General features: G+C 70.7%; 51 protein-coding genes, 1 pseudogene and 1 riboswitch (2 of these 53 running past the window's edge). Of the genes and pseudogenes, 21 read left to right on the top strand and 31 right to left on the bottom strand.

The window, feature by feature from the left end; genetic code table 11:
• The 3 genes in view from VHU88_07245 to VHU88_07255 are tightly spaced (at most 31 nt apart) and all read left to right on the top strand, a layout consistent with a single transcriptional unit that may run on beyond the window.
• Positions 1-90, top strand: partial view of an ABC transporter permease gene (locus VHU88_07245; GenBank protein HEX3611468.1) — the 3' portion only. 1,854 nt of this gene lie to the left of the window's left edge; only the last 90 of its 1,944 coding nucleotides appear in the window; the start codon falls outside the window, past its left edge; its stop codon occupies positions 88-90.
• Positions 87-782 carry an ABC transporter ATP-binding protein gene (locus VHU88_07250; protein HEX3611469.1) on the top strand — a complete coding sequence of 232 codons (696 nt, stop codon included), beginning with the start codon at positions 87-89 and terminating at the stop codon, positions 780-782. Before VHU88_07245 ends, VHU88_07250 begins: the two co-directional genes overlap by 4 nt.
• A gap of 31 nt (positions 783-813) precedes the next feature.
• On the top strand, positions 814-2,454 hold the full coding sequence (locus VHU88_07255) for an ABC transporter substrate-binding protein (protein ID HEX3611470.1): 1,641 nt from the start codon (positions 814-816) through the stop codon (positions 2,452-2,454).
• On the opposite strand, the gene VHU88_07260 is transcribed toward VHU88_07255, so the two are convergent.
• Entirely contained in the window at positions 2,369-3,151 is a 783-nt protein-coding gene (locus tag VHU88_07260; GenBank protein HEX3611471.1) for a crotonase/enoyl-CoA hydratase family protein, read from the bottom strand. The two genes, VHU88_07255 and VHU88_07260, sit on opposite strands and share 86 nt — an antisense overlap.
• A gap of 138 nt (positions 3,152-3,289) precedes the next feature.
• Between VHU88_07260 and efeU the strand changes: the two genes are divergently transcribed.
• The 3 genes from efeU to efeB are packed head-to-tail and all read left to right on the top strand — an operon-like array spanning position 3,290 to position 7,490.
• On the top strand, positions 3,290-4,957 hold the full coding sequence (efeU, locus tag VHU88_07265) for an iron uptake transporter permease EfeU (protein HEX3611472.1): 1,668 nt from the start codon (positions 3,290-3,292) through the stop codon (positions 4,955-4,957).
• A 5-nt stretch (positions 4,958-4,962) separates the two neighbouring features.
• Complete coding sequence (gene efeO / locus VHU88_07270) at positions 4,963-6,177, top strand: iron uptake system protein EfeO (GenBank protein HEX3611473.1); 1,215 nt, start codon at positions 4,963-4,965, stop codon at positions 6,175-6,177.
• A gap of 41 nt (positions 6,178-6,218) precedes the next feature.
• Positions 6,219-7,490 (top strand): iron uptake transporter deferrochelatase/peroxidase subunit, encoded by a 1,272-nt coding sequence (gene efeB / locus VHU88_07275; protein HEX3611474.1) that lies wholly within the window; start codon positions 6,219-6,221, stop codon positions 7,488-7,490.
• 3 nt (positions 7,491-7,493) lie between these two features.
• Here the strand turns inward: efeB and VHU88_07280 are convergent, their stop codons facing one another.
• The 3 genes from VHU88_07280 to VHU88_07290 all read right to left on the bottom strand — a co-directional run bounded on the left by VHU88_07280 (position 7,494) and on the right by VHU88_07290 (position 10,794).
• Entirely contained in the window at positions 7,494-8,171 is a 678-nt protein-coding gene (locus VHU88_07280) for a hypothetical protein (GenBank protein HEX3611475.1), read from the bottom strand.
• 179 nt (positions 8,172-8,350) lie between these two features.
• A complete protein-coding gene (locus tag VHU88_07285) occupies positions 8,351-10,090 on the bottom strand; it encodes a PEP-utilizing enzyme (protein ID HEX3611476.1) in 1,740 nt (579 codons plus the stop codon).
• A 32-nt stretch (positions 10,091-10,122) separates the two neighbouring features.
• The gene (locus VHU88_07290; protein HEX3611477.1) at positions 10,123-10,794 is read right to left on the bottom strand and encodes a TetR/AcrR family transcriptional regulator; all 672 of its coding nucleotides are present in this window, start codon (positions 10,792-10,794) and stop codon (positions 10,123-10,125) included.
• A gap of 144 nt (positions 10,795-10,938) precedes the next feature.
• Between VHU88_07290 and VHU88_07295 the strand changes: the two genes are divergently transcribed.
• On the top strand, positions 10,939-11,721 hold the full coding sequence (locus tag VHU88_07295) for a 5'/3'-nucleotidase SurE (protein HEX3611478.1): 783 nt from the start codon (positions 10,939-10,941) through the stop codon (positions 11,719-11,721).
• An 81-nt stretch (positions 11,722-11,802) separates the two neighbouring features.
• On the opposite strand, the gene VHU88_07300 is transcribed toward VHU88_07295, so the two are convergent.
• Positions 11,803-13,902 (bottom strand): AMP-binding protein, encoded by a 2,100-nt coding sequence (locus VHU88_07300; protein HEX3611479.1) that lies wholly within the window; start codon positions 13,900-13,902, stop codon positions 11,803-11,805.
• 129 nt (positions 13,903-14,031) lie between these two features.
• On the opposite strand from VHU88_07300, the gene VHU88_07305 reads away from it, so the two are divergent.
• The 4 genes and pseudogenes from VHU88_07305 (at position 14,032) to VHU88_07320 (ending at position 18,917) form a co-directional block, all read left to right on the top strand.
• Positions 14,032-15,234 (top strand): cytochrome P450, encoded by a 1,203-nt coding sequence (locus tag VHU88_07305; GenBank protein HEX3611480.1) that lies wholly within the window; start codon positions 14,032-14,034, stop codon positions 15,232-15,234.
• Between the two features lie 73 nt (positions 15,235-15,307).
• Positions 15,308-16,663: an aldehyde dehydrogenase family protein gene (locus tag VHU88_07310; protein HEX3611481.1), complete on the top strand. Its 1,356-nt coding sequence runs from the start codon at positions 15,308-15,310 to the stop codon at positions 16,661-16,663.
• Complete coding sequence (locus tag VHU88_07315; GenBank protein ID HEX3611482.1) at positions 16,660-17,448, top strand: SDR family oxidoreductase; 789 nt, start codon at positions 16,660-16,662, stop codon at positions 17,446-17,448. The genes VHU88_07310 and VHU88_07315 overlap by 4 nt, the downstream gene beginning before the upstream one ends.
• Before the next feature lie 74 nt (positions 17,449-17,522).
• Positions 17,523-18,917, top strand: a pseudogene (locus tag VHU88_07320) (pyruvate, phosphate dikinase).
• A 39-nt stretch (positions 18,918-18,956) separates the two neighbouring features.
• Here VHU88_07320 and VHU88_07325 read toward each other — a convergent pair.
• Positions 18,957-19,970 carry a phosphotransferase family protein gene (locus VHU88_07325; GenBank protein HEX3611483.1) on the bottom strand — a complete coding sequence of 338 codons (1,014 nt, stop codon included), beginning with the start codon at positions 19,968-19,970 and terminating at the stop codon, positions 18,957-18,959.
• A 246-nt stretch (positions 19,971-20,216) separates the two neighbouring features.
• On the opposite strand from VHU88_07325, the gene VHU88_07330 reads away from it, so the two are divergent.
• The 3 genes from VHU88_07330 (at position 20,217) to VHU88_07340 (ending at position 24,173) form a co-directional block, all read left to right on the top strand.
• The gene (locus VHU88_07330) at positions 20,217-21,791 is read left to right on the top strand and encodes an ABC transporter substrate-binding protein (protein ID HEX3611484.1); all 1,575 of its coding nucleotides are present in this window, start codon (positions 20,217-20,219) and stop codon (positions 21,789-21,791) included.
• Positions 21,792-22,043: 252 nt separating this feature from the next.
• Positions 22,044-22,874, top strand: a complete 831-nt coding sequence (locus VHU88_07335) for a TetR family transcriptional regulator (GenBank protein HEX3611485.1) — start codon at positions 22,044-22,046, stop codon at positions 22,872-22,874.
• A gap of 75 nt (positions 22,875-22,949) precedes the next feature.
• Positions 22,950-24,173 (top strand): acyl-CoA dehydrogenase family protein, encoded by a 1,224-nt coding sequence (locus VHU88_07340; GenBank protein ID HEX3611486.1) that lies wholly within the window; start codon positions 22,950-22,952, stop codon positions 24,171-24,173.
• A 262-nt stretch (positions 24,174-24,435) separates the two neighbouring features.
• On the opposite strand, the gene VHU88_07345 is transcribed toward VHU88_07340, so the two are convergent.
• The 3 genes from VHU88_07345 to VHU88_07355 all read right to left on the bottom strand — a co-directional run bounded on the left by VHU88_07345 (position 24,436) and on the right by VHU88_07355 (position 26,378).
• Positions 24,436-25,302 (bottom strand): CbtA family protein, encoded by an 867-nt coding sequence (locus tag VHU88_07345; GenBank protein HEX3611487.1) that lies wholly within the window; start codon positions 25,300-25,302, stop codon positions 24,436-24,438.
• A gap of 12 nt (positions 25,303-25,314) precedes the next feature.
• Positions 25,315-25,542, bottom strand: a complete 228-nt coding sequence (locus tag VHU88_07350; GenBank protein HEX3611488.1) for a CbtB-domain containing protein — start codon at positions 25,540-25,542, stop codon at positions 25,315-25,317.
• Positions 25,543-25,576: 34 nt separating this feature from the next.
• Positions 25,577-25,715: riboswitch (cobalamin riboswitch) on the bottom strand.
• 78 nt (positions 25,716-25,793) lie between these two features.
• A complete protein-coding gene (locus VHU88_07355) occupies positions 25,794-26,378 on the bottom strand; it encodes a TetR family transcriptional regulator (GenBank protein HEX3611489.1) in 585 nt (194 codons plus the stop codon).
• 127 nt (positions 26,379-26,505) lie between these two features.
• Between VHU88_07355 and VHU88_07360 the strand changes: the two genes are divergently transcribed.
• From VHU88_07360 to VHU88_07370, 3 genes are all read left to right on the top strand, one after another.
• Positions 26,506-27,342, top strand: a complete 837-nt coding sequence (locus tag VHU88_07360; GenBank protein HEX3611490.1) for an LLM class F420-dependent oxidoreductase — start codon at positions 26,506-26,508, stop codon at positions 27,340-27,342.
• 142 nt (positions 27,343-27,484) lie between these two features.
• Positions 27,485-27,910 carry an isoamylase early set domain-containing protein gene (locus tag VHU88_07365; protein HEX3611491.1) on the top strand — a complete coding sequence of 142 codons (426 nt, stop codon included), beginning with the start codon at positions 27,485-27,487 and terminating at the stop codon, positions 27,908-27,910.
• A gap of 285 nt (positions 27,911-28,195) precedes the next feature.
• Complete coding sequence (locus VHU88_07370) at positions 28,196-28,462, top strand: Lrp/AsnC ligand binding domain-containing protein (GenBank protein ID HEX3611492.1); 267 nt, start codon at positions 28,196-28,198, stop codon at positions 28,460-28,462.
• Between the two features lie 80 nt (positions 28,463-28,542).
• Here VHU88_07370 and VHU88_07375 read toward each other — a convergent pair whose 3' ends face one another.
• The 6 genes from VHU88_07375 to VHU88_07400 form a co-directional block, all read right to left on the bottom strand.
• Positions 28,543-30,009, bottom strand: a complete 1,467-nt coding sequence (locus VHU88_07375) for a hypothetical protein (protein ID HEX3611493.1) — start codon at positions 30,007-30,009, stop codon at positions 28,543-28,545.
• A 25-nt stretch (positions 30,010-30,034) separates the two neighbouring features.
• Complete coding sequence (locus tag VHU88_07380) at positions 30,035-31,675, bottom strand: AMP-binding protein (GenBank protein HEX3611494.1); 1,641 nt, start codon at positions 31,673-31,675, stop codon at positions 30,035-30,037.
• On the bottom strand, positions 31,656-33,728 hold the full coding sequence (locus tag VHU88_07385; GenBank protein HEX3611495.1) for an acetate--CoA ligase family protein: 2,073 nt from the start codon (positions 33,726-33,728) through the stop codon (positions 31,656-31,658). The genes VHU88_07380 and VHU88_07385 overlap by 20 nt, the downstream gene beginning before the upstream one ends.
• The gene (locus tag VHU88_07390) at positions 33,725-35,299 is read right to left on the bottom strand and encodes an FAD-dependent monooxygenase (protein HEX3611496.1); all 1,575 of its coding nucleotides are present in this window, start codon (positions 35,297-35,299) and stop codon (positions 33,725-33,727) included. The genes VHU88_07385 and VHU88_07390 overlap by 4 nt, the downstream gene beginning before the upstream one ends.
• Position 35,300: 1 nt before the next feature.
• Positions 35,301-36,113, bottom strand: a complete 813-nt coding sequence (locus VHU88_07395; GenBank protein ID HEX3611497.1) for a fumarylacetoacetate hydrolase family protein — start codon at positions 36,111-36,113, stop codon at positions 35,301-35,303.
• Positions 36,114-36,186: 73 nt separating this feature from the next.
• A complete protein-coding gene (locus tag VHU88_07400; GenBank protein ID HEX3611498.1) occupies positions 36,187-37,257 on the bottom strand; it encodes a cupin domain-containing protein in 1,071 nt (356 codons plus the stop codon).
• Between the two features lie 248 nt (positions 37,258-37,505).
• Between VHU88_07400 and VHU88_07405 the strand changes: the two genes are divergently transcribed.
• Entirely contained in the window at positions 37,506-38,303 is a 798-nt protein-coding gene (locus tag VHU88_07405) for a PaaX family transcriptional regulator C-terminal domain-containing protein (GenBank protein HEX3611499.1), read from the top strand.
• Between the two features lie 12 nt (positions 38,304-38,315).
• On the opposite strand, the gene VHU88_07410 is transcribed toward VHU88_07405, so the two are convergent.
• From VHU88_07410 to VHU88_07485, 16 genes are all read right to left on the bottom strand, one after another.
• Positions 38,316-38,810: a hypothetical protein gene (locus VHU88_07410; GenBank protein HEX3611500.1), complete on the bottom strand. Its 495-nt coding sequence runs from the start codon at positions 38,808-38,810 to the stop codon at positions 38,316-38,318.
• Entirely contained in the window at positions 38,807-39,589 is a 783-nt protein-coding gene (locus VHU88_07415) for an ABC transporter ATP-binding protein (GenBank protein ID HEX3611501.1), read from the bottom strand. Before VHU88_07415 ends, VHU88_07410 begins: the two co-directional genes overlap by 4 nt.
• Positions 39,586-40,287 carry an ABC transporter ATP-binding protein gene (locus VHU88_07420; protein ID HEX3611502.1) on the bottom strand — a complete coding sequence of 234 codons (702 nt, stop codon included), beginning with the start codon at positions 40,285-40,287 and terminating at the stop codon, positions 39,586-39,588. The genes VHU88_07415 and VHU88_07420 overlap by 4 nt, the downstream gene beginning before the upstream one ends.
• Complete coding sequence (locus VHU88_07425; GenBank protein HEX3611503.1) at positions 40,284-42,236, bottom strand: ABC transporter permease; 1,953 nt, start codon at positions 42,234-42,236, stop codon at positions 40,284-40,286. The genes VHU88_07420 and VHU88_07425 overlap by 4 nt, the downstream gene beginning before the upstream one ends.
• Before the next feature lie 13 nt (positions 42,237-42,249).
• Positions 42,250-43,080 (bottom strand): hypothetical protein, encoded by an 831-nt coding sequence (locus VHU88_07430; protein HEX3611504.1) that lies wholly within the window; start codon positions 43,078-43,080, stop codon positions 42,250-42,252.
• 2 nt (positions 43,081-43,082) lie between these two features.
• On the bottom strand, positions 43,083-44,423 hold the full coding sequence (locus tag VHU88_07435) for a hypothetical protein (GenBank protein ID HEX3611505.1): 1,341 nt from the start codon (positions 44,421-44,423) through the stop codon (positions 43,083-43,085).
• Complete coding sequence (locus tag VHU88_07440) at positions 44,416-45,888, bottom strand: ABC transporter substrate-binding protein (GenBank protein ID HEX3611506.1); 1,473 nt, start codon at positions 45,886-45,888, stop codon at positions 44,416-44,418. Before VHU88_07440 ends, VHU88_07435 begins: the two co-directional genes overlap by 8 nt.
• Positions 45,889-45,941: 53 nt before the next feature.
• Positions 45,942-47,057: a phosphotransferase family protein gene (locus tag VHU88_07445; protein HEX3611507.1), complete on the bottom strand. Its 1,116-nt coding sequence runs from the start codon at positions 47,055-47,057 to the stop codon at positions 45,942-45,944.
• Positions 47,058-47,067: 10 nt separating this feature from the next.
• Positions 47,068-48,102 (bottom strand): tyrosine protein kinase, encoded by a 1,035-nt coding sequence (locus VHU88_07450; protein ID HEX3611508.1) that lies wholly within the window; start codon positions 48,100-48,102, stop codon positions 47,068-47,070.
• A complete protein-coding gene (locus VHU88_07455; protein HEX3611509.1) occupies positions 48,099-48,959 on the bottom strand; it encodes a hypothetical protein in 861 nt (286 codons plus the stop codon). The genes VHU88_07450 and VHU88_07455 overlap by 4 nt, the downstream gene beginning before the upstream one ends.
• Positions 48,960-48,981: 22 nt before the next feature.
• Positions 48,982-50,478, bottom strand: coding sequence for an ABC transporter substrate-binding protein (locus VHU88_07460; protein HEX3611510.1), 1,497 nt, complete (start codon positions 50,476-50,478; stop codon positions 48,982-48,984).
• 11 nt (positions 50,479-50,489) lie between these two features.
• Positions 50,490-52,397, bottom strand: a complete 1,908-nt coding sequence (locus VHU88_07465; protein ID HEX3611511.1) for an ABC transporter permease — start codon at positions 52,395-52,397, stop codon at positions 50,490-50,492.
• Complete coding sequence (locus tag VHU88_07470) at positions 52,394-52,939, bottom strand: hypothetical protein (GenBank protein ID HEX3611512.1); 546 nt, start codon at positions 52,937-52,939, stop codon at positions 52,394-52,396. The genes VHU88_07465 and VHU88_07470 overlap by 4 nt, the downstream gene beginning before the upstream one ends.
• Entirely contained in the window at positions 52,936-53,172 is a 237-nt protein-coding gene (locus VHU88_07475) for a hypothetical protein (protein ID HEX3611513.1), read from the bottom strand. The genes VHU88_07470 and VHU88_07475 overlap by 4 nt, the downstream gene beginning before the upstream one ends.
• 92 nt (positions 53,173-53,264) lie before the next feature.
• The gene (locus VHU88_07480) at positions 53,265-54,581 is read right to left on the bottom strand and encodes a hypothetical protein (GenBank protein HEX3611514.1); all 1,317 of its coding nucleotides are present in this window, start codon (positions 54,579-54,581) and stop codon (positions 53,265-53,267) included.
• Positions 54,582-54,634: 53 nt separating this feature from the next.
• Positions 54,635-55,333: an ABC transporter ATP-binding protein gene (locus VHU88_07485; protein ID HEX3611515.1), complete on the bottom strand. Its 699-nt coding sequence runs from the start codon at positions 55,331-55,333 to the stop codon at positions 54,635-54,637.
• Between the two features lie 315 nt (positions 55,334-55,648).
• Here VHU88_07485 and VHU88_07490 point away from each other — a divergent pair, with 315 nt between their 5' ends.
• The 3 genes in view from VHU88_07490 to VHU88_07500 are tightly spaced (at most 28 nt apart) and all read left to right on the top strand, a layout consistent with a single transcriptional unit that may run on beyond the window.
• The gene (locus VHU88_07490) at positions 55,649-56,263 is read left to right on the top strand and encodes a helix-turn-helix domain-containing protein (GenBank protein HEX3611516.1); all 615 of its coding nucleotides are present in this window, start codon (positions 55,649-55,651) and stop codon (positions 56,261-56,263) included.
• Positions 56,264-56,291: 28 nt separating this feature from the next.
• Entirely contained in the window at positions 56,292-57,008 is a 717-nt protein-coding gene (locus VHU88_07495; protein ID HEX3611517.1) for a hypothetical protein, read from the top strand.
• A gap of 10 nt (positions 57,009-57,018) precedes the next feature.
• Positions 57,019-57,671, top strand: partial view of a propanediol utilization protein gene (locus tag VHU88_07500; GenBank protein ID HEX3611518.1) — the 5' portion only. It continues 298 nt past the right edge of the window; only the first 653 of its 951 coding nucleotides appear in the window; the start codon lies at positions 57,019-57,021; its stop codon lies beyond the right edge, outside the window.

Genomic DNA, 57,671 nt, shown 5'->3' on the forward strand with positions numbered 1-57,671 from the left:
CACGCAGGCCGGCGGGGTCGCGGTCCGGTGCTCGCTCGCGGTCATCGGTCCACGATTGAGCCGAAAGTCCTCACCGGAGCCCGGACATGAGCCTGCAGCTGCGCGGCGTCCAGGCCGGGTACGTCGGTACTCCGGTCCTGCGCGGGGTCGACCTGACCGTCCCGGCCGGGCGGGTCGTCGCCCTGCTCGGGCCGAACGGCGCCGGCAAGACCACGCTGTTGCGCACCTGCTCGGGCCTGCTGCACCCAACGGCCGGGACGATCACTCTCGGCGGACGCGACGTCACCCACGCGCGCCCACACGTGCTGGCCGGCCGCGGCCTGTGCCACATCCCGGAGAACCGTGCGGTGTTCGGCGGCCTGACCGTGCGCGACAACCTGCGGGTGATGGCCGGCGGCAGGCTGCGCCCGGACACGATCGAGGAGGCCACCGAGGCGTTCCCGGTGCTGGGCCGCAGGCTCGATCAGCTCGCCGGGACGATGAGCGGCGGCGAGCAGCAGATGCTCGCGCTGACCCGCGCCTATCTCACCGCGCCGCGATACGTACTTCTCGACGAGGTCTCGATGGGCCTGGCACCGATCGTCGTCGATCAGATCTTCGACTTCCTGCGTCGCCTGGCCGCGCGCGGCGTCGCACTGCTGCTCGTCGAGCAGTACGTAACCAAGGCTCTCGCGCTGGCCGACATGGTCTACCTGCTGACAAAGGGCGTCGTCGACTTCGCGGGGGAACCCACCGAGCTCGATGCCGATGCCCTGGCCGCGCGGTACCTCGGCGCAGCCTGAACCGCCCGACCGTACCGAAGAAGGAGTTCCGATGCCGATCGGATCAGGGCCCCCGCGCCGGCGACCCGTCGCCGCGCTCGCCGGCCTCGTCGTCGTGCTCGCACTGTCGTCCTGCGCCGGCCAGTTCACCGACGAGGAGGTGCGCGCAGCCAACGGCATCTCCGCCCCGGCTGCAGCACCGGGCACGACACTGATCGACACCGACCCCGGCGCGAAGCCACAGATGGTGGGCAAGGCGGCGCCGGTCGCCGCGACGGGTCGCACCACCCCGGTCGCTCCCACCGCTGCCGATACACCTGCCGCGACGCGGGCACCGGCGGCGGGCAAGTCAACCGCCACCACGGCGCCGAAGAAGAAAACCGGCACCCAACCCGCAGTCGCGCAGTCCGCTCCCGCCGCTCCCGCGACGGTCGGGACCCCCGGCCAGACCGGCCCGATCGTGATCGGCTCGGTGGGCAACTACAGCGGCCCGGCCGGGGCGGCACAGGCCGGAATCCCGCGCGGCGTGCAGACCTGGGCCGCGGCGGTCAACGCCACCGGCGGCCTCTTCGGGCGCAAGGTGCAAGTGATCGTGGTCGACGACGGCGGCGACCCGGCCCGCTACGCCTCGGCGGTCCGCGACCTGGTCGAGAACCGCGGCGCGATCGCGTTCGTCGGCAACGGGGCGTCACTTTCCATGAAGGGCGGGATCTCCTACCTCGACGGCAAGGGCGTACCGGTGATCGGCACCGACTGCTCGGTGCCGCAGTGGTTCGACAACCCCGGGTTCTTCCCGCAGTGTCCGGCGTTCGAGACCCAGGTGGTCAATGTGATCCGGGCCGGGGTCGAGGTGAGCGGCAAGAAGCGCTTCGGCTACCTGACCTGCCGCGAGGCGAATGCCTGCACCAGCCAACTGCCGTTGCTGAGCGCGGACAACGTGAAGTCCGTCGGGGCCGACCTGGTCTACTCGGCGACGATTTCGCTGACCCAGGTGGATTTCACCGCCGAGTGCCGCAACGCCCAGGAGGCGAAGGTCGACCTGTTCTACGTCGCGGCCGACCCCAACACGTTGGCCCGGGTCGCGCGGTCCTGCTCCCGCCAGGGATACAACCCGCAGTACACGCAACTGTCGATCACCACCAGCGAGGACACCGCCACGGTGCCCGGCCTGGGCAACCTGATCGTCGCGAACACCGCGTTCCCGTTCCAGGGCGCCACCAGTCCGGCGATCGACCAGTACACGAAGGATTTCGCGACCTACGTCGGAGCGCCGCCCGGCCCGGCCGAGGGCCTCGGCTGGGCCGCCGCGAAACTGTTCGAGAAGATCGCCCAGAACGCGGCGACGGCCGACCACTCGCTGACCTCGGCGACGGTGATGAAGGCCGCCCGCGCCGTCAAGGGGGAGAATCTGGGCGGGCTGACCACCAAGTTGGACTTCACCAAGGGTCGGGCACAGCCGGCCGACTGCTACTTCGTCGTGCAGATCAAGAACGGCGCCTGGTCGGCCCCCAAGGGCCCTGCCGCCCAGTGCGTCAGCACGCCGGCCGCCGCCGCAACGGCGGCCGGAACCTCGCAGGTGACGGTGCGTCAACCGACCGGCGACCTGGTCATCGCGCCTTCCACACCGGGGCGCGTTTCTCGGCGAAGGCGGTGGGCCCCTCACGGGCATCCTCGCTCCGCAGGATCTGCCTGATCTCCGCCTTGGTCAACTCCCACAGGTCGGCCTCGTCGCTGCGACCGGCCGGGGATGCCCCGTAGGCAAGGCGTTTCGACCCCTGCACCGCCAACGGCGCGTTGGCCGCGATCTCCTCGGCCAACTCCAGCGCGGCCGTCAACGCCTGCCCGGGTGGGACAACGCGGTTGATCAGGCCCCACCGCAACGCGTCCGCCGCCGACAGCGGACGACCGGTCAGCAGCAACTCCATGGCGAGCTTCGCCGGGAGTTGCCGGCCGATACGGAAAGCGCCGCCGGCGCCGGCGATCAGGCCACGCTTGACCTCGGGCAGCCCGAAGGACGCCGTCTCCACCGCGACCACCAGATCGCAGGCCAGCACGAGTTCGGTGCCACCACCCAGCGCAGTGCCGTTCACCGCGGCGATCACCGGCTTACTGGTGAAGTGGTTGACGAACCCGGCGAAACTCCAGTGCTCCTTGCCCTCCGGGAGGATTCGTTCGCCGCGCGCGATCGCCTTGAGGTCCGCGCCCGCGCAGAATGCCGCCTCGCCGGCACCGGTGAGGATCACCGCGCGGATCTCCGGATCGGCCTCGGCGCGCTCGGTCGCGTCGCCGACCCCGAGACACACGTCGTGGTCCACGGCGTTGCGCGCCTCGGGCCGGTTCAGGGTGACCACGAGGATGTGGCCCCGCTGTTCGACAACAACCTTCTCCATGCGAGTTCCCGTCTGCCGCGTCACTCAACGACTTGCGCAACTGGTCTGATAGTTCCCAATCCGGATAAGGAACTTTGCCCTCCCCCCTTCCGATCAGTCCCGGGAATAGGCGTACCTTAGTTAGGCAAGCCTTTCCTGTTGTCGGACGATCACCCGGGGGTGCGGACCTTGCTGCCGACCTTCGTGATCGGCCTGCGCGAGGGCCTCGAGGCTGCCCTGATCGTCGGGATCATCGCCGCGTTCCTCAACAAGCAGGGCCGCAGCGACCTGTTGCGGTGGGTCTTCGGCGGGATCGCCGCGGCGACCGCGCTGTGCGTCGCCGCAGGCGTCGCACTCAACCAACTGTCCAAGGGCCTGCCGCAGAAGCAGCAGGAGGGTCTGGAGACGGTCATCGCCGCGCTCGCGGTCGCGATGGTCAGCTACATGGTCATCTGGATGAAGCGGAACTCCCGCGAGCTCAAGGGCCAACTCGAGGCGCTGACGGCCGACGCCATGGGCGCGCGGTCCGGCGCCGCGCGGGCACTGGTGTTCATGGCTTTCCTGGCGGTGCTGCGGGAGGGCCTGGAGACCGTCGTGTTCCTGCTCGCCGCCTTCCAGGAATCCGGCTCGGGCCACGCGGGCCTCGGCGCGGCCCTGGGCATCGTCATCGCGATCGCGCTGGGCTACGGGATCTACCGCGGCGGCGTCCGGATCAACCTGTCGCGCTTCTTCCGCTTCACCGGCCTGGTGCTCGTACTGGTCGCGGCGGGCCTGGTGGCCAACGCCCTGCACACCGCGCACGAAGCGGCTTGGTTGGAGTTCGGGCAGGGCACGACGGTCGACCTGACCTGGCTGGTCCGGCCCGGTTCGGTGCGCTCCTCGTTGCTCACCGGGATCCTCGGCCTGCAGGGCCACCCGGTCACGATCGAGGTCATCGGCTGGGCGCTCTACGCCGTCCCGGCCACCTGCTACGTCGCCTGGCCGGCCGGCCGCCGCTTCCCGCGCCGCCGCGCCGCCGTCGTCCTGGCCGCACTCGGCGCGACGGCCGCGGCGGTCGCCGCGATCCTCGTGCTGACTATCCCCACGATCCCGGCCCCTGCGCCGGTCACCTCGGCCGAGGGCTGGTCGGCCCAGGTCGTGTCCACCCCCCTGGGCGGACCACCGTCGATCCGGACCCAGACCCGCAACCCGGCCGCCGGGGGCGATCAGGCCGGCGGGCTCGCCGAGATCGTGATGAGCCCGGCCGGGACCGAGACCCACGGGTCGGTGGCGACCCGCAAATACACCGCCGACGCCACCGGGTCGGCCGCGGCCACTCTGCCCCAACAGCTTTCCCTGGAGCGGCTGGCGCAACTCAACGGCGGCCGGCTGCCGCTGGGCACCGCGATCGGCGGGTCGGACCTGCCGGTGCACTACCAGGACGCCGTACACCTCGAGGTCTGGGTGCAGCCGACCACCGACCGCGTCGTCGATCTGGCGTGGACCGAGAGCGTGGCGGCGGCACTGGTGCGGCCCGACGGATCGACGGCGCCGCTGGCGCAGCCCGCCGCCACCGGGACCGCCCGGCTGCCGACCGCCGCCGCGCAGGCCGCCGAACGAGCCGCCGCTGCCGACCTGGACGGGATCGCCTCCCGGACGCGGCACCAGCACGCCGCCGAAACCCTCCTCGTCCTGGCCGCGCTCGCGCTGGCCGGGTTCGCGTACCTCCACCTGATCCCCCGGCCGAGCCGTGCCCGCAAGCCGCTGACCCGACCGTCAGACGTCGCCCGCGCCTCGGTAGCTCGCCCCCGCACCGCCTACGAACATTCCGTCCAGGAGTTGCCGTGACCCCGATGCCACCTTCGCGTCGACCCTCGCGGGGTCTCCGCCCAGCCGCGTTCGTCGTCCTCGCCCTGGCCACCTCGGGCTGCGGGGCGAAGACCACCGCCACGTCGACGTCGTCGGCCGCGCAGCCGTCCAGTGCCCCGTCGAGCAGCGCGGCCCCGTCGAATCCCGGCGCGGCCGACGTCTCGATCACCGACGCGAACGGGTGCTCCGCGAACGCCACGTCGTTCCCGGCCGGGCCGTTGACCGTCAACGTGAGCAACAAGGACGCCACCGCGGTCAGTGAGATCGAACTGCTCAGCGGCCAGCGGATCATCGGGGAGAAGGAGAACCTGCCACCGGGCTTCTCGGGCTCCTTCTCGATGAACCTCGACCCGGGCAGCTACACCCTCTACTGCCCGGGCACGAAGCAGGAGAAGACCGCCTGGACGATCACCGGCACGGCGCCCAGCGCCGCCTCGACGCAGACCAGTGTCCTGCTGACGCAGGGCGCCGCCCAGTACGCGAAGTACGTCAGTGAGCAGGTCGGGTATCTGGTCAGCACCACGAAGGATCTCGACAGCGCCCTGGCCGGCACCGATCTGACGGCGGCTCAGAACGCATACATGAAGGCCCGTCCGTACTACGAGAAGATCGAGCCGGTGGCCGAGTCGTTCTCGGTCGGGGACGACAACCTCGACAACGACATCGACGCCCGCGAGGACGGCGTCCCCGCCGCCCAGTGGCAGGGCTTCCACCGCATCGAGAAGGGCCTGTTCGACGCCAAGAGCCTCGACGGTCTGAAGGACTTCGGCGACAAGCTGGTCGTCAACGTCACCAAGCTCCAGACGCTGACCTCCGGGCTGACCTACAAGCCCTACGAGCTCGCGAACGGCGCGCAGGACCTCCTCGACGAGGTCACCAAGACCAAGATCACCGGCGAGGAGGAGCGGTACTCGCACATCGACCTGCTCGACTTCGCCAACAACGTCGAGGCCGCCCAGCAGGCTTTCGGCTCGCTGCAGCCGGCGTTGAAGGCGATCGATCCGTCCATGACCGACACCATCTCCGGCGCGTTCGACAGCCTCAACCAACTGCTGAACACCTACCGCACCGGCGCGAACGCGTCGGGCTTCGCGCTCTATACGGCATTGACCGACGCCGACAAGCAGAAGCTGGCCGCTGCGGTGAAGGCCGTCCAGGAACCGCTGTCGCAGGTGACGCAGAAGGTCACCAACGCCTGACCCAGAATGTGGTTCGACGTCCGCCCCCGAAAGGCATCGAGATGACCGAGCAGTCCCCGAGCCGCCGTCGCCTCCTGCGCGGCGCGCTCGGGGCTGCCGCCGGAGCCACCGTGGTGGGCGGCGGTGTCGGGTTCGGTGCCGCGCAGCCGGCGCAGCACAACACGATGGCGACCGACTTCGGGGCACCGGCCGTCCCGGCGGTGCCGTTCTACGCGCCGCACCAGGCGGGCATCGCCACTGCGGCGCAGGACCGGTTGGCGTTCGCGGCGTTCGACGTCACCACGACCGACGTCAAGCAACTGACGTTGATGCTGGCCCGCTGGGCCGCGGCCGCCGCACGGATGACCACCGGCGAGCCCATCGGAGCGGTGGAGCTTTCCCCCGCGGCTCCCCCGATCGACACCGGGGAGGCCGACGGCCTCGGGGCTTCGCAACTCACGATCACCGTCGGCTTCGGTCCGTCGTTGTTCGACCAACGGTTCGGGTTGGCCAAGCACCGCCCGGCGGCCTTGCAGACACTGCCCGCCCTGCCCGGCGACGGAACGTTGGAGAAGGCCCGCAGCGGCGGCGACATCGGCGTTCAGGCCTGCGCCAACGACCCCACGGTCGCGTTCCACGCGATCCGGAACTTCGCCCGCCTGGCCCGGGGCAGCGCCGTGATCCGCTGGTCGCAACTCGGCTTCGGCCGGACCTCGTCGACCTCCACCGTCCAGGAGACCGCGCGGAACCTGATGGGGTTCAAGGACGGCACCCGCAACATCAAGGCCGAGAGCACCACCGACCTCGACCAGTACGTGTGGGTCGGCCGGGAGACCGACCAGTCCTGGATGAACGGCGGCAGCTACCTGGTCGCGAGACGCATCCGCATGCTGATCGAGTCGTGGGACACCGATCGGCTCTCCGACCAGGAAGCGGTTTTCGGTCGCGCCAAGGGCTCCGGGGCGCCGTTGACCGGCAAGGACGAGTTCGACGTCCCCGACCTGCTGGCGAAAGCCACGGGCGAACCGGTCATTCCGGCCAACGCCCACATCCGGCTGGCCAGTCCGGACACCAACGGCGGACAGAAGATCCTGCGACGCGGCTACTCCTACACCGACGGCATGGACCAGGTGACCGGACTGCTCGACGCCGGATTGTTCTTCATCGCCTACCAGAAGGACCCGGACAAGCAGTTCGTCGCGATCCAGCGGCGGCTCGGCGCGCACGACGCGCTGAACGAGTACATCCGCCACACCGGCAGCGCATTGTTCGCGGTGCCGCCCGGCCTGTCCGGCCCCGGCGACTGGTGGGGCAAGGCGATCCTCCCCGCCTGAGAATCACGGCGTGTAGACCCGGGAGCCCTCCAGATCCTCGGTCCAGCCCAGGTACTGCAGGTGCCACAGTGCGGAGATGTAGGACAGCGGCACCTCCGAGACGCCGCCGGGCACCGGGTAGTCGGTGGTGACGATCCAGCCGTTGCCCATCGAGAACGCCACGTGCCCGGCACCGCTGGTGCCGCCCGACCAGAACACCGGGACCCCGGCCGGCGGGTTGAAGTCCCCGATGTGCTTGTACTGCGCCGCATTCCAGGCCGAGATCGCACTGGCCTGCTCCATCGGCAGGCCGAAGACCGTACGGACGAAACTCAGGCACAGGTGCGCCCACGGGCCGACCGTGCCGATGTACTGCGTGGCCCGCGCCATCGCTGGTGTGTTGAGCACCTGCCCGGCCGGGGCCACCGGGGCAGCCGGCACCGTGAGCGGCGCAACCTTGGCCTTCACCGTGCCTGCCGCGGTTGTGGCCTGGGCAAGCGCGGCCAGGGAGGCCGTGACCGCGGCGTCCGACGTCGAGGCAGCGATCGCGTCCGCGGTTGCGGCAGCCGCGGTGCTCGCGGTCGGGCCCTCCGTCAGACCGTCGGAGGCCGCGGCCGAGACGGCGAAGTGCGAGGCCAGCCCGCAGCCGAGGACAACCATGCCCAACAGCCCACCGACCACGGCGACCCGCGATCTCGGCACCGCGAACTGTCGGCGCCGCGGTCGGCTGCGGGAATTGCGGTGTTCGGGACTGCGGTGTTCGGGACTGCGGTGCTTTCCCGCTTCGGCCACGAGAGATGTGTCGGCAGGTACGGCCGGGCATTGAGGCACCGCACGTAAAGACTCGGTTTTCCTCGCCGGACGAACCGCTCGTTAGCGGGTCAGAGCTCCAGAACGGTGACGCGACCGGTGGTGCCGTCGACCTCGAGCAGGGCGCCGTTCGGGATCCGCGCGGTGGCGTCGATCGCCGAGACCACGCAGGGGATACCGAGTTCGCGGCTGACGATCGCGGCGTGCGAGAACGGCGCGCCGACGTTGACCACCACGGCGGCCGCGCCGACGAACAGCGGCGTCCACGATGGGTCGGTCAGCGGTGCGACAAGGACTTCGCCGGGCTCGAGTTCGTCGGCCTCATCGGCCGACAGAACGATCCGGGCCCGGCCGCGCACGACCCCTGGGCAGCCGGAGACACCGGGCAGCACATCGCCGGCAGCGAGCGGTTCCACCACATGCGCGTCGCGGCGGGCCCACTCGGTGTACGGCGCGGGCTGGCCGTTGACGACGAACGGGGGCTCGTAGTCGAACAGCTCCAGGTAGACCCGCTCGCGCTCGCGCAGCGTCGGCACCAACGGTGCGGGGTCGGCCGCCCAGGACGGGAGTTCGTCGGCGAAGAGCATGAACACCAGCCGGGGGTCCTCGATCACGCCGGCGGCAACCGCACGGCGGCCGAGTTCGAGCGCCGCCAGTCGCAGCTCGTGCATCAGCATCGCCGCGGAGGTACGCTGCCGCTCGCGGGCACGCACCCAGAGCGCGGCCGCATGCAGCGCCGCCTCGAACTGCGGCAGGGCCTCGTTGCCGGCCAGAATCGCGCGGACCTCGGCCGCGGCAGCCTCCCGCTCGGCGGCCCGCTGCCGGTTCTTCGGCTCCGGGGCCTCGGAGTCCCCCACGTGCCGCAGCCGGTCGACGGTGCGCAGCGCGAGCTCGGGCGTTGTGCCCCAGGTCGGCACCCGCAGTTCCCACTCGCTCTGGCCGCGGAAGTCCCACTCGTCCAAGAACGTGTCGAGCTCGACCAGGAAGCCCTTGGTCGCCTCGTCGCCGGCGGTGCGCAGCCGCTCCACCAGACCATGAGTCCCGGCGGCGAACGCCGCGCTCACGGCGGGCACCGCGCGCACCGTGCGGGACAGCCGCCACATGCCCGCCGAGGCGCCCGCGGAGTCCACGTCGCCGAGACCGGCGACCAGGGTCAGGGCCAGCTCCGGACGACCGACGGCAGCGCTGACCTGCGCCACTGCACCGAGCCCGACGCCGGCGGCGAGGCTGGCCACGATGTGGTTGCGGAAGAAGTGCCGCAGGTCCGCGTTGAACGAGGTGATCCGGGCCGCGAGTTCCGCGTCCGACAGCCCTCGCAGGTCCGGCCGGTTCGCCCGGACGTCGAGCACACGCGCGCGGTCGGCGTCGAACGGGGCGAGGTCGGTGGCGCCGAGCACCTCGGTGACCAGCCAGGCACCGGCCCGGGCCGAGCACGCCTCGTCCTCGTCGAAGTAGCGTCGTTCCGATTCGTACGAGGGGATGCCCGGCATGTCGCCGAAGTACTGCAGGTCGACGGCTTCCGGCGAGAAGCCGGGGACCCGGACGCCGAAGAGGCGCATCAGGCTCATGTTGATGTAGATGTAGCCGCTGAAGCAGGCGATCGGGTTGCTCTCGACCGTCGGGTCGTACAGGTCGTGGTTCCACGCGCCCGTCGCGACGAAGGCGTCGCGCCAGCCGACCTCGAGGTTGCTGAAGAACCCGGTCGAGGCGTTGAGCGGCGTGATCGGGTCGGGAAAGATCTCGCCGACGTTGGCCCGCGAGGTGAGCGGGAAGACGGTCGAGGCGGTGTCGGTCAGTGGCCAGGCGTGCACAGAGCCCTCCAGCGGTGGGACGTGACGATGCGTCAGATGGCGAGTGGGGGCAGGGCGCGGTGCCAGACCTCGCCCAGCGCGCGCCCCATGCGCTGGATCTCCTCGGTGCGGGGGGTTTTCTCGGGAAGTCCGATCTGGACGTAGGCGACCTGCTCGACCATCGCGCCGAGGACCTCGGCGAGCATCGCGAAGTCGCCGGCTCCGATGCGGCCGGCTGCGTGCAGAGTCTCCAGCCAGGTCTGCGTGCGGGACACGAATGAGGAGCGCAGGCGCAGCCACAGTTCGTCGAACCCGTCGGAGCGGACCGCGGCGGCCTCCCGCATGACCCGCAGCAGGTGCCGGTGGCGGCTGTAGGTCTGCAGGTAGGCGATCGTCACCGCGATCAGTGCCTTCTCGTCCTCCTGGCCCTCGAGGCCGTTGCGCCGGGAGGACTGCAGGAGCGCGTCGAGGCCCGGCCGCAGCGCCTCGAGGAAGATCTCGCGCTTGGAGTCGAAGTGTCGGTAGAAGTTCCCCTGGGAGACCCCGCAGCGGCCTACGATGTCGGCGATGCGGGTGCGCTCGTAGCCGTACTCGCTGAAGCAGGCCGCGGACGCCTCGACGAGCAGCGCCCGGGTCCGTTGCCCACGAGCGTTGCCCACTCGCGGACGCGGGTCGAGACCGACCACGGAATCGATCGCCGCGGCGACGTCGCCGTCCAAGAGCACCTCTCAGTCTGTGACTGGTCACTCACATCTTCTGCCACCGCGAGCCATCCGTCAACGCTTCTCCGCTGGACTTTCACGCCCGCTGGCCGGAAACTTAGTAACTGAGTAGTCGCAAGTTGCGGCTGGCTGGAAGGTAGGGCGTCCGTGCGGGTTCTGGTGACGAACGACGACGGCATTCATGCCCCGGGCCTGCATCATCTCGCGCTCGCGCTGCACATCGCCGGCCACGAGGTCGTGGTGGCAGCACCCGCGGTGGAGCTCAGCGGCAGCGGGACGGCGTTGGGCGACCTGACCGACGGCCACCGGATCCGCTACGAGCGCGTCGAACTCGACGGCCTCACCGTGCCCGCCTACGCACTCGACGCCCCGCCCGCCATGGCCGGGTTGTGCGCGGCGATCGGCCTGTTCGACCTCGAACCGGACGTGGTGCTCGCGGGCATCAACCCCGGTTGGAACACCGGACGTTCGGTGCTGCACAGCAGCACCGTGGGCGCGGCGCTGACCGCCGCCTCGGCCGGACTGCCCGCAGTGGCGATCTCGTGCGGTCCGGAGCCGGGCGCCCGGTTGGACACCGCCGCCGCTGTTGCCGTGCTGCTGTTGGAGCGTCACGGGCCGAACCTGCCTGCCGGGGTTGCGCTGAACGTCAACGTTCCGGACCTGGACCTGGGAGCACTGCGCGGTGCGGCAGTGGTTCCCCTGGCCACGCGCGGCATCCACAGCGTGCGGATCACCCGCAGCGCGGAGTTCCTGGAGATCCGCCACCGCAATCTGCCCGGGGCCGGCGCCCTGGCCGGCGACAGCGCGGCGGTGCTGGACGGGATTGTGGCCGTGACCGCATTGCGGCCGACCTTCGCCGAGTTCGTCGACACCTCGGCGACCGCGGTCGCCGCAGCCCTCGACGTAGCGCTGACACCCGCCGCGGTCTGACCCTCCCCACTTCTGCTGCCTGTCGCACCTTTCATCGCGGTCCGATACGTGCGACAGGCAGCAGAAGTCGCAAGACGAGGGTCAGTGGCCGTCGGCGGCGCTGCGCTCGCGGTCGAGCGTGAACAGGAGGTCCTGGTGCAGTTCCATCCAGGCGTCATGGAACGAGTCGGCCATCGGCCGGGCGAAGGCGGCCAGTTCGCCGGCCCGCACCCGGGTAAGTGCGGCAGCGAATCGGGGCCGGTAGCGGCTCAGCGGCGATTCGGTTGCCAGGGCCGCGGCGATTCCTGCGTCCACGGCCGCAAGCCGCTCGATCACGGTTGCGTCGTAGTCGGCGTCGGTGTGGTCGTTCGGCTCCCCGTCGCGCATCTGCCACGCCGTGGTGAGCTCCTTGAGCTCGGTGTTCAGCGGCAGGAAGTCCATGTACACAGCCTCGACCGCGGCGGTGCTCTCCGGCGTCGCCTCCGCCCGCAGCAGCGCCGCCGCGTGCTCCTTGCCCTCCGGCGTCAGCCGAAGCGTGACGCCGCGTCCCTCGCGAAGCAGGGCGTGCCCAGCGGCCACCGCCTTGCCCACCACGTCTTCGACGGCCGGTCCGTCCAGGCCGGTCAGCCGCGGCAGCGCCGCCGGGTCGGTCGCGCCACGCACGCGCAACACATGCAGGACACCGAGTTCGGCGCCACGGGTCATCGGGGTCCTCCGGTCCAGTTGCGCCCGCAGCGCGGGCCGGTTCAGTTTGCCGCTGGGCAGGCGCGGCAGGTCGTCGACAAAGTCGATGGTTCGTGGCGCCTTGAAGCGCGCCAGGCGCTCACGCACGTGCTCGACCAGCCCCGCAGCGGTTTTCGGCCCCACCTGGATCCCGACGCAGAGTTGCACCAGGGCGTGCACCGCCTCACCCCACTCGGGGTCGGGCACGCCGACCACGGCCACGTCGAACACGTCGGGATGGACCATCAGCGCGTCCTCGACCTCCTGCGGATAGATGTTCACCCCGCCGGAGATGATCGTGTGGCCACGCCGGCCGGTGAGGAAGAGATACCCCTGGGCGTCGAGGCGGCCGAGGTCGCCGACGGTCGTCCAGCCGCGCTCGTTACGGGATTCCCGCGACTTCTCCGCGTCGCCGTCGTACTCGAATTGTGCTGTTCCGGAGAACCACACGGTACCGACCTGACCCGGCGTCAGTTCGGCCCCGTCGTCGTCGGTGACGTGCAGCTGCCCGCCGATGGCCCGACCAACCGTGCCGGGGCGTTGCGCCGCCTCGGTCGGGGAGACGTGGGTCTGTCCGTAGCCCTCGGAGGCGCCGTAGTACTCGTGGACAACCGGACCGAGCCAGGCGGCCACCGCCGCCTTGAGCTCCTGCGGGCACGGGGCGCCGCTGGTGACCAGCACCCGCAACGAGGACAGGTCGTAGGCCGCGCGGACGTCGGCGGGCAGTCGCAACAGCCGGACCAGCATCGTCGGCACGACCTGGGCGTGGGTGACCCGATGGGTCGCGATCGCCTCCAGGTAGGTCTGGGCGTCGAAGCGGGCCAGGTGCACCATGGTCGCGCCGATGGAACTGCAGATCAGCGAGAACTGGAAGGGCGCGGCGTGGTAGCAGGGAGCGGCGTTGAGGAACACCGCGCCCGCGTCGAGTTCGAGCCGCTCGACCAGGCCGCCGAGCCGCGGCGGGCTGTCCGCCGGATGGACGTTCGGCAGCGGCTGACGGATCCCTTTGGGGCGCCCGGTGCTGCCCGAGCTGTAGAGCAGTCGCGCGCCGAGGATCTCGCCCTCCCGACGGTCCGACGACTGGACGGCCAGGGCCGCCTCGTACGCCGGCTCGTCGAGCACGAAGACGTGCGGCACGTCGCCGACGGAACCGAACTCGGCGACCCGCGCCGCCGAGGTGATCAGCGCGGAGGCCCGGCTGTCACGCACCAGGTATTCCAACTCGGCCGCACCGAGGTGCCAGTTCAGCGGCGCGACCCACATGCCCGAACGCAGCGGCGCCCAGACCGCCTCGCCCCACTCCAGTCGATTCTCCAGCACCAGCGCGACGGTATCTGCGGGGCCGAGACCGGCCGACGCGAGCAGGCGCGCCAGTCGGGTGCTGCGGGCGTCCAGCTCCGCGAAGGTCTGCTGACCCCCGCCGTGCAGGATGACGGCCGGCCGGCCGGCGGCAGTGTCGGCGAACGTGCCCGGGTACATCGGCGACCTCCGGAGCTTTTGCGACGCGTTGGTCACAGAATAGGCGAACTAGCGGCGCAGGAACAGCCTGCGGAGAGTCTTGTGGGCCCGTTCAAAATGTGATTTGGTGGTCACAAAGAGAGGGTGGCGATGGCGCCTCATGACCTGCTCGCACTCGATGCGTTTCTCACCGGGCGCGCCGAGGCCGTCTTCGACGACCTGCGCGAGAACGACCCGCTGCACTGGAACCCGGAGCCGGACGGAGCCGGTTTCTGGTCGCTGACACGCTACGCCGACGTGTGCGCCGTCGCCGAGGACCACGAGCGGTTCATCAACGGCCGCGGCACGCAGATCGCCGACCGCAAGGCCGAGGGCGAAGGGCACGCCAGCGTGCACAACAGCGATCAGCCGCGGCACACCGCGTTGCGGAAGATCGTCGCGCCGAAGATCCGGCCCAGCCTGGTCGGCCCGCTGCACGACAGCATCGCCACCGCGGTCGACGACCTGCTCGACCGGGTCGACGACGGGGCGGAGTTCGACCTGGTCCGAGAGATCGCCGTGAGGTTGCCGATCCTGGTGTTCGGCCGCTTCCTCGGGGTGCCCGAGGAGGACTGCCCGAAGCTCGTCGAGTGGACCAACGCGTTCAGCTCTCTCGATCCGGAGTACGCCGCCGGGCCAGAGGTCGCCGAGCGGGCGCGGGTGGAGTTGTTCGACTACTTCCACGAACTGGTCGAGAAGCGCCGCGCCGACCCGCGCGACGATCTGGTCAGCGTGCTGGCCAACGCCAAGATGAACCGGGAGCAGATCCAGCGGGTCGACCTCGACCCCTACTTCCTCGTGCTGACCGTGGCCGGCAACGAGTCGACCCGCAACCTGATCTCCGGCGGGCTGGCCCTGCTGTCCGCGAACCCGCAGCACTGGGGAACGCTGGCCGAGCGCCCCGAGGTGGTCGGACCGGCCATCGAGGAGATGGTGCGGCTGATCAGCCCGGTGATGCACATGCGCCGCACCGCCGTGACCGAGGTGGAACTGCACGACCGCACCGTCCGGGCCGGCGAGAAGGTGGTGCTGTGGTTCGCTGCGGCGAACCGCGACCCGCGTGAGTTCGAGAACCCGCACGAATTCCGCCCCGAGCGCACTCCCAACGAGCACGTGGGTTTCGGTTACGGGATCCACTCGTGCATGGGTGTGCATCTGGCCCGCCTGGAGATGCGCGTGCTGCTGGAACGCCTGGTCGCGCGCAGGCAGACGGTGCGGATCCTCGGCGAACCGGATCGCCTTGCCAGCAACTGGTTCCGCGGCATCAAGCACCTGACCGCGGCCGTCGAGCGTCGCACGGCCGTGCCGGCATGAGCGAGCGCGGCGAACGAATCAATGTCACAGTGCCGGCCACCTTCGAGTCGCACCGGCGATCGAAGGTGCGCCGGTGACCATCGAGGTCGTCTCGCCTGCCACCGGCGAGGTGGTGGCGAAGGTCGTCGAGGCCGACGCGGCAGCGGTCGAGGCCGCTGTTTCGGCAGCCCGCACGGCCTTCGCCGACTGGTCCAGCAGCGCGGTCGAGGACCGGGCACAGGTGCTCGACCGGTGGGCCGACCTGGTCGCCGAGCACGGCGAGGACCTGGCCGCGTCGGTGACCCGCGAGATGGGCATGCCGATCACGCTGGCGCGGATCACGCAGGCCGAACTACCCGCCGGCGTGCTGCGCCGGACGGCGCGCAACATCCGCGAGTTCGAGTGGAGCTCGGCCCACGAGGGCTACCAGGTGCACCACGTCGCGGCCGGTGTGGTCGCGGCGGTGACGCCGTGGAACATGCCCGTCTACCAGGCGGCGACCAAACTCGGTCCGGCGCTGGGGGCCGGTTGCACCGCGGTGCTGAAGCCGTCGGAGCTGTCCCCGAGTGGCTGCGATTCCTTCGCCCGCCTGGGAATCGAGGCGGGGCTGCCCGCCGGCGTGCTGGGCGTGGTGCACGGGCGCGGCCCGACCACCGGTGAGGCGTTGGTCGGGCACGACGGGGTGGACGTCGTCTCGTTCACGGGCTCGGTCGCCGCGGGCAGCCGGGTGGGCGCGCTGGCCGGCGCCAAGCTGCGTCGGGTCGCGCTGGAACTCGGCGGGAAGTCGGCGGGGATCGTGCTCGATGACGCTGATCTCGACGAGGTGATCCCACGCGCGGTGCGCGCCGCCTTCACCAACTCCGGGCAGGCCTGTAACGCCCCGACGCGGTTGCTGGTCCCGCGAGCCGCCCTGGGCCGCGTCGAGGAGATCGCCGCGCAAACCGTTGCCGGGCTGCGCGTCGGCGCCCCGGACGACCCGGCCACGGACCTCGGTCCGCTGGCGAGCCTGGCCCAGCACGAGCGGGTGAGCGGGTTCGTGCACCGGGCGTTGGCCGCAGGCGCGCGACTGGTCGCGACCGGCCAGGACACCATGGCGGCACCGTGGTTCGCCCCACTGATCCTCACCGACGTCGACCCGGCCGCGGAGATCGCCCAGCAGGAGGTGTTCGGCCCGGTGCTGACGCTGTTCGGACACGACGGCGACGAGCACTCCGTAGCACTGGCGAACGGCACCGCCTACGGTCTGTCGGCCGAGCTGTGGGGCCGCGACCCGGAACGGATCTCTCGTGTGGCAAGTAAACTGAGGGTTGGTCAGATCAAGGTCAACGGGGTCCGCACTCGGGAACGGCTCGACGCCCCGTTCGGCGGCTTCGGCCTTTCCGGTGTCGGCCGCGAACTCGGTCCGTGGGGGCTCGCCGAATTCCTCGAGGTGCAGGCGGTGCTGGCGTGAGTGAGCGCAGCGAGCGAACCGACCAGCACTGCAGTCGCTACCTCGTAACCGGTGCGGCCTCGGGCATCGGGGCGGCGGTGGCCGATCGCCTGCGGACCGAGGGTCACGAGGTGTTGGCCGTCGACCGGGCGGAGCAGCCCGGCATCGTCGCGGCCGATCTGTCCGACCCCGCCGCAGTCGCGCGGTTGATCGCGCAGGCAGGCGATCTGGCCGGGGTGGCGAACGTGGCCGGGGTACCGGGCACCGCGCCGGCGCAGACCGTGCTCAGGGTGAACTTCCTGGCCGCCCGCGCGCTCGGGCGGGGCCTAGCGCCGCGACTGCCGCGGGGTGGCGCGGTGGTGAATGTGGCATCGCTGGCGGGGCGTCGACCCGGCGTCGACGACGCGACGGCCTGGCGGTTGGCGACCGGACCGGACGCCGACGTGCTGGAGTTCGCCCGCACAGAAGGCATTTCCGACTCCGCCGCCTACGACCTGTCCAAGAAGTTGCTCGTCGCACACACCACCGTGCTGGCCGCCGAGCACGCCGCGGCCGGGGTGCGGGCGTGTGCCGTGAGCCCGGGCCCGGTGCAGACCCCGATCATCGAGGACTTCCGCACCTCCATGGGCGCGAGTGTCGATGCCGCGGCTGATCTGGTCGGCCGGCACGCCACCGCCGACGAGATCGCCGCTGTCGTGGTCTTCCTGCTGTCCCTTGCCGCCTCCTGGGTCAACGGGGTGGACCTTCCGTTGGACGGCGGCCTGCTTGCCGTCCGCACCGTCTCGGCCCTGGGAGCCTCCGCATGACCAGTACTACCGCCACTCGCATGATCATGCTCGACGGCACGGTGGAGGCCGGCCGCGACTAGCTCGGCGGCAAGGCGTGGGGCATCAACCGGATGCTCGCCCTCGGCCTGCCCGTGCCTGCCGCCTTTGTGCTGCCCACCGTGACATGCCGTCAGTTCCTCGCCACCGGAAGCCTTCCGGACGATCTGCGCGAGGCGCTGCGGCAAGGCATTGCAGCGCTGGAGGTCGCCACCGGGCGCGGTTTCCTGGACCCGGCCCGACCGTTGCTGGTCAGCGTGCGATCCGGGGCCCCGATGAGCATGCCGGGGATGATGGACACCCTGCTCAATCTCGGCCTCGACGACGCGTCCGCGGCCGGGATGGTCGCCGACGGCGGCGACCCGGCCTGGGTCACCGAACTGCGCCGCCGTTTCGACGCGCAGTACCGCGCCCTGCTCGGCACCGACGAGCCGGCCGGCGCCGACCCGTGGCAGCAGTTGGAGCAGGCGGTCGCCGCGGTGTTCCGCTCCTGGAACTCCCCGCGGGCGCAGGCGTACCGGGCGCACCACGGCATCGACGGCGAGTGCGGCACCGCGGTGACGGTGCAGGCAATGGTGTTCGGCAACCTCGACGCGGACTCCGGCACCGGGGTGCTGTTCACCCGCAACCCGTTGACCGGGGAGCCCACCGGATACGGCGAATGGTTGCCGCGCGCGCAGGGCGAGGACGTTGTCTCGGGCAGCCACACCCCGCTGTCGCTCGACGCGTTGCGCACGTCCCTGCCCGCCGTGCACGCCGACCTGCTCGCGCACGCGGCGATGCTCGAACGCGAGCAGCGCGACGTCCAGGACATCGAGTTCACCATCGAACAAGGGAAGTTGCACATACTGCAGACCCGCACGGCGAAACGGGCCCCGCGCGCGGCGGTCCGCATCGCGGTCGAACTGGCCGTGGACGGCCTGATCACCCCGGCGGAGGCGTTGAGCAAGGTGAGCCCGGCGCAGGTGGCCGGGGTGCTGTCCCCCGACCTGTCCGCCGAGGTCCGCGCCGCCGCCGTGCTGCTCGCGCGGGGCGAACCGGCCTGCCCGGGTGTCGCGACCGGGCGGGTCGTCACCGACCCCGACGAGGCTCAGGATCTCGCCGAGGCGGACGTGCCGGTGGTCCTCGTGCGGCCGAGCACCAGCCCCGACGACGTGCACGGCATGCTGGCCAGCGTCGCGGTGGTGACCGAGCACGGCGGGTCGACTTCCCACGCCGCACTGGTTTCCCGTGAACTCGGGACGCCGTGCGTGGTCGGCTGCGGCGACGGTCTGGTGGCCGCGCTGACCGGACGGACCGTGACGGTCGACGGCGGCACCGGGGAGATCTTCGACGGAGCGCTGCTCGCCGAGCCCGCCGATCTGGCTCAGGACCCGTACCTGGGTCAGCTGCGGATCTGGTGCCAGGAGATCGGCGGACACCCGGAGTTGCTTGCTGTGCTGGGGTCCTGACGCCAGCTCAGTTCAGGATCGGCTCCGTCCTGGCCGGGCTCACACCCCGGCCAGCACGGCGGTACCCCGCTCGATCAGAGCCGGGACCAGCTCCCCGATCCGATCGAAGCCCTCACCGACGGTCAGTCCTTCCCCGGCCCGGTGGTGGATGCCCTCGAAAATCACCGCGGTCTTCCAGTACGCGAATCCCAGGTACCACGGCAGATCGGCCAGGTCGTATCCGGTCGCCGCGGCGTAGCGCTCCGCCAGGAACTCACCACTCGGGAACCCGGGCATCTCCCCGGGGACCGCTGCCACCGGGCTGTCCAGGCCGCAGAGCCCGTCCCACCACATCAGCGTGATCGCCAGGTCGGCCAGCGGATCGCCGAGGGTGGCCATCTCCCAGTCCAGCACCGCGGCAATCGACCCGTCGGCCATGACCACGTTGTCCAGGCGGTAATCCCCGTGCACCACGGCGGCCCGTTGCCCCTGTGGAAGCCCGTGGCCGAGACGCTCGCCCAGCGCGATCACGCCCGCCTGGTCCCGACTGCCGGGCTGACCCAGCTGCCGGCAGAAGCGCGCCACCTGCCGGTCCAGGTAGCCCTCGGGGCGACCGAGCCCGGACAGCCCGACCGCCGCGTAGTCCAGGCGGTGCAAGCAAGCCAACACGTCGATCAGCGAGCCGGCCAACTCCTGCGCCTGCGTCCCCGACAGCAGCGCGAGCTGCTCACGGGAGCGCAGCACAGCCCCGTCGATGTGCTCCATGACGTAGAACGGCGCGCCGATCACGTCGTCGTCGGCCAGCACTACCGGCCGTGGCACCGGGACCTCCGTCGGGTCCAGCGCCGCGATCATCCGGTATTCCCGGCTCATGTCGTGCGCGGTCGCCTGCACGTGCCCGAGCGGCGGCCGGCGCAGCACCCAGCGCCGATGGCCGTCGGTCAGCATGTACGTGAGGTTCGACCGCCCGCCCGAGATCAGCTCCCCGCGCAGCGGACCCGTGAGGAGATCGGGCCGACGCGCCCCCAGGAACTCCTGCACCGCGGCCAGATCGAGGCCGACCAACTCCGTCATGCCGCTCCACCCTTGTTCAGGACTTCCCGATCATTTGCTCGGTGGAAAGAGAATGCCGTCCGGACGCAGCCCGAGTCAACAGTTGGATCGAGCCGTGCATGACGACGTCGTCGCAAACATTCTGTCCGCACATCAAGCCACGTGACACGACGTTCCCGACGCGATCCGGATGTGAAGGGTTGCGAGGGGCACACAACCGGCTTATGTTTGCGACGTAACAGTCACATCTGTCGGAGGAGACCTCTCGTGCAGCGGTCACGTGCTTCCCGCGCCCTGCTCGCAGTCCCGGTGTGCGCCAGCCTCGCGCTGATCGTCTCGGCCTGCGGTTCCAACGGATCCGGGTCGGCCACCGCGGCCCAGGCACCCGCCCCGGTCGCTGCAGCCGCGGCACCCGCCGCGAACGCGCCTGCCCCTGCTGCAGCCGCCGCAGCAGCACCGGCCTCGGCGGCCGCCGCGCCGGCGGGCCCGGCCAAGTCCACAACCACCTCGTCGGCCTCGACCAAGGAGGTCGCGACGAAGACGGTCGCCAAGGCCGGCTCGACCGCTTCGGAGTCGAAGGCTTCCGGTAGCGCCGCCGCGGCCAAGCCCGCGGTTCAACCGGCGGCGGCAAACACCTCCGCGGCGGACCAGAAGGTCTACGACGCCAGGCAAGGTGTGACCGACCAGGGCGTCACCAAGGACGAGATCAAGCTCGGCTCGGTGAACATGCACGGCATGGCGCTGGGCAACCTCGTCGTGCTGCCGATGGTCCGCGGCAACCTCGCGGCCGCGTCAGCGATCAACGACCGCGGCGGCGTGCTCGGCCGGCGCCTGTCCATCACGGACTGCGACGACGGTCCCGGTGAGGTCGCCCGCGCCAAGTCCTGCATCAAGAAGCTGGCAGGCGAGGACCACATCTTCTCGTTGGTCTCCGCTGTGGACTGGGCCACGGCCTCCGTCCACGACGACCTGAGGCAGCAGCACCTGCCGTATGTCGGTGCCTGGGCCTACTCCCAGACCGAGTGGCAGGACCCGTTCATGTTCCCGACCCACATGTCGATGATCCACGAGGCAATGGCCGGCGCGCACTGGGCCGTCAACGTCATCAAGCCCAAGAGCTACGGACTGATCTGCCTTACGTCGCCGGAAATGCAGTTGGCCTGCAACGAGGTGGAGAAGATCGTCGACTCCTCCGGCGCGAAGATGGTCAAGCGCGCCGACGTGTCCATCTCGGAGACCTCGATGTCGGCCTACGTGCTCGCGATGCGCGCGGCCGCGCCGGACCACATCATCCACTACGTGATCAACCCGGCCACGGTCGTGAAGTTCATGGTCGAGGCCCAGCAGCAGGGTTACTACCCGCCCAAGGGCATCAGCGGGAACCACCTGGCCGGCGAGGTGCTCGGCTCCCTGTTCGGCAAGTGGCCGTTGAACCGGTACTGGACCAACACCACCTACAAGCTCTGGGGTCCGGAGTTCATCGCGACCATGCACAAGTACGCCCGCGCCAACGACGGCGCGAACCACCACATCGTCCAGGCCGGCTACGTGGGCATCAACATCTTCGCCCAGGCCGCGAAGGCGGTCGGGGTGAACCTGACCCGCGACCGACTCATGGCCCAACTGGACAACGGCACGGTCTGGAAGGCCGACGCGTCACTGGACCAGCGCTTCAGCTACGTGTCCTCCGAGCGCACCGGCGACAGCTGGAACCACGACATGGGCCAGGGCCGCGAGTTCATCTACAAGTACGTCGACGAGAACACCCGCTCGAACCCCGACGGCTCCTCCAACGGCTTCCAGCCGGACCCGGACCAGTTCGTGATCTATACCTGGAAGTAAGCCGAGCGGAACGGACGCCGCTCCGGCAGGAGCGGAGCCACCGCCGCGAGGAACGCGCGGCGTCCGCTCCCGAGGCGCCTGAACAGGTTTGAGCGCGAAGCGCGATACACCTGGAAGTAATTCCGACGCCGTGCCGCACCAACGAACAGCGCCCCGCGTATGAGAGTCCGCGCCCCACGTATGAGAGTCACCGCTGTGATCATCGATGATCGCAGCGTTATGGTTCCCTGCGGGCCGGGGGAGGTCGCGGACATGGCAGTTGACGAGCGCGGCCGGGCGGCCCTCGGTGCTCGGCTGCGGGCCGCCCGGGTCGCGCGGGGTCTGACCGTGCGTGAGGTGGCGGCCGGCCTCGGGGTCAGCGTCGGCACCTGGAGTGCCCTGGAGAACGGCCGGACCGGCGCGGACAAAGCCCGGCTGGAGGCCGCGGCGACTCTGCTGGCGGTGGACCCGTCCGAACTGCTTCCGGAACAGGCGAACCCCGCGCCGGAGCCGGGGTCCTGGCGCGAGTTCCCCGAGTTGGAATTGCCCGCCCCGCTGTACGGCGCACTGCTCGCCTTCGTCGAACTCGGCTACCACGGGGCGACCGTGCGGGACATCGGCCGGTGGGCGGGGATGTCGGTGGCCGGGGTCTACCACCACTGGCCGAGCAAGCAGCACCTGCTGGTCGCGCTGCTGGACACCACGATGGACGACCTGTTCGACCGGTGCGGCCGCGCCCGCGCCGAGGCGGACGGCCCGGTGGACCGCTTGCACCAACTCGTCGAGGCCCTGGCGCTGTTCCACACCTACCGTCGCGAGCTGGCCTTCATCGGCGCCAGCGAGATGCGCAGCCTCGAGGAGCCGGACCGCACCCGGATCGCGAGCCTGCGGACACAGATCCAGCGCATGGTCGACGAGGAGGTACTGGAGGGCGCGCGGCGCGGCCTGTTCGGCGTCGCCCGCCCGCGGGAGGCGGCCCGCGCCGTCGTCACGCTGTGCACCGCGCTGCCGCAGTGGTGGACCCCGAACGGACCGTCCACGCCGGAGCAGACCGCCGAGCACTACATCGAGTTCGCGCTGGACCTGGTCCGCTGCAGGGCTTGACGCCAACCACTTCACGCCTGCTACGTTCAGCTTATACCGATCATTTGCTCGGTCGAGTCGTTCAGGAGGACTGCGGTGTCCATCTGCATCCCCGAGCTGTCACCCCGAGCCGAAGCCCTGCTGAAAGAGGCGTATTCGTTCCTGCAGGACGATGTACTGCCCGCCGAGGCCGAGCACGACCGCTGGTGCAACGGGCGTGGCCCGGACGACCGTTCGGTCCCCCCGGTGCTGCCGACCCTGCGGGATACGGCTCGGAAGCGCGGCCTGTGGAACCTGTTCCTGCCCGCGGTCTCGGGGCTGACCCAACGTGAGTACGCCCCGATCGCCGAGCTGTCCGGCTGGAGCAACGACCTCGCGCCGGCCGCGATGAACTGCCAGGCACCGGACACCGGGAACATGGAACTGCTGCACCTGGTCGGGACGGCCGCGCAGCAGAAGAAGTGGCTGGAACCGCTGCTGGAGGCGCAGATCCGATCCGCGTTCGCGATGACCGAACCCGACGTGGCGTCATCCGACGCCACCAACATCGCCACCCGCATCGAGCCGGACGGCGACGGCTACCGGATCACCGGCCGCAAGTGGTGGACCTCCGGGGCACTGGACCCGGAGTGCGAACTGCTGATCCTGCTGGGTGTCTCGGACCCGGAGGGCCCGCCGCACCGCCGGCACACCATGGTCCTGGTCCCGCGCAACGCTCCCGGCATCCAGATCGTCCAGGACCTCACGGTGCTCGGCCAGCACGACCGGATCGGCCACGCCGAGATCCGGTTCGACGGCGTGCGGGTGGAGGCCGACGCGGTGCTGGGCGAGCCCGGTGGCGGATTCGCCGCCGCGCAGGCCCGGCTCGGCCCCGGCCGCATCCACCACTGCATGCGCGCCCTCGGCGCTGCCGAACGCGCGCTTGCGATGCTCGTCGCCCGGGCCCGCTCGCGCGTCGCGTTCGGCAAGCCGTTGGCCGAACAAGGACTGCTACGCGCCGAGATCGCCCGCGCGCGCATCGACATCGAAGGCGCCCGGATGTTGTGCCTGCGCGCCGCGCACGTCATCGACACCGAGGGCAACCGGGCCGCGCGACACCTGGTGGCGATGACGAAGGTCGAGGTGCCGCGGGTGGCCGTCGAGGTGATCGACCGGGCGATCCAGGTCCACGGCGGCGCCGGCGTCAGCAACACGACGCCCCTGGCCCGCATGTACGCCTGGCACCGGGCGATGCGTCTGTTCGACGGCCCGGACGAGGTGCACCTGGAGACGCTGGCCCGGGCCGAGCTCGACCGCGACCCGGCGCTCCGGCTCCCGTGACCTGCCCGGGACCGCGAATGTGCCCGCCAAGCTGAGAACTGACGGATCGTCGGCGGGCCACCCGGTGGCCGGCAGCCCCCACACCGCCGGAGGCTGAGGAGCAGAACCGCGACGGCTGCGGCCAGCACCGGCTGTCCCGGCACCTCGCCCGCCACCGCCGTGTTCGGCAGCCGACGGTCGATCTCAGGCGACCAGCCCAGGACATTCCTCGGTCAGGACGCCGGATGAAGCAGGTGGCCGGGCCGAGGTGCGTGCTGCAGTGTCAGACCAAAGCGGGAAACGGTTCCTCTGCTGAGGCGTTGTGCGCGGTCGCGCGCCGTTCCACGATGCGCTCGGCCAGCGGCGCGAACACGATGCCGAGCACGCCCCACAGGAGCAACTGCGCGAACATCGAGTAGACCCGGAACTGGGCGAGCACGTCGGCCGGAAAGCCGGGGAACACCAGTCTGCCCTGACTGTCGGTCAACGGCAGTGGGGTCTCGGTGGCGTGGCTGCCGTACTCGGCCAGGTTGGCGTGCAACCTGCCCAGGTCGGGCAGCATCGCCATCAGGATCCCCATGACAGCCAGGTAGCCGAGCCCCGCCACGATGGTCGCGTTCCAGGTTCCCATGCGCAGCGAGAGCCGTTGGGCAGCCCAGACGGCGATGACCGCGGTGATCACCGAGGCCAGCATCATCACCAGGAAGAAACTGCCCCGGGATCGGATGGTCTCCTCGTGGCCGATCGCCGGAGGGTTGGCCGGATATTTGGCGAACGGCACCAGATAGACGGTCACGTAACCGGCTGCGGCCACCAGCAGCGCCAACGGCTTGGGGCGGACCCGGCCGGTGCGCCCCAGGCACAGGGCGAACACAACCGCGACCATCGCTCCCATGGCGATCCCGAAGGCGATCATGCCCACGCCGATGCCGATGTTGCGCTGCACGTGCCGGCTGAAGATGTCCGGCCCGGCCGGGCCGGGTGCGAGCCCGGCGGCCTTCCTCAGCTGATCCATCATGTCGTCGCGTGCCGATTCGTAATCGATCGCCTTCTGGATCAGCGGCTCGGCAATGATCCGGGCGAAGACGAACGCGATCAGCCCACCGATACCGCCGGCGAGAAGTCCGCGGGCGATCAGTCGTTTCGCCATGAGGGCGCCCGCTCAGTGGCAGGGGAAGCCGAGGAAGTGCCGCGCGTCGTGGACGAGCTCGTGCAGCACCATCGACTTGCCGAACACCGAGCTCATGCCCTCGTCGACGCCGACGAAGTAGTAGACGAGCATCGCCAGGATCGCGGTGCCGACCAACCAGAGCATCGCCTTCGGCAGGCTGACGACGACCGGGGTGGCCTTGGCGGCCGGGCGAGTCGCGGAATGGGATGAGATCGCCATTGCGAGTTCCCTTCGGGGATCGTGCGTCCCCTGATCGTTGGGCACAGGCGAGAGGTGGTGTCCTGACTCGCGGGCCCGACCCGAAGGCCTCTTCCGCTCACAGTGGCGCGACCGTGCTGGATTCTCACCAGCTTCCCCGGCTCTCTCGCGAGCCTGACGCTAGGGCCAACTCGTAAGTAGGGTCAAGCTGCCCGGCCGCGTCAGAACGGGTGGGCACCTGCGCCGGCCTGCCGACCGCAGCCCGCGCAGGGTCAGCCCGAGGCGGAGCTTTCGGCGCCGTACCGCATTCCGTCCATCACCAGGTCCAGCACGCGCCGGGCCTGCTCGCGGCCGGCCTCGTCGCCGGCCACCATCGACACCCCGCCCAGGGTGGCCAGCAGGTCGGCCGGGGCCACGTCCGGGCGTACGGTGCCGGCCGCCGTCCCGGCGTCCAACAACGTCTGCAATGCCTTGAGCATCAGGTCGCGGGACTGCGCGAAGGGATTGCCGCCGGCCGCGATCAGCGCGCGCAGGGCGTCGGACATCCCGCGCTTGGTCACCGCGTAGTCGACGAAGCGCTCCATCCACTCCCGGACCGCCTGGGCGGCCGGCAGCGTGGCCAGCAGTTCCTCCGCGCTGTCGCACAAGCGGGCCAGTTCGTTCCGGTAGGCCGCCTCGACCAGGGCCTCCCGGGTCGGGAAGTGCCGGTACAGCGTGCCGATGCCGACTCCGGCGGCGGCGGCGATCGCCTCCAGCGTCGCCTCCGGGCCCTCGGCCGCGAACGCCTGCGCGGCCGCCGCCAGCAACGCGTCGCGGTTGCGCCGGGCGTCCGCGCGCAGCGGTCGGTCCTCGTTCACCGGCAGCTCACCCCCTCGCCCTTGCAAACGGAGGATCCTCCGCTTAGTCTACGGATCAAGCGGAGGTGCCTCCGGTTACCTGGAAGGGTACCCCGGCGGGCCGGCAGAACCAGGGAGGGACCCGACAATGCGATTCGGCTTCAAGACCTCACCCCAGAACACCGAGTGGGCGGACATGCTCGCCGTCTGGCAGGCGGCCGACGAGATGGAGATCTTCGAGTCCGGCTGGGTGTTCGACCACTTCTATCCGATCTTCTCCGACTCCACCGGACCGTGCCTGGAGGGCTGGTCGACGCTCACCGCGCTGGCGCAGGCGACCAAGCGACTACGGCTGGGCAACCTCGTCAGCGGGATCCACTACCGGCACCCGGCGGTGCTGGCGAACATGGTCGCGACGATCGACATCATCTCCGGCGGCCGGCTCGAGCTCGGCATCGGCGCGGGCTGGAACGAGGAGGAGTCCGGTGCGTACGGCCTCGAGCTGGGGACGCCGCGCGAACGCAGCGACCGGTTCGAGGAGGCCTGCGAGGTGCTCGTCGGCCTGCTGACGCAGGAGACGACGACCTTCGACGGGAAGTACTACCAGCTCAAGGACGCCCGCAACGAGCCGAAAGGCCCGCAGCGTCCGCACCCTCCGATCTGCATCGGCGGCAGCGGGGAGAAGCGGACCCTGCGCACCGTGGCCAAGTACGCCCAGCACTGGAACTTCGGCGCCGGGACACCGGAGGAGTTCGCCCGCAAGGTCGAGATCCTGCACGGCCACTGCGCCGACATCGGCCGGGACCCGAAGGAGATTCTGCTGTCCAGCCACGTCCGGCTGGAGGATGAGAACTTCGGCAAGGTGCTCGACGAGACCGCCGCCCTGGCCGCCGTCGGCCTGCAGTTGGCGATCATCTACCTGCCGCCGCCGCACACCCCGGCCGTGCTGGAACCGCTGGCGAAGGCGCTGGCCACGTTCGACTGAGGCGACACTCGATCCGACACGGCGCATCGGCGTCACGACTCGCCGGTGCGCCGCTTGTTTGGTGGGCGCCGAATGGGTACATCTTCGGGACAGGATCACCGGCGAGGGAGGCAGCGTTGATCGTGACTCCCGGGGACCGGCAATGATCGCCCACGGGCGGGGGCCCCGGCCCGGGACCGTGGTGGTGACCTTCGTGATCGTCCCGCGCCCCGAGCACGCCGCCGGGGCGATCTCGGTGGTGGGCGACTTCAACGACTGGGACCCGGCCGCGCACCGCTTCACCCGCGGCGCGGACGGTCGCTGGCGCACGAGTGTCACGTTGCCGGTCGGCGCCTGGCACGCCTTCCGGTATCTGGCCGAGAACGGCGACTGGTTCGACGAACCCGACGCCGACGACCGCCGCGACGACGGACACGGGCGCATCAACTGCGGCCTGGACCTTGGTCGTCCCGACCGCCTCGAGGCCGCCGGCGGGGTGCCGGCACCGCCGCCTGCCCCGGTCCAGGAATCGCTGCGCCAGGTTCCGAGCGCCACGCCCTCGCCCTGGCGGACCCCCGCGCCGCGCTGAGCTCACGGACCCCTCGGCGTCGGCACCGCGTACGGATCCAGGCGTTCCGCGTCAGGAACACGTCAGGACGGTTGCGCTCCGGCCCATCGGCGAAATTCCATCTCCTCAACGGAATGGGACCGGGCCAGGGGGACGGATGGACGAGCTGCGCAATCGCTGCGGGGCTGCCGATGCGGCGGTGGTCGGGTGAACGGGACCTTGACCCCGCCGTCCCGACACAGGCCGCGCAGCCAGTCGGCGGCCGACCTCGTGGCACGTCGGTTGGTCCACCGCGGCGGTCAACCGATGAGCGCTCTGGTCCAGGTGCGGCTCGACCCGTGGACCCGCGTTGCTGAGTTCGTGCACCAACTGGTCGAACTTCCCTACGTGCGGGAGGCGATGGTGCTGGCCGGGGACCACGACCTGGCCGTGGTCATCGACTGCGCCGACCTGACCGACCTCGACGCGACGATCCGGCAGTTGCGCGGGATAGGTGCCGAGGAGACGGTCACCCAGATCGTGCTCCGTACCGTCCCAGGCCCGGACAGAGAACCTGGGGCTCAGCAGCCATGACTCGCATTCTCAACCGCTGCGCCGCCCGGCTCCGGCCGGTGCTGCCACCCCAGTCGTCCTCGCCCGGAAGTGACGGAACGTCAGCTACGTCTTGTGCGCGTCCCGTCGAACCAGAACTCGGGCACCGTCGAGTCGGTTTCGACGAGTCGGCCGCAGCGGCCGATCGGTTCGTTCTCCGGATCGGTGAGTTCGCGCAGGGTCGCGACGTCGCCCACTGTGCCCGCAACCCGGGCACCACCGTTCGTCCGACCGATCACCCAACCATGCTCGGGTATCCCACCGCGGCTGAACTCGGCTGTGTACGTCTCCACCGTCAGACTCTCGGCCGCGCCGTCGTGCCACGCGGGCCCCGGCTCCGGCGCAGACAGGCGGGAGAACTGCGGGGGCACGACGCTGCCGCCCAGCACCGCAGCGGCGTGTTTGGTCAGGTACTCGCCGTTGGCGTGGATCAACGCGCGGCCGCCCCGCGATCGTAGGACCTCGACCGCGCGGGCAACGGCGTGCAGGGAATAGCCGTTGCCCGGACCGCCGAACGCGTTCATCCCGCCGGTGACGGTCAACGGACGATCGTCGGAAATGCGCAGGGCCAGCGCCGCGAGTTTCGGGACGACAGGGAAGCAGGAGTAGAGGTCCAGCGCGGTCAGGTCCTCGACGGTTGTTGCCGTTTCCTTCAGGACAGTGTCGAAAACACGTTGCAAGCCCGCGGATCGGCTCAGGTCCGGGCGGTCGAGCACGTCCCGAGAATCTGCGCCGCAAGCCACTCCGAGCAGGTACACGCCGCCCGGCAGTACGTCCGGTGCGGTCAGCAGCACGGCGGCAGCCTGGTCGACGGCCAGCAGGGAGTTGACCCGCAACGGGTAGGGCCAGCAGACCATCCGGTTGGCCGGGCTCGGCGTCAAGATCTCCTCCGGCTCCAGCCGGCCCGGGTTCCAGGCCGCAGCGACCTCGTCGGCCACCTCGGTGAACCGCGAGTAGATCCGACCCGTCCAGCCCTGGGCGACCGCGAAGGACTGCCCCAGCCGGGCCCGCAGGGCGTTCTCGAACAACGGGTAGACCCGCACCGGCCAGTCGATGCCCAGCCGCCGCATCCGTTCCGTGCCGCGCCAGTCGTCCGGCACCTGGAACACCCCGCCGGGGTTACGGCTCCACCCGGGTTCCACCTTGGTCACTGCCGCCTGCCGCAATGACGCCAACGCCTCGGCTGTGCACACCAGTTCCACCCGGCTGGCCCCGCTGCTGATCCGTTCCGCGGCGGCGGCGATCAGGGTCAGCGGGGTGTCGCCGCCGACCGGCCCGACCTCGGCCCACGCCGGCTTCACACCCAACCGGTCGGCGAGGCGGCCGGCCAGGTCGTCGTACTGCCAGGTCAGCTGCTGGACTACCGAGATCCCGTCCAAGGCGGAGAGCAGACCCGGCTCACCCGAGTCGGCTGCGGCCGCGTGCGCGGCGGCAGCCAGCAACGCGATGGGCTCCGGCCCGATGCCGGCGTCCGCGGGGCCACGCAGTGTTGCCACACCGGTGACCGCGACCGGCTGCGCCATGTCCATTCGCGCAGCCTAACTGTCCCAGGACTCAGGACCGGCGACGCGCGATGTCCTCCCGCAGGGCCTTCTTGTCCACTTTCCCGATCCGGGTCAGCGGCAAGTCCTCGACGAGCACGAGGTGCTCGGGCAGCTTGAACCGGGCCACCTTCCGTTCCTCGAGGGCCGCGCGGATGTCGTCCAACGTCGGCGCGAGCCCCGGGTGCGCCACGAGGTAGAGGCAGACCCGTTCCCCGAGGACCGGGTCCGGCATGGCCACGGCGGCGACCTGACTGACCGTCAGACTCTCCAGCACCAGGTTCTCCACCTCCTCGGCCGAGATCTTCTCCCCGCCCCGGTTGATCATGTCCTTGTCCCGGCCCTCGACGATCAGGTTGCCCTCAAGCGTGAGCCGGCAGATGTCGCCGCTGCGGTACCAGCCGCCGGCGGTGAAGGCCCGGGCGTTCTGCTCCGGCGCGCGGTAGTACCCGCGCGGGGTGTACGGCCCCCGGGTCAGCAGCGAGCCGGGCGCCCCCGGCGGGACGTCGACGTCGTGTTCGTCGACCAATCGGATCTCGTCGGCCGCGGCCATCGGCCGCCCCTGGGTGGTGCAGACGACCTCGGGCGGGTCGTCGAGCCGGGTGTAGTTGAGCAGTCCTTCGGCCATGCCGAAGACCTGTTGCAGCACGACGCCGAGCGCCGGCCCGATCCGTCGGGCATGCTCGTCCGACAGCCGCGAGCCACCAACCTGAAGCACTCGCAACGGGGCCAACTCCCCCGCGCCCTGTTCTTTCGCGTGCTCCAGCCAGGTGATCGCGACGGCCGGGACCAGGGCGGTGTGCGTGACACCTTCGGCCGCGATCAACGGGAAAACCCGGTCCGGGCGCGGGGAAGCAGCCAGCACCACGCAGCCGCCGACCAGGAGCGTCCCGAGGATGCCAGGGCAGGCCAGCGGGAAGTTGTGCCCGGCCGGGAGGCAGACCAGATAGCGCGATTGCGCGTCCAGTCCGGCAACGGCGGCGCTGGCCCGGGCGTTGTAGGCGTAGTCGTCGTGGGTCCGGGCGATCAGCTTCGGCAAGCCGGTCGTGCCGCCGGAGAGCAGGAACACCGCCACATCGCGCGGGTCCGGATGGTCCTCCGCCGCGAGCCGCTCCGGCCCGTGGGCGCACACGGCCCGCAGATCGATGCTCTTGGTGTCCAGGTGATCCCCGGCGACCAGGACGTGCCAGGGGCCAGCCGCGCCGTCGCGGAGTTCGTGGGCCAGTCCCTGGTGGTCGAAGCCGGAGAGCGAATCGGGCACGGCGATGCCGACAGCCTCCGCGTGGGCCGCGAGGTGGCTCAACTCGCTGTGCCGGTGGGCGGGCAACGTCATGACCGGGACCACTCCGGCGCGCAGGCAGGCCAGCGTCAGCACCACGAATTCGGTGGTGTTGCCCAGTTGCACCACCAGTCGGTCGCCGCGGCGCAGGCCCAACGCGCGCAAACGGGCGGCCGCCGCTGCGGCGCGATCCATCAGCTGACGGTACGTCAGACGCATTGCCCCGTCGACCAGGGCGAGCGCGGCCGGCCGCAGATCGGCGGCTTCGTCGAGGAGATCGGACAGCGTCCGGCCGGCCCAGTAGCCCTCAGCGACGTAGCGCGCGACGTAGTCCTCCGGCCAAGGCACGAGGTGCTCAGCGATCGGGGTGGCCATCGGTCTCCTCATCGGTGCGGACGACGGCGTCCAGCGCGGTCAGGCCGTCCGGACCCAGGCGCAACGGATTGACCTCGATCTCCAGCAAGTGGGGGTTGCTCGCCAGGAGGTACCCGAGGCCGACGAGGATCGTTGCCAGCGCGTCGCGGTCCAGGGTCGGCCCACCGCGCCAGCCGGCCAACAACGCCGCCCCGGCCAGTTCATCAGGCATCTCCGCCGCGTCGTGCGCGGTCAACGACGCCAGCCGCACGGCCACGTCGGCGGTGACCTCCGCGGCCACGCCACCCAGGCCGAGCAGCACGATCGGGCCGAAGACCGGGTCCCGTCGCGCGCCGATGATCAGGTCGACCCCGGGCCCGGCCATCCGCTCGACGAGCACCGCTCGGGCGCCGACCGCGGCCAGGGCGTCCCAGGCGCGGTCCAGGTCGTCCGGGGTTCGGACGTCCAGGTGCACCCCGCCGATCTCCGTCTTGTGCAGCACGTTCGCGTCCAGGATCTTCACCGCTACCGGCCCACCGAGGTCGCCGAGCGCGGCGTGGGCGGCCGCCCGGTCGCCGCAGGCCCGGCGCGCCGGAACCGGGACGCCCAGCGCTTCCAGCAGCTGCTTGGCCCGGTGCTCGTCAAGCGGACCGGTCGGCACGGACACGGTCCGCGGCGCGCGGTCGAGGATCGGCCGCGTCATGCGATGCCGGGCGCGCGCATCACGCACCAACGCCGCGGTGGCCGCGGCCAACGCCGCCGGGGTGTCGACCACAGCCACGCCGGCTCGACGCAACCGCGACCGCGTGGCCCGGACGTCCGAACCGGCGCCGCCGATGCCGAACACCACCGGAACCGTCGCGGGCGCGTTGCCGACCGCGGCAGCCAGGTCGACTGCCCCGGGCTCGTCGAGCGCGTACCCGGCGACCAGGTCGACGCCAGGGTCGGCGGCCACGACGCCCAACACCGCACCGAAGTTGCGTCCCGGGCGGCCGGTGTCGACCGGGTTGCGCTGGAAGGTGAGCGGGGGCAGCAGTCCACCGAGCCGGTCCACCGTCGACTTCGTCAACTCCGGCACCGGAATCTGACGGCCTTTCAGCGAGTCGAGCAGCAGCAGACCCGGACCGGCCTGGGCGATCAGCACCCCGACGCCGGGCGCGGGTGCCGGGGCCAACCGGCGGACCGACAGAGCCCCGACCGCGTCGAGGAGTTCCCGCTCGTCGTCGACGAGAACCGCACCGGCCTGGGCCAGCGCGGCCCGGGTCGTCCGCCACGAGGTCGCCAGCGCACCGGTGTGCGAAGCGGCGAACTCCGCCACGTCGTGCCGGCCCACGACCAGCGCGACGACCGGCTTCATCGCGGTCAGCCGGCGCAGCGCCCGCACCAGGCGCGGCCCGTCGGCGACCGTCTCCACGTGCAGGGCGACCGCCGTGGTGTCCGCGTCGTCGCACAGATGCTCCAGAACATCGGCCGCGCCGACGTCCACCCCGTTGCCGATCCCGACGGCCAGGCTCACGCCGTGCCCGGTCTCGGCCAAGCTGAATGCCAGGGCGTGGTTGACCCCACCGCTGGCGGCCACTACCGCCACGCGCCCGGGCGGCACCTCGGTGGTGCCCGGTACGAAGCTGGCCCGCAGCCCGATCGGTGGGGCGAGGAACCCGGAGGTGTTCGGGCCGAGCAGGCGGATTCCCGACTCTGCAGCGGTTTCGGCCAGCCGACGCTGCAACGCCACGCCCGCCGGCCCGGCCTCCGCGAATCCCCCGCCGCACACCACTGCCGCACCGACTCCGGCGGCGGCGGCCTCGGCGAGCACCTCCGGGCAGGACATGGCGGGCAGGCACAGGATCGCCAAATCCACCGGCCCGGCCGCGGCGGCCGCGGCGAGGTCGACGTGCATGCCGGGAGTCCGCGGGTTGACCGGGGCAACGAAACCGGGGAACGACTCCAACGAGCGCAGCAGTGCCGCGCCCAACTTGCCCGGGTCGGCCGAGGCCCCGACAACGGCGATCCCGCGGGGTCGGAACAACGCCCGCAGGCCCCCGGTCCGCGCCCGCGCCGGGGCGGGCGCGGTCACGCGAGACCTTCGGCGGCGACGAGATCGGCGCGGCCGGACAGGACCGCGGTCACCGCCCGGTCGGGATCGCCGTCCGGATCGATCAGCAGCGCCGGGGTCTTGTGGTGCATGCGTGCCCGCTCGCACAGCAGGGTGCGGGTGAACCCAGTGCCGCCGTGCACGGCGACGAATGTCGGGTCGCCGTCGGCCAGCACGGCCAGCACGGCGGCCGCTTCCGACAGGCCGGCCTCGGTCTCCGGCGCGGCCAACCGCGCGGCCCACGGGCGGGTGCCCGGCGGGCGCTCGTGCAGTGGTGACCCGCCCGCGGCGACCGGTACCCCGGCGGCGTGAACCACCGGGACCCGGCGGTTCGGCAAGCTCAGTCCGGCGTGCTCGAACGGGGTGTCCAACACCTGCGCGCCGTGCGTTGCCCGCCAGGCCCGGTGGGCGGCCGCGACGAATTCCGGGTCGCGCCGGCTCAGCCGCGCGTCGGTGATGCTGCGGGTCAGGAAGTGGTAACCGAACTGCCAGGGCGCGAAGTGGTCGTGGTAGCGGCCGAAGTTCTCCCACCAGGCCAGGCTCGGTCGCGCCGAGTCCTGCACGGCACGCACGGAGGGCTGCGCGGCGGCCTCGTACGCCGCCAGCGCGGCAGCAATGTCTGACCTGTGCTCAGTCAGCGCCGCGCACAGCGCGACGGCGTCCTCCATCGCCATCTTGGTGCCGGAACCCACGGAGAAGTGCGCGGTGTGCACGGCGTCCCCGAGCAGTGCCACCGGCACGGGGTGCAGGGTGGTCCAGCGGGCGGTGCGGCGGGTCCGGAAGTTCCCCCAGCGGGAGTTGTTGGTCAGCAATCGAGCCCCGCCGATCTGCTCGCCGAACAGTTCTTCCAGGTACCGCCGGGACTGTTCATCGCTGGGCCCGGGCGCCTGCTCCACGTCGAACCGGTCGAGGCCGGCGGCGTGCCAGGACTGCTCGTCGGTCTCCACGATGAACGTGGACACCTCGTCGCTGATCGGGTACCCGTGCACGGCGAAGACCCCGTGCGGACCGCGCTCGTGCAGGAACGTGAGCCCGTCGAACATGTGGTCGACGCCGAACCAGATGAACTTCGCGGCCGCGGTCGTCACGGTCTCGCCCAGGTCGACGCCGGCCTCGGTCAGCTCGCAGCGCACGGTGGAACCGGTCCCGTCGGCGGCCACGACCAGGTCGAAGTCGCGCAGCTGCGCCAGGCTCGCCGGCGTGCTGAACCGAAGTGCGGCGCCGACGTCGGCGGCGCGCTCCTGCATCAGCCGCAGCAGGGTGTGCCGCACGACGGAGGCCATCCCGTTGCCGCCGCAGCGGATCCGTTCGCCCTTCAGCCGCACCTCGATGACGTCCCAGTGCCGGCCGTGCCGGTCCAGGGCCTCGCGCAGGACCGGGTCGGCGTCATGGATGTTGGCCAGCGTGCGGTCGGAGAACACGACGCCGAAGCCGAAGGTGTCCTGCGCCCGGTTCCGCTCGAACACGGTCACCTCGACGTTCGGGGCCGCCCGGCGGAGCAAGGTGGCCAGGAACAGGCCACCGGGCCCGCCGCCCACCACCGCGATTCGCACCTCAGACCTCCTCGACGCAGACGTTGCGGCACTGGCCGATCCCGTCGATCCAGGTGACCAGTTCGCTGCCCGGGCGCAGGTACCGGGGTGGCTTGCGGGCGTGCCCGACCCCGCCCGGCGTGCCGGTGGCGATCAGGTCGCCGGGCACCAGGGTCACGATCGCGGAGATGTAGGCCACCAGTGCCGCCGGGTCGAAGTGCAGGTCGGCGGTGTCCGCCGACTGCATCTGCTCACCGTCGACCGTGCAGCTCAGCGTGCCCGGTTCGGCGTCGGTGACCAGCCAGGGCCCGACCGGGGTCGAGTGCTCGAAAGTCTTGCCCTGCAACCATTCCACGGTTCGGAACTGGAAGTCGCGGGCGGTCACGTCGTTGACCACGGTGTACCCGGCGATCGCGGCGCGGGCCTGCGCGAGGTCGGCGTGGCGGACCGGGCTGCCGATGACGACGCCCAACTCGGCCTCCCAGTCCACCTCGGTCGAGCCGCGGGGCAGTACGACCGGATCGTGCGCGCCAACCAGAGCGCGGGCGAACTTGGCGAACAGGGTCGGGTGCTCGGGCAGGTCGCGACCCATCTCGGTGATGTGGCTGCGGTAGTTCAGCCCGACGCAGACGATCTTCTCCGGCCACGGCACGACCGGCGCGTAGTCGAGCTGGTCGACAGCGTGCCGCGATCCATCGGCCGCGGCTGCGGCGGCCCGCCAATCCGGCCGGCGCAGCAGTGCGCCGACGTCGGGGTCATCGGTCTCGACCGCGAAATCGTCGTCGACCCGCACCGCGTGGGTCGAGTTCGCGACACGAATCGTCGCCAGTCTCACCGGCGCACCTCCGTAGGTCCCAGCGGGCTTGATATCGGTGGACACTGCGACATTTGTTCACTCGCAAGCTCGCTCACGGGATCTCCTTCCGGGCCAGGCCCAGCGCTTCCAGGACCGGTTCGTCGGAGAACCGGAACGCGTCCAGGCCTGCTTCGCTCTCGAGTTGGACCGGCGCCCAGGACGGCACCGCGAACAGGTCACCGGCGCTCAACCGGTAGGTCTCGGCGCCGACGTGAGCGACGCCGGACCCGGAGAACACCTGCCACACAGCGGATCCGGCGATCCGGATCCGCACCGTCGCCGCGCCCGGACGCAGTCGGTGCATCTCGCACCGCATTGTCGACAGGCAGTCGCCGCCGGTCGCCGGGTCGGTGAACCGCACCGCGGCATGGCCCGGCGAGACCACTGCGGGGTGCCCCTCGTCCTCGAGCTCCAGCTGTGCGCGCAGTGCGGCGTCGGTGTGCTCCCAGCGGTAGGCCAGCAGCGGCGACGCGGTGCCGCGGGCCGCGCCCAACGGCGTCAACCCGGGATGGCCCCAGAGGCGTTCGTTACGGGATGCGGCAGGCGTCTGACGGGTACTCAGTTGATCCGGCCCGAACTCGAAGAAACTAGCCTCCAGCCGCTGGATCAACGGGATGTCCAGCCCGTCGATCCAGGCCATCGGGTGGTCGGTGGTGTTGTGGTGCTCGTGGAAGTGCATGCCCGGGGTGAGCAGCAGGTCCCCGCGACGCATGGCTACCGGGTCGCCCTCGACGTTGGTCCACACCCCGTCGCCGTCCACGACGAATCGGAAGGCGCTCTGCGTGTGGCGGTGAGCCGGCGCCTCCTCCCGCGGCCCGAGGTACTGGATCGCGCACCACAGGGTCGAGGTGGCGAACGGTGCGCCGGCCAGCCCCGGATTCGCCAGCGCGATCGCCCGTCGTTCCCCGCCGCGCCCGACCGGGACCAGCTCACCGGACCGGGCCGCCAGCGGGTACAGCTGTCCCCAACGCCAGAGCATCGGCATCGCCTCGGGTGTCGGCGCCTGCGGCATCAGCCCGGCCAGTTGGGTCCACAGCGGCGCCAGGTGTGCCGCCGCGAAGTCGGCGTACAACTCCGCCAGGGCAGTGGCTTCGTCCGTGTTCGAGGACTCGGTGGCCGTCATCGTTTCTCCCGCTGCTCGGGTCGCCCGTCCGCCGCCGGGGCCTGCCCCAACGGTGGCGTCTCGTAGTTCCCGCCGTCGATGAGTCCGAAGTCTGCCGCCCCGATCCGAAACATTCAACAGACGTCCGGTGGATGTTTGAAACAGTTCCGACACCGGGTGGTCTCCGCAGGTGTCGGACCGCCCGGACCCGCCGGCCCCGGCCGTAAGCTGCCGCAGCAGAAGTCGAGGCCGGAGCAGAGGGGACGGCGGTGAAAGCGCGCTCGCTGGTGTTCGACTTGTTCGGCGACTACCTGCGCTACCGCGGCGGCGCGGTCCGACTGCGAGCGCTGATCGAACTGATGGGCGCTTTCGACGTCCCCGAGCCCTCGGTCCGCGTGGTGGTCACCCGCATGCGGTCCGAGGGCTGGCTGCAGGGCACCCGCAGCGGACGCGAGGCCAGCTACGGGCTGACCGACGCATCCTGGCGGCTGCTCGACGAGGGCCGGTCGCGGATCTTCGACCGGGAGCGGAACGCCTGGGACGGCTGCTGGCACATGGTCATGTACCAGGTCCCGGAGACCGAACGGGCGCTGCGTGAGCAGATGCGGAAGAAGTTGGCCTGGCTCGGGTTCGGGCCGATGTCCGCATCGGTCTGGGTCAGCCCGCACGACCGCACCGCGTCGATCCGCGACGAGTTCGGGGGGCACGAGACCGTGTCGCTCGACGTGCTGCACGCCCGGTCCGACGGTCCGGCGTACGACCGCGACATAGCGCTGCGGTGCTGGGACCTGGCGGCGCTGGACCACGACTACGCCGAACTGCGCAAGCAGTACGAACTGAGGTTGACCCGCTACCGGGCCGGCGAGTTCAGCGGCCGCGGCGCGCTCACCGAACGAATGCTGCTGGTCCACGACTACCGGATGTTCCCGTTCCGGGATCCCGACCTGCCGCTGGAGCTGCTGCCCACGGCCTGGTCCGGACGCGAGGCGCACGAAGTGTTCCTCGAGGCCCACGAGTCGCTGCGCGGCCCGGCCGAGGCCTACGTCGACGAAGTGCTGGCCGGGTAGGTGCCCGGGGGCCTACTTCTGTTGCAGGCTGTCCAGGTAGTCGGCGAACTGACTGGCCGTCAGATCGAACGGCTGCAGGACCGGGTGCAGAGCGGTCGCGCCGGCGCGGGTGCTCGAGGACATCGCCGAGAGCACGCCGTTGGCCTGTGGGTTGAACGCGGCGAAGGGGGCGGCGCCGGACCGGCCTGCCGCGATCATCTGCGCGGCACCGGGCTGCGTGGCGGCGAACGCCTGCGGCCCGGATCCTTCGGCCAGGAACACCTGCTTGGTCAACGGCGCCGCCTGCGCCGGGAACTGCGCCAGCCCGAGGTTCGCCATCGAGGTCCCGATGCCGTAGACCTCCGGGATGGCCAGCTTCGAGCCGGTGGCCATGTAGTCCATCAGGTTGGACCAGCCGGTGACCCGGGGCGGGTCGTCGGCCGCGGCGGCCCGGGCGCACGGGGCGAGCGCCGGCCCACCGACGAGCAGAACCACCAGGGGTGCGATGTGACGGCGGGTCAGTCTCATGCCACAGCCTCCTTGCCGAGATAGGCGGATCGGACGTCCTCACTGGCCCGGACGTCGGCCGGGGTGCCGGCCATCAACGGCCGGCCGAAGTCGAGCACGAAGATCCAGTCGCAGATGTCGAGCACCAGGCTCATGTCGTGCTCGACCATCAGGATGCCGATCTCCCGCCGGTCGACCAACTCGCGCAGCAGCCGGCCGAACTGGTGGCTCTCGGCCGGGTCCAGGCCGCTGGACGGCTCGTCCAGCAGCAGGACCTGCGGGCGCCGGGCCATCGCCCGGGCCAGCTCGACCAACCGGCCCTGCCCGGTGGACAGCGATCCGACGACCCGGTCGGCCAACGGCAGCAGACCCGTGTCGGCCAGGACTTGATCGGCCGTCCGGCGCATCTCCCGCCGCCGGCCGCGGCCCGCGTGGCGCAGCCCGAGCTGCGAGATCGGGTCCCAGCTCAGCCAGCGGGCCTCGGCGGCGAACTCGACGTTCTCCCGCACGGTCATCGAGGTGAACAGCTCCAGCCGCTGGAACGTTCGGCCCAGGCCCAGGCGAGCCCGGGACGACGGGCCGTGCCGAGCGAGGTCGGTGCCGTTGAGTCGGACTGTGCCTGCGTCCGCGACCTGCAAGCCGCTGCACACGTTGAACAGCGTGGTCTTGCCCGCGCCGTTCGGGCCGATCAGCCCGGTGATGCGCCCGGGCGGGGCGTGCACCCCGACACCGTCCAGCGCGGTCAGGCCGCCGAACTTGACGACCACGCCGTCGGCCCGCAAGCCCTCCGCAGCGCTCATGCGACACCTTCCCCGAGGTAGCGCTCGAACACCGCGCCGCCCTGGCACTGCGCGGGCTCGCCGACGAACACGATGCGGCCCTTCTGGAGCACGTAGACGTAGTCGGCGATCGCCAGCGCGCGATGCACGTACTGCTCGACGATCAGCAACGAGACGCCCTTGGCCCGCAACACCTCGATCGCGGCGAAGATCTCGTCGATCACGACCGGCGCCAGACCCACCGACAGCTCGTCGATCATCAGCAGCGACGGGCTGGTCACCAGGGCCCGGGCCACGGCCAGCATCTGCTGCTGGCCACCGGACATCGTCCCGGCGATCTGCTTCAGCCGCTGGCCCAGCACTGGGAAGTATTCGACCGCGGTCTGGACCGCCGTGGCACGATTCTTTCCGCGCACGTGCATCGCCAGGTTTTCCGCAACCGTCAGGTTGCGGAAGATGCCTCGACCCTCGGGGATCAGGCACACGCCGGCGGCGACCCGGTCGTGCGGCGCCGCGGTGCGCAGGGACTCGCCGCGCCACACCACGTCGCCACCGGTGATCGGCACCAGACCGGCCACCGACTTGAGCAACGTCGTCTTGCCCGCGCCGTTGGAACCGAGCAGGGCCACCGCGGAACCGGTTGGGACGGTCAGCCCGACCTCGTGCAGCACCTCGGTCCGGCCGTACCCGGCTCGCACGCCGCGCAGTTGCAGCGTCATCTGCCCACCTCTCCGGCCAAGCGCTGCCGCGCCCGTGACCGGTTGGCGGCGACCCGTGACGGTCCGTCAGCAGACAACCGCGCCCAAGCGGTAGTGGCGCGCAACATGTCCAGCCCACCGACCATCCCGTTCGGCGCCTGGGCGAAGAGAATCGCGCCCAGCCCGAAGGCGACCGTCTGGTAGTTGATGACCTCGGCCGAGGTGAAGAACGCCGCGACGACCACCAGCAGACCGGTAGCCAGCACCGCTCCGCCGAGCGTCGCCGCCCCGGCCGCGACAAGCACGGCAACCCAGATCAGCGAGTGGAAGAACGTGAAGCTCGACGTGCTCACGCTGGTCACCTGCGCGCCCAGCAGTCCACCGGCGATCGCCGCGAAGAATCCGCTGGCGCAGAAGACCAGCGCCCGGGCCGCCGTGGTATTCACGCCGAGGGTCTCCACCGCGACGTTGCTGTCCGCGGTGGCGCGCAGCACGCGACCCAGCCGGGTAGCCCGCAGGATCTCGATCGCGACGATCGAGACGACGGCGATCACCAGCACGAACCAGTAGAACGAACCGGTGCCGTCGAGCGTGTGCCCGAACACCCGGGGACGCTGGATCGCGATCTGTCCGGCGACGCCGAACACGGCCCCGGTGCCGAACAGCAGGTTCTGGAACAGCACTCCGAAACCGAAGGTGGCCAGGGCCAGGAACAGCCCGGACAGCCGGACGGCGGGGATCGACAGCAGGCCCGCGATCGGGACCACGATAAGCCCGGACAGCAGCAGTGCGGGCAGGAACGGAACGCCGTGCTGCTGCAGGTGGCCGAGGGTGGTGGCGCCGAGCGCGACGAAAACCGCGTGGCACAAGGAGATCTGTCGCGACAGGCCGAGCAGCAGGCTGAGGCTGCTGAACACCACGAGCATCGCCAACGCCGTCGTAGCTGTGGTGATCCGGCTGTCCGTGGCCACAGCCGGGACGACCGCCGCGACGGCGATGATCCCGCCGATGACCCAGACCGGGAACCGGCGCGCGCCGGCGGTCAGCGTCGCGACGGTCCTGCGCGGCGCGCTGTTGCGGGTCAGCTCGGTGAAGCTGCCCTTCCTGCTGACCAGCAGCACCCCGAACAACGCGATGAACGGAAGGCTGTTCGGGATGCCCGCCAGCCAAGGGTGCGAGTCGGCGACACCGCTGACCCACTTGGTCGACAGCTGGCCGATCACCCCGAGCCCGATCGCACCGGAGTAGGCGATCGGAAGACTCGTGAGTCGGCCCAGTGCCGCCGCACCGAAGGCCTGCACGACCAGCAGGGTCAGCAGCAGTGCGTCGACGCCGAGGATCGGGGCCAACAGCACACCGGCCAGGGAGGCGAACGACGAGCCGAGCATCCAGGCCAGCGTGGTGGTTCGCGATGCGTCGGCGCCGGTGAGTTCGGTCAGGTGCGGGTCGTCGACCACCGCGCGCATGTCCAGCCCGGTCTGGGTGCGCCGGAAGAACATCGCCAGCGCCAGCCCGGCCGCACCGGCGATCAGTGTGATCGCGATCTGGTCGTACCCGACGTTGACGCCGGGCAGCCGGACCACCCGCGACGGGAAGATCTGCGGGACCGGTCGGTTGGTCGGCCCGTAGCCGATGATCACCAGGCCCTGCAGTGCGACCAGCAGGCCGATGGACACAACCACGTAGGCCGCCGAACCGGCACCTTGCAATCGCCGGAACAACGCCCGGTCGACGATCACCCCGATCAGCGGACCCAGCCCGAGCACGACCAGCAGCAACGCGACCACGCTCGGCAGGCCCCAGGAGACCGTCAACGTGTAGTACGCGTAAGCACTGACCATCGCGATCGTGCCGTGCGCGAAATTGAACACCCCGGAGGTCGTGTACGTGACGACCAGGCCCATCGCGGCCAGGGCGTAGATCGACCCGGAGGTGATCCCCAGGACGAGGAATGGCAGATAGTCCCGCATGGTCTCCGCCTGCCTACCGGTCCGCGCCCAGGCACAGCGCGCACCGCTCGACGTCGGCGGGCAACTCCTCCGCGCCGAGCAGAGTCTCCTCCGCGGCGGCGAGCATCACGCAGTCGGCCAGGTGCACATAGCGCCCGCCCGGGATTCCGACCAGCGCCCGGGTTCCGCCGGCCACCGGCGCGACGGTCTCGGACTTGGTCGCTGCCCGCTCCAGGAATCCACGGAGCAGGACGCTGCGGCGCACTCGCAGTCGGCGGCGCAGGCGCAGCGGCCCCGCGGCCGCCCCGAAGCCGCACACGACCAGACCGACCACCGCGATGGCCGTCGCGGTGAAGGCCGAACTCGGGCTGGTGACCGTCGCGGCCCGCAGGTAGCCCGAGACCAGGAACGCCAACGCCACCAGGGCTGCCGCTGCCGAGACCCCCAGGTTTCGCAGCATGTCCCGCGGCAGCAACGCCGCCCCGCCCGACTGCACGCGCAGCGCCGCAGCGGCCGGGACCGGGGCCGGTCGGTAGGCCCGGGTGGAGCGGTCGGTGCCGGACCGGTCGGTCTCGGCCTCCACCGAAGGTGACTCCCCGTCAGCCAGCTTCAGGATCGCGGCCTCGATGCGGTCGAGCTTGCGCCATTCGTCATGCATGTCTGCCGACATGTACAGCGTGGCCCCGACCCCGAGCAGGAAGACCCCGCCGAGGCCGCCGGAGACGAGGTACGCCAGTTCCTCGGCCACGTACGGCGAGGACGCCACCCCGTGGTACCCAAGGATCAGCGTGACGATGCCCGCGATCACACACACGATTGCGGCCACCCGGTCCCACTGCGATCGCAGGATGGTCAGCAAGTCCACGGCTACCGCACTCCCTTAACCCGCCAGAGCAACGAAAACAGCAGTGCCAGGCACGCCCCGACCGCGGTGATCAGGTAGAGCGCGCCGATGCGGCCACGAAGGCCGGTCAAGGAGGCGACGGTGTTCACCGTCGGCGCGGCCGCCAACGACACGGTCCGCCGCGGCGGTTCGCCGACCGGAGCCGCGAGGACCGTGGGAATTCCCCCGGCCCCGGCCGCCGGGTCCGTACCGAAGCCGATCGGCGCAACCGCCGGCCCCGCGGCACCCGCCCCGACACTCGGTGTGGCGGCGCCCGTCACAGCCGGAGCACTCGCTCCGGTGAGCGGTCCGCCTCCGGACAACTCCGCCAACGGCGTCAACGAGTTGGAGTCGCCGAGGATCCAGCTACCGGCGTCGCCGATCACCGTGCGGGCGACGCCCACCGGTGATCCGTGGAACGGCAACGCACCGCGTTGCACGATCTGGACGCCGGCCGCCGAGGCTCCCCCGGCGACGTCCTGGGCCCCGGCCAACGAGACCGTCAACCCGGACTGCTTCAGCGCATCGTTCACCGCGTCCAGCGCGGGCTTGTCGGCCGGGCCCTGACCGGCGGCGGGAAGCACGATCCCGTTCGGTCCGATCCCCACCTCCTGCCCGAGCACCGAGGCCCCGGTGACGTCGGTGGTCGACGTCGTCGTGGGCCTGCTCTGTCCGGGCTTCAGCACGCTGATGCTGCGCACGTGCACCTCGGCGATCTTGAGCACGCCGATGTCGATGCCTCGGGTGAGGCTGTCGGCGGTCGAGGTCATCGTCCCGTCCGACGCGATCTCGACCGCGGAGGTCTGGGTGGACCCCGTGGTGCGGACGACGCCCGCGGTCGGGCCCGCCGCGCGGGCCGAGGAGTGCGCGGTCCGGTCGTGCGAGGCCGCGTCGATCGCGAGGGTCCCGGTGGCGTCCTGCGCGGACGCTTTCTGGGTGAGGTTCCCGTCGGTCACCACGTAGAACGGGTAGGTGAACGGGAAAGCCTGCCCGGTACCGACGTTGGCGACCGCGGGCAGGTTCACGACCGTGTCGCCCGGATACGGCACCGAAGCGAACGACGTCGCGCCGCCGGTCGCGTTGACCACGGACTGCGAGATCGGGCCGCCCCCGTCGAAAAGTTGGTCGACGACGAGGAACCCGGGCAGGTCGTAGCTGGTCCGAACGCCGCTCGCCGTCGCCGTCCCCACCGCGGCACCGGTGCTGTCGGCGGGTGCGGCAGCCCGCGCGGCCGGCGTCAGCGCGAGGCCGCCGCCGACCACCGCCAGCACCCCGGTGGCGGTGGCCGCGCAGCGCACCGCGCGCCTACCCACGGCGCTACGCACCGGGTTTCCAGTCCGGCGCACAGACGAATGCCCCACCGCGTTGGAGGAATCGACCGCCGGAGAGCACGACCGGTTCGATGCACCGGTTGGTCTGGGTCCGGTCGTCGCCGGTCGGGAACGTGACCCCCGGCAGCAGGCCGCCGAGCTTCTCGTCGTGGACCGAGTGCAGCAGAGTCAGCATGTCGGCCGAGGTGACGTTGTCGGCGTTCAGGTACTTGTCCGCGTACTTCGCGAGCAAGGCGCCGAACACGAAGGCTCCGGCGCCGACGTCGCCCATCGCCTTGCCCGGCTGGAATCGCGCCATGGCGTCGCGGTAGTCGGCCATCAGCGGCGAGGTCGAGTAGGCAGGAGTACGGCTGGCCAGGATCAACCCGTCGAGGATCGGACCCTGATCCAGGGTCGCCTGGATCCCGAGGTTGTAGGTGCCGGACAGGACCGGGTGGTAGTCCTGCTGGGCCGCGTTGCGGGCGACCCGACCGACACTGGCGCTGTCGAGCAGCAGCACGACCACGTCGGCGCCGGCGTTCTTCGCCTGGATCAACTGGGCCGTGTAGTCGGGCTGCACCAGGGAGACCTGCGCCTTGTAGACGATGTGCATCCCTTGGTACGGCAGCAGTTTGCTGAAGCTGTCGATCTGCTGCGCGCAGGTCGCGGCCTCCTGGCAGTACAGGACGCCGAGGTTCTTCTTGTCGGTCTGGGCCCGGATAGTGTCGACGAATCCCCAGGCCTGGCCCACATCCGCGCCGTTCAGCGGGTTGAACACCATCGAGGAGTGGTCGCTGGAGATCGCCGCACCGATGCTGCCGATGACCGGCACACCCTTGGACTTCAGGTACGGCAACGCACCGTCGAGTTCCCCGAAGGTGTACTCGTTGAAGATCGCGACCGCGTGCTCCTGCTCGACGCAGCGCTGCGCGATCGCCTGAGCGTTCGCCGCGGCCCCGCCGTCGTCAGCATTGATCATCTTGACCGGGTGCCCGGCCAGCCCGCCGTGCGCGTTGACCCAGGAGGCCCAGGCCGCGTTACCGATCGGAGCGGGCCCGGAGACCGCGCCGAGCACGCCGGAGGAGTTCCCGAACGAGCAGAGCACGATCGGGCTGCGCGGCCCGCTGTGCACCGCGGCGGGCACCGCCGCCGCGGCCGGAGCAACCGGGGCCGCTACCGCAGCCGCGGCAGGTGCAGCCGCGGCGGTGGCGGTCCCGGATTTCTTTGCCGCAACGGCCTTCTGCCCGACCGCAACCGGCGCCGCCGCGGGAGCGGCAACCGCGGCGGCAGGTGCGGCGGCCCGGGTGAAGCTCGGTACCCCGGAGGTGTCGATCGCCGCGGCGCCGGGCTGCGCGGGCGCGGCCACGGCTTGCCGGGAGGCCAGTTCGGCCTCGCTGAAATAACTCCCGCAGCCGGCCATGGACAGGCTGCTCACGACCAGCAGAATGCCGATCCGCTGACGGGGAAGATGGCGTCCCATGGGTCCTCCTACGACCTGGCGAGTTCTGCGCGACCGCGCCTGATGGTCACGCCTCACCGGTTCCCGATGAACGACTGCGCCGCGCCGGTCGGCGCGGGTGCGCCGATGAACTTGGCGAGCATCTGGCTGGCCGGGTTGTTGAACTTCATCGGGGCGTCCGGCGGCAGCATCCTGCCGGCGATCATCATGTTGCCCGCGCGGTGCATCAGGATGGACAGCTTCAGCGCGCCGAACGCCTCGTAGAAGTCGGCGTGCTGGACCTGATGCCCCGTCAGTTCGGTGTAGCGGGCGATGATCGCGTCGCGGTCCGGGAAGCCCTCGGGCAGTGGCAGGCCGATGCCCTCGGTGTGGTGTCGCTGCAGCAGCAACCACCAGCCCAGGTCCTGCTCCGGCGAGCCGAGGGTGACCATCTCCCAGTCCAGGATCCCGGCCACGCCGAGCTGGTCGGAGATCAGCAGGTTGCCCAGGCGGGCGTCGCCCCAGTTGAGCACGGTCGGCTCGGCGCCAGGCTTGTTGGCCTCGACCCACGCGAACCCGGCCTCGATGGTGCCGTTGGTCTCGCCCTCGGCTGCCCACGCGTAGGTGTTGCGCCAGTCGGCGATGGACTGGTCCAGCGGGGTGGCGCCCAGCTCCGGGTGGTCCAGGAAGTCCAGGCCCAGCGCCTTGTGGTCCGCGGCGTGCACCTTGGTCAGCGCGATCAGCGCGTTGTCGCACATGGTCGCCCGCTGCGTCGGGCTCAGCTCGTCGAGCACCCACCCGGCCGCGGTGAACGGCGGGTCGTCGGCGGCGATACGGCCGGAAAGCCGTTCCATGACGAGGAAGTGCGAGCCCAGCACATCGGTGTTCGTCTCCACCCACGGCGTGGCCGGCACCGGGGCGTCGGTGTGCTGCGACAGGGCGTGCAGCACGCGCTGCTCGGTGACCAGGTCGTAGCGCGGGAACACGCCCGGGCCCTGCGGAGCGACCCGGGCCACGTACTGCGCGCTGTGCGACCCGGACTCGTCGGTCCAGGAGGCGTTGAACATCAACGTCTCGTTGGACATGCCGCTGGCCTGCGGAATGTCCACGTCGGTGACCGCCACGTCGGTGGCGCCGGGCAGTTTCGTGCTCAGCCAGTCGCGCAGCTGGATCGCGGACTTCTCGGGGTCTCGAGTGTTCGCCAGTGCCATCGCAAGCTCCTCAGCGGTTCTCGGTGCGTGCCTTGACGGCGCGCTGGTAGCGGTCGAACCAGACTTCCTGGTACGTGGCGTGCGTGATCCGGCCGTGCGCGTCGGTCCAGCGGTAGACGCTGTCGTGGAAGGAGACGTTCGGCCAGGCAGGCAGCACGGCGGTGGCGATCGCCTCGCCGGTGAACCGGTGGACCGTGCCGGTGGAGTCCTCAGCCTCGATCTCCTGCCGCAGCGTGGCGAGGGTGATCGGCTGGACCTCCAGGACGTTGCGGCGGACCCGGACCACGTCGAGGGTCTTGTCGCCCTGCTGGAGCCACGCGAAGTGGTGCGTGGGCCGATCGGCGGGCATGTCGTAGATACCGGTCCACGACGGATCGGTGTCGGGGGCCTCGAAGGAGATCTGGTTGAAGATCAGGTCCTCCCCGAAGTACATCGGCGACCAGCCCACCGGTGGGACCGGCACGCCTCCGCGATTCTCCTTGCGTATCTGCCGCCAGGATCGGTCCCGAGGGGCATAACAGTCCACTGCGAATTTCTCGCCGTTCAGAACCAGCTCGCCGACCGCGTGCATGAACTGCTCGCTGCCGCCGGGGCTGCGCCCGGGATCGTCGTGGTGGTGCTCCTCCCCCGGCATGATGTGGCCGCGGGCCAGTAGGGGCGTCACGGCGGTCTGCGTGATGTCCAGCGAGGTGTCGCCGGCCGAGTAGGTCAGCCGCGCGACCCGGCCCGGCTCGAGGAACTCGATGCTCAGTCCGTTGGGGGTGGTGATCCGGTTCCCGTCGACCTCCGGCCAGGGCATCGTCATCTGGTAGTCGAGGTGATCGATGTCCAGCGCCGAGTAGTTCTGCGTACCGCGGAAGATCGCCACCCCGCCCTGGCAGAGCGGGAACGCCGGTTGGTAGCGGACGTAGAGGAACGCACCGATCTTGGCCTCGGGCACCGAGAACCCGAAGTAGTGGGTGTGGATCGTGTACGGGTCCCACTCCTCGCCCGCGCCGGGCCGGGGCAGGATCAGGTCGGACGAGCCGGGATGCGTGGCGATCATCGGGCCACCGTCCCGGCTGCCGCGAGCGGCTGGGTTGTCGGCACGGCTATCGGCTGATCCTGCGCCGAGGTCGACCCCGTGGGCCGGACGACCGCGAAGGAGATCATCCAGACGCAGTACAGCGAGAGACCCAGGCAGGCGAAGCCGGCCAGGTAGGTCCAGAAGTAGGACACGTTGTGCTGGTTGAGCGCAACCCAGACCGGCCAGCCCGCCGCGCCGTTCGCCAGCCCGTCGGCCATCGGGATCAAGGGGATCACAGCCAGCAGCTGAAGCCCCGTCAGATGTTTGCGGACCGCGCAGATCATGGCCCCGGCGACCATCGGCATCACCGGGTTAACGAAGCCCCACCAGAGTGGGAATCCGGCGACCTTGAACGGCTGGTGGCCGTAGTAGGAGTAGGTGTGCATCAGAATGCCGGGCTCCTCGAGCAGCACGTCGACGACGCCGACGATCGCCCAGTACTGGAAGACCTGCTTGCGCGTCATGCCCCGATCGAACAGCCGGTAGGACAGGTAGCCCAACCCGCCGACGTACCAGGGGTAGACGAAGCAGATGTACAGCGGCATCGTGCGGTCCAGCACGGTGAACGTGCCGAAGGCGTTGTTCTCCCGCAGGAAGCACATGCCGAGCACGTCGACGACGGGCTCCAGGGTCGCCGCGAACGCGCCACCGATCAGGCAGTAGAGCAGGATCGGGTCGTGCTGCTTGCGCATGCGCATCAGCGAGTAGACGAACATGGCCGCCAGCGGCAGGAAGATGAAGATGTTGAAGACGGTCTCGGCCGTCTTCGGCATCCGGTCGCCGACCGGCGGTTGCGGGATCGTCGAGGCGTCTGCGACGAATTGCAGCAGTTGCATGATTCTCTCTCCCTGGAGCCGGTCAGATGCAGCTGAAACTGGTTCCGCGCGGCGCGTAGAACCCACGCCGGTCGAAGGCCATCGGGCTGTAGCAGAAGTTTTCCGGCGCATGTGCTTCACCGGCCGTGTAGGTCGTCGGCGGTATCAGGCCGCCGAGGGTCTCGTTCTTCACCAGGCCCAGCCCCTTGAAGATCAGCTCCCGGGTCAACGGGATGTCGCGGACCGAAGGGCCGAGCAGGTCGACGGCGCGTTCCAGCATCCGGGCGCTGGACCAGGCCAGCGCGCTGGACGCCTCGATGCGGGCCGACGGGTTCCACCGGTCCATCGCCGCCCGGTAGACCTTCTCGCCGACGTTGTCCGCGCCTTGGGAGAACGGGAACACCGGCGCGGCCATCGAGAGCGTGGCCTCCTGCAGGTTGCGGTCGGCCGGATCGAACCCGGCCTGGCTGGCAGTGATCGCGATCGGCACGGTCAGGCCGACCGTGGCGCACGAACGTGCCGTGCGAGAGACGCCACCGGCATCGCCGGCGAACACCAAAGCCTGGGCGCCGGCGGTCTTCGCTGCCTGGCAGGCGGAGGTGAAGTCGTTCTGGGTCAGCGAGACCTGCGTCTGGTAAACGATCTGCATCCCGAACTTGGCGGCGTAGCCGTCCTTGTCCAGGGTGTCGCGGAACGCCGTGCAGGCGCTGGACTCGACGCAGTAGAAGATCGCGATCTTCTTGACGCCGCGGTCGCGCAACGACTGCACCGACCCGGCGAACTGGGCGCGCTCGTTGCCGCCCACCGGGAACAGGTCCGGGGACTGGTGCCAATCCGGGGTGACCTGGTCGCCACCGACGGCGGCGATGTTCATGCTCTCGACGCCCTTGCGGAACCCCGCGACGTCGAGCGGGGCGTAGCTGGCCACCAGCGCGACCGCGTTGCGCAGTTGCACCATCTCCTTGACCGCGGCCTCGCTGCGGGCCGGGTCGGAGGCGGTGTCCTTCTCGAACAGGGTGACCGGGTGGCAGCCCAGGCCCCCGCGGGCGTTGATCTCCCGCACCCACACCGGCAACGTGGCCAACGCGCCCTGGTTGTTGGCACCGACCAGTCCGCTGAACGCGCCGACCTGGCCGATGACGACCGGCGACCCGGCCCTGGTGCAGCCGACGGGGTTCCCTCCCGCTGCCGCCGCCGGTGCGACCGGCGCGGGCACGCCGGCCTTGGCCTGCTGGGCGGGGGCCGCGACCCGGCCGACCGTCGTTGCCTTCGCGGGCGCCGCGACCGGCGCCGGCGCGGACGCCGCGACGGGGCCGGCGACCGAGGCCGCTGCGACGCCCGGGGCGGCCGCAGCGTTTGCAACCGGTGCCGCCGACTGCGCGGACTCGAGCGCGGAGACCCGTCCGGCCAGTCCGCCGCCCTCGGCGGCGATCACCGCGGTCTGGTCCACGCGCGACCCGCCGCAGGCGGGCAGCGCGAGCGCCGCCACGGTCAGCACGACACCCAGGCGGATCACTCGGGTCCGCTGGTGGAACTTCATCGGATTCCCCTTCACGACAGCACCGCCTGCTGTGGCGTCGGCAGACCCGAAAGGCGGCCGGCGGCCGGTCCGCCGTGCCCCAGCCGGTGCGCGGAGTTGCGCAGGGCCTTCTCGAGCAGCACCGAGCCGCGGCCGGGCAGGTCGACCGCGGACAGTACGGCCGCGACGCCGAAGGCCAACTGGAACCACAGTGCGGTCCGTTCACCGTCCAGGTAGACCAGCGGGATCACGCTGATCGCCGGAGCGATCACGGCGGCCGACAATGTGCCCGCGCCGGCCAGCGACAGCACGGCCAGGATCAGCAATGAGTTCACGTAGTTGTACGAGTCGGCGCTGACCGAACCGAATATGCAGGCACCGAGCGCGCCGGACAGCGCCGCCAGCGCCGCGCTCAGGCAGAACACCAGCGTGCGGGTGATGTTGACGCCGGCGCCCAACGTGCTCAGGGCAACCGGGCTGTCGGCCATCCCGCGCAGCAGTCGTCCCAGGCGCGTCCGCTCCAACACTCCGACGCCGGCCAACGCGACCACGCACAGGGCCAGCACCAGGTAGTAGTACTGGGTGTCGCCGGACAGGCCGGCCGGCCGGCGGGTGGCGTGGCCGCTGGTGCCGAAGAAGAAGCTCTTCCCGTACAGGTACTGCGCCAGCAGGATCCCGAACCCGAGGGTGGCCAGACCCAGGTAGAGGCCGGACAGCCGGATCGCCGGGATCGCGACGACCGCGCCGACCGGCACCGCGATCACCGCGGCCAGCAGCACGGCCAGGCCCCACGGGGCGCCGGCGTCGAGCAGCCGACCCATCGCCGCACCACCGATCGCGGCGAAACCCACCTGGCACAAGGAGATCTGGCCGGAGATACGGACCAGCAGCACCAGCGAGAGGAACAGCAGCACCTGGGTGGCGGCCACCGTGTACGAGGAACCGTGCACGCCCCAGTACAACGGCGCCCCGAACGCCGCCGCGCCGATTGCCAGCCAACCCAGCGAGCGCACCCGCGGGTCGGTGTCCGTCCGGCGCGCCCGGGGTCGCACCGGTCGACCCAACTCGGCCAGCTTGTGCCGTGGCAGCACGATCAGCACGACGAACAGCACGAGGAACGGGGTGTTCACATCCAGCCCGTGCATCCAGGCGTGGCCGGCGGCTTCCTTGGACAGCAGGGCCTGCAGCACTCCGACCGCCAGGCCGCCGGCATAAGCCAACGGGAGGCTGGTGAACGCTCCGATCGCGGCGGCCCCGAAGGCCTGAACCACCAGCAGGGACAGCAATGTGACGTCGAGTTGCTGCTGCGCGCTGGCCAGCAGGATCCCCGAAACCGCGGCGAACGAGCAGCCGATCAGCCACGAGAAGCGACGGACCCGCACGGGCGCGACCCCGGTCAGCCCGAGCAGCGCCGGGTCGTCGACGACGCCGCGCATCCCGCGGCCGAGCCGGGAGCGGGCGAAGAAGAGGTAGAGCGCGACTGCGGAGGTCAGCCCGAACGCAACCACCACGATGTTCTCGGTGGTTACTCGCACGCCGGAGACGGTGAACGCGGTGTGCGGGGTCAGCAGCGGCTCGAAGGTACGGGCCGACGGGCCGTACAGCAGGGCGGCGAGCGCCGGGATGGCCACCACCAGGCCGACGGTCGCGACGAGTTTTCCGCCCGTCGGGGCGTCGGCCAGGCACCGGGCCAGCTGCTCCATGATCAGCCCGGCCACGACGCCGAACCCGAGCACGGAGACCGCCGCGGCCAGCGGCCACGCCATCCCGTGCTCCTGGCGCAGTTGGTGGAACACCACCGCGGCCGCCGCGGCCACCGCGCCGTGCCCGACGTTGAGCACGCCGGAGGTCTTGTAGGTCAGCACCAGGCCCATCGCGGCGATGCCGTAGACCGAGCCGACCACGATGCCGATGACCAGGAACGGGAGGTATGCACTCATCGCTCGGCCCTCGCGATGCTGTTGATCGAGAGCTCGCCGCGCTCGCTGACGCCGCACACCCCGCACGGGACCAGATCCAGGTCGTCCGCGGTCAGCTCGCGCACGTCCTTACCAGCGACCAGCAGGCAATCCGGGGCGTGGTGGTGGCTCATGCCGACCCGGGTGACCCGGGTCGCTGCCCGGTCGGTGACCGGTGCCGCGTAGGCCGCCAGCCGGTCGCGGCGCGCGACGAGCGAGACGCACAGCGCGCGCTTCTCCAGCCGCACCCGACGCAGTCCGAGGCCCAGCCACAGCGCGCCGGCAAATCCGACCAGGGTGACGCCGCCGATCGCCACCGCGGTCCAGCGCAGCTGCTCGGTCCAGTCCACCGTGCCGCCGGCGCCGAACCAGGCCAGCCCGATCAGCCCGAACGCGACGGCCAACACCGCGGCGACCACCCGGTGCTCGACGGCTCGCCAGGGCGAGTCGACCGGCAGGTCGACGGAGACCGAACGCCGCGCGGGCACATGTACCTGACGGGACGTCAGACCGGCTGTGGTCACTGGCCGCCCGCCCGGGCGATCGCCGCGGCCTCGCTCGCGGCAAGCTCGGCGCGCAGCGAGCGGATCTCGCGCCACTCGTCGCGCAGGTCGGCGGAGACCCACAACATCCCCGCCACCGCGCACAGCGCGACGCCGAACGCACCGGCGGAGATGAAGTACGGCAACTGGTCAGCGACGTGCGGGGTGTCGCTGATCCCGAGGTACCCGTTGAGCATCGCGATCGCCGCGACCACCAGGCATCCGACGGCGATCGACCGGTCCCACTGGGCCTTGAGGTAAATAAGGCACGTTTCGACTCTGCTCGTTGACGAGCTCGCAAGCCCGCTCATCGGCCCACTCCTCGCGACAGGACCACCCGGACGGTGCCGACGCCGATCAGGCAAGCCCCGATCAGCGCCAGGAACAGGCCCGCCGCGCCACTGCGGTGCAACGGCCGACTGGCGGCCAGGCGCTGGTATCCGGACCGCAGCGGGGGCTTGTCGGCGGCCGGGACCACGGCGACCGTCGGGACGGCGCCGGCCGCCCTGCCGGTCGCGGCCGGAAGCGTCTGAGTCCCAGCTGACGCAGCGTCAGGAAGCGATGCGGGCAGGCCTGCGCCGGCCGTCGGCGGGACCGGCACCAGCGTGGTGGTCGGCGCCGGATCGTGCACGACCCGGGCGTCGATGGCGGCGTTCGTCTGACCGATGTCGAGCCGCACGGTCGAGGCGCCGGCGATGCCTGTCGGGTTGGGCGGCGGCGCCGGCAGCGCGGCGCTCAACGAGAGCACGGGGGCCAGCACCCCGGTGGCACTGTCGGTCGCGGCCTGGTAGCTGCCGGTGATCCCGGCGCTGTGCAGCGCGGCGAAGAAGTCTGCGGTGGCGATCGGGACCTGGACCCCGTTGCCCGTCGGGGGCACCAGGAAGAACTGACCGTCGCGCAGCGCGAACTGCGGGCCCACGATCGCGCCGCCGCCGGAACCCGGCGTGGCGGAGCCTGCGGGCAGCGCCAGGTGCAGGCCGGGCACCCGCAGCGCGTCTATCTCCAGCGAGCTGGTCCGCGCCAACTTGCCGTCGGCGGCAGCCGCGATCCGCGCCAGGCTGTGGATGCCGTCGAGCGTCATCAGCCCGGCCAGGTTCAGCGCCGACTGCCGGGCCTCGGCGACCGCGGCCACCGAGCCGTCATCGGCCTGCTCGATGCGGGTGGTGGCCACGTAACCGCTGGAGGCACTGACCGACTCGGCCTTCGACGCCGCCGCCCGCGCGGTGCTCGACGCGGACAGCTCGACCCCGGGGGCGCTGACGCTGCTCGGCTGGTCGCCGAGTTCGGCGCTCGCGTAGAACGGGTACTGGGGCAACGGGGGGCTGCCTGGCGCCAGGGCGCCGATCAGGCCCGGCAGGCCCACCAGCGCATCACCGGGGTATGGGAACGCGGCCAGCGCGGAGGACCGCGGCAGCGAGCTGAGCCGGGCCTGCGCAGTCGGCCCGGAGGCTTCCGGCACGATGCCCAGCGGCGTACTCGGGCTGGTGTACGTGACCCGTGCCCCGTAGGCGATCGCGGCGGCGTCGAAGGTGGTGTCGGCCCGCGCGGTGCCGGGCAGAACCGCTGCCCCGCCCAGGATCAGGCCGCCCGCCGTCAGCAGCGCCGCCGCGCTCCGCAAAGACAACCGCACGCTGTCGGTCCCGCGCGCAGCAGCCGCACTCTGTCGCTGCCGCGGCATCAGGACGCCACCGCGCCCAGGTAACCGGCGAAGATCGCGTCGCCGTCGACCTCGCCTGGCTCGCCGGCGAAACCGATCCGGCCGCGGTCGAGCAGGTAGACATAGTCGGCCGCCTCGAGTGCCCGGGTCACGTACTGCTCGACGAGCAGCAGGCTCGTGCCTTCGGCGGCCAGCGCACGCAGGAACACGAAGATCTCGTCGACGATCTTCGGCGCCAGGCCCATCGAGACCTCGTCGAGCAGAACGACGGCCGGCCGCTGCACGTACGCGCGCGCCAGGGCCAACATCTGCTGCTCGCCACCGGACATCGTCCCGGCGATCTGGCTCATCCGCTTACCCAGGCGGGGGAACGCGGTCACCGCGCGGTCCAGTGCCTCACGCTCGTGGCCCGGCCGGGCCTGCAGCAGCACGTTGTCGCGGACCGTCATGGTCGGGAAGACCCCGCGCCCTTCGGGCACGTGACAGATCCCGCGGGCAACGAGCTTCTCCGGCGCCAGCTTGGTGACGTCGGCGCCGTCGACGAGCAACCGTCCAGCGGTGGGGCGCAGCAGGCCGGAGGCCACCCGCAGCAACGTGGTCTTCCCGGCGCCGTTGGCGCCGAGCAGGGCGACGACCGATCCGGCCGGCACGGCCACGCTGACCCCACGCAGGACGGACACAGCGCCGTAACCGGCGTGCACCTCGTCCACGAGCAGCATGGGGCCTCCTACAGGTGCGGCACGGCGCCGCCGATCGCATCCACCGTCCGCTGAACCCGGACCGGGGGCGCAGCGCTCTCCCGTGTGGTGACGGAAACTTAGCTCAAATGGAAGGTGCTTTCAAGACTGAAAGTTGATTCTAAAAAACTTTCGTGGCACTCTCTGTCCAGGCCATCGGAAGGTGCGCCGCCCGACGCGGGCAAGCGGGATGGCGCTTGGTCAGAATCAACTCTCCACGAGCCGACCTGATGCACAGTCACAACTGAAATGTGATTAGAAAGGGACCCGCCGCGATGCTCACCCGAGTGACACGCCATGACTGAGGTGGAGGTGCGTAACCGCACCGATCGTCGGCGGGAACGCACTCGCGGCAAGCTCACCGACGCCACGCGCGAGCTCATCGCGGAGAAGGGCGTCGGCGGACTGCGGATCCAGGAGATCACCGAACGGGCCGACGTCGCACTGGGCTCGTTCTACAACCATTTCGAGTCCAAGGAGGCCGCCGTCGAGGCGGTCGTCGCGGACAGCCTGCGGGAGATCACCGAGGCGCTGGCCGCCGATCCCGTGGAGGACGCGGCCGAGCTGGTCAGCGCGGCCATCCGGCGCTTCGTCGGATTGGCGTACACCGATCCGGACTTCGCCCGCCTCGTCGTGCACCTGGACCACGCCCAGGACATCTTCGCCATGGCCGTGCATCCAGCTGCCAGCAGCGCGGTGCAGCGCGGCATCAAGGAGAAGCGCTTCAGCGTTCCCGATCTCGACGTGGCGGTCACGCTCATCGTCGGCGGCGCGCTGGCCCTCATGCGCAGCATCGTCGATGACCGTCTGGGCGCCGACGCCGACCAGCATTACGCGCAGATCAGCCTGTGCGCGCTCGGGGTGCCGACGGCCGAGGCGGCCAAGATCGCGCGCCTTTCGCTGCCCCGTTGACCCCCTGCCCACGCCGGAGGACGCCGCGATGAACCAGCTCGCCCAGAAGATCTGCCTGCACTTCACGTGGCTTTTCGTCGCCCTGGTCGGTGGCGCGTTCGCGGTGGCGGGCTGGATCCCGCCGTTCTCCCCGAACGGCAGCTTCGCGCAGATCGCCGGACACTTCCACCACCACCAGAACGTGCGCATCGCCTCGGCGATGTTCTTCTTCGGTGGGGCGTTCTTCGTCTTCCCGGCAGCCGTGTTCGCCGCGCAGTTGCGCCGCATCGAGGGTCCGCGCTCGGTGTACGCCCAGGCGCAGATGCTCATCGCCGCTGTCGGGGTGCTGTTCATCATGATCCCCGCGGCCCTGTGGTTGGGCATCTCCTACTACAACGGTGTCGACGACTCGGTGGTCGTGGTGCTCAACGCGACGGCCTGGTTCATGATTCTCGGCGCGGTGGCCAGCGCGATCCTGCAGAACGTGGGCCTCGGGTTCTGCATCCTCGGTTCCGACGGCAGCGTCTACCCGCGCTGGGTCGGCTACGTGAACCTCTACTGCGGCACGGGTCTGATGGTCGGCATCCTCATCCCGTTCTTCAAGAAGGGCCCGTTCGCCTGGAACGGCGTGCTGGGCTTCTGGGTCGTCGCGACCGACTTCTTCATCTGGGTCTTCGTCATGTACTTCACCACGTTGCAAGCGGTCAACGCGGACGTCGCGGTGCCGGCACCGGTCGAGACGCCCGTGCCGGTCGCGGCTCGCTAGGGGGACTTTCATGAGTGACGACTACGTGTACGGCGAGGATGACGAGGGCAACCACACCCCCGGTCCGGACCCGTGGTGGCAGGAAAGCGTGTTCGTGCACTGGTACGACCCGGCGATCGGCGTCGGCGGGGTGCACCGGATCGGGCACGAACCGCACGCCGGTTCCGGCGAGGCCGCGTTGTGCTGCTTCGTGTTCGACCGCCAAGCCCGGTTCCGTCGAGTGGAGCGGGTCCCGCTGCTCGCGGCGGAAACCCCACGCGGCTTCCGGGCCGGCGGCTCGACGTGGGACATCGAGGACGGGCTGCCGCGGGTACAGGTCAAGGAGGAGGACCTCGAACTCGACCTGCGAGTGGACAACTTCTATCCGCTCACCGACTTCTTCCCCTCCGGCGGAAGCATGGTCGACGACTTCGCCAAGCACCACTACGAGACCTCAGGTCGCGCCCGGGGGACCGTCACGCTTCAGGGCCGCAGCTACACCGTCGACGCGATGTGCCACCGCGACCACTCCTGGGGCCCGCGCCGCTGGGACATGCTGCTCTCGCACCGGTGGGTGTCCGGCTCGATCTCACCGGAGCTGTCGTTCGGCTCGATCGCCTGGCACGCGGTCGACGACACCACGGTGGCAGTCGGTTACGTGGTGCGCAACGGCGTCGTGACGAT

The sequence above is a fragment of the Sporichthyaceae bacterium genome, from assembly GCA_036269075.1.
Lineage (GTDB): Bacteria > Actinomycetota > Actinomycetes > Sporichthyales > Sporichthyaceae > DASQPJ01.

What these genes read in the sequence shown, in the direction of transcription:
- VHU88_07250 (HEX3611469.1), top strand. Translation starts at nt 87, where the DNA reads ATGAGCCTGCAGCTGCGCGGCGTCCAGGCCGGGTACGTCGGTACTCCG.
- VHU88_07255 (HEX3611470.1), top strand. Translation starts at nt 814, where the DNA reads ATGCCGATCGGATCAGGGCCCCCGCGCCGGCGACCCGTCGCCGCGCTC.
- VHU88_07260 (HEX3611471.1), bottom strand. Translation starts at nt 3,151, where the DNA reads ATGGAGAAGGTTGTTGTCGAACAGCGGGGCCACATCCTCGTGGTCACC.
- efeO (HEX3611473.1), top strand. Translation starts at nt 4,963, where the DNA reads ATGCCACCTTCGCGTCGACCCTCGCGGGGTCTCCGCCCAGCCGCGTTC.
- efeB (HEX3611474.1), top strand. Translation starts at nt 6,219, where the DNA reads ATGACCGAGCAGTCCCCGAGCCGCCGTCGCCTCCTGCGCGGCGCGCTC.
- VHU88_07300 (HEX3611479.1), bottom strand. Translation starts at nt 13,902, where the DNA reads ATGTACCCGGGCACGTTCGCCGACACTGCCGCCGGCCGGCCGGCCGTC.
- VHU88_07305 (HEX3611480.1), top strand. Translation starts at nt 14,032, where the DNA reads ATGGCGCCTCATGACCTGCTCGCACTCGATGCGTTTCTCACCGGGCGC.
- VHU88_07325 (HEX3611483.1), bottom strand. Translation starts at nt 19,970, where the DNA reads ATGACGGAGTTGGTCGGCCTCGATCTGGCCGCGGTGCAGGAGTTCCTG.
- VHU88_07335 (HEX3611485.1), top strand. Translation starts at nt 22,044, where the DNA reads ATGGCAGTTGACGAGCGCGGCCGGGCGGCCCTCGGTGCTCGGCTGCGG.
- VHU88_07345 (HEX3611487.1), bottom strand. Translation starts at nt 25,302, where the DNA reads ATGGCGAAACGACTGATCGCCCGCGGACTTCTCGCCGGCGGTATCGGT.
- VHU88_07350 (HEX3611488.1), bottom strand. Translation starts at nt 25,542, where the DNA reads ATGGCGATCTCATCCCATTCCGCGACTCGCCCGGCCGCCAAGGCCACC.
- VHU88_07360 (HEX3611490.1), top strand. Translation starts at nt 26,506, where the DNA reads ATGCGATTCGGCTTCAAGACCTCACCCCAGAACACCGAGTGGGCGGAC.
- VHU88_07365 (HEX3611491.1), top strand. Translation starts at nt 27,485, where the DNA reads ATGATCGCCCACGGGCGGGGGCCCCGGCCCGGGACCGTGGTGGTGACC.
- VHU88_07370 (HEX3611492.1), top strand. Translation starts at nt 28,196, where the DNA reads ATGAGCGCTCTGGTCCAGGTGCGGCTCGACCCGTGGACCCGCGTTGCT.
- VHU88_07375 (HEX3611493.1), bottom strand. Translation starts at nt 30,009, where the DNA reads ATGGACATGGCGCAGCCGGTCGCGGTCACCGGTGTGGCAACACTGCGT.
- VHU88_07380 (HEX3611494.1), bottom strand. Translation starts at nt 31,675, where the DNA reads ATGGCCACCCCGATCGCTGAGCACCTCGTGCCTTGGCCGGAGGACTAC.
- VHU88_07400 (HEX3611498.1), bottom strand. Translation starts at nt 37,257, where the DNA reads ATGACGGCCACCGAGTCCTCGAACACGGACGAAGCCACTGCCCTGGCG.
- VHU88_07410 (HEX3611500.1), bottom strand. Translation starts at nt 38,810, where the DNA reads ATGAGACTGACCCGCCGTCACATCGCACCCCTGGTGGTTCTGCTCGTC.
- VHU88_07415 (HEX3611501.1), bottom strand. Translation starts at nt 39,589, where the DNA reads ATGAGCGCTGCGGAGGGCTTGCGGGCCGACGGCGTGGTCGTCAAGTTC.
- VHU88_07420 (HEX3611502.1), bottom strand. Translation starts at nt 40,287, where the DNA reads ATGACGCTGCAACTGCGCGGCGTGCGAGCCGGGTACGGCCGGACCGAG.
- VHU88_07425 (HEX3611503.1), bottom strand. Translation starts at nt 42,236, where the DNA reads ATGCGGGACTATCTGCCATTCCTCGTCCTGGGGATCACCTCCGGGTCG.
- VHU88_07440 (HEX3611506.1), bottom strand. Translation starts at nt 45,888, where the DNA reads ATGGGACGCCATCTTCCCCGTCAGCGGATCGGCATTCTGCTGGTCGTG.
- VHU88_07445 (HEX3611507.1), bottom strand. Translation starts at nt 47,057, where the DNA reads ATGGCACTGGCGAACACTCGAGACCCCGAGAAGTCCGCGATCCAGCTG.
- VHU88_07450 (HEX3611508.1), bottom strand. Translation starts at nt 48,102, where the DNA reads ATGATCGCCACGCATCCCGGCTCGTCCGACCTGATCCTGCCCCGGCCC.
- VHU88_07455 (HEX3611509.1), bottom strand. Translation starts at nt 48,959, where the DNA reads ATGCAACTGCTGCAATTCGTCGCAGACGCCTCGACGATCCCGCAACCG.
- VHU88_07460 (HEX3611510.1), bottom strand. Translation starts at nt 50,478, where the DNA reads ATGAAGTTCCACCAGCGGACCCGAGTGATCCGCCTGGGTGTCGTGCTG.
- VHU88_07465 (HEX3611511.1), bottom strand. Translation starts at nt 52,397, where the DNA reads ATGAGTGCATACCTCCCGTTCCTGGTCATCGGCATCGTGGTCGGCTCG.
- VHU88_07485 (HEX3611515.1), bottom strand. Translation starts at nt 55,333, where the DNA reads ATGCTGCTCGTGGACGAGGTGCACGCCGGTTACGGCGCTGTGTCCGTC.
- VHU88_07490 (HEX3611516.1), top strand. Translation starts at nt 55,649, where the DNA reads ATGACTGAGGTGGAGGTGCGTAACCGCACCGATCGTCGGCGGGAACGC.
- VHU88_07495 (HEX3611517.1), top strand. Translation starts at nt 56,292, where the DNA reads ATGAACCAGCTCGCCCAGAAGATCTGCCTGCACTTCACGTGGCTTTTC.